Raw genomic sequence first — 57,671 nt, forward strand, 5'->3', positions numbered from 1 at the left:
TGAACAGAATGGCAAAATTCAAGAAGCAAGTGCAAATCAGTCAATTTCTGAAAATATTCTTCAATTAACTAAGAACGATATTTCAATAAATTTGAAAAATTCAATAACTGACTACGAGAACAACCTCAGACAAGTTAAACTTTATTTGGAGGACATTCTGCCACAATCGGAAGAAATTTTCAGAACTGCTTCAAAAAGTTACGAGGTAGGTGAATTAACCTATCTTGAATATTTGAAAGCTAAGCAAACTTTGAATATTTCAAAGAATAACTACAATAATGCCATCTTTAATTACTATCAATCCATATTTAAGATTGAAGAAATTGTTGGACAAAATATAACAAATAAATAAGTAAAGGAGAAATAAATGAAATTAAATATCAAATTTTTATTGGTTGTTATTTTTCAGGTATTCATTCTCATAGGATGCAGCGAAAAAGAAAACCACAAAAACGAAGGAAAACATGAAGATGAACATGAAAGCCATAAAAGCGAAGGTAAAAACGATGAAGATCACGAAAAGCATTCGAAATTGGTAAAACTTAGTCAAGAATCGCTAAAATTGATAAATATTCAAACAGAGACTGTTTCTTTGCAAACTATGACCGGATTTATCACAATTCCAGCAACAATAGTACATAATCAAGATAATGAAGCACAAGTTGGATCATTAGTACAAGGAAGGGTGCAGAAAGTTTTTGTTAAAATAGGAGATTACGTAAAGGCTGGGCAAGTTCTTATGACAGTTGAAGGATTGGACATAGGAACAATTAAAGCTGGTTTCCTCAAGGCAAAAGCAAACTTAGATTTTACCAAATCAACTTATGAAAGACAAAAGAAATTATTTGAAGAAAAAATAGGTTCACAAAAAAGTTTATTAGAAAGTCAAGCTGAGTATGAAAAAGCATCAGCTGAATTTAAAGCAGAAGATAAGAGAATTCATTCAATCGGGCTATCTGATGAAGATATGTTAAACAGCAAATCACATGATGAACATACTTCCGGGACTCTACCTATCAAGTCACCAATAAGTGGAATTGTAGTTGAAAGAAACATTGTATTAGGTCAATTAATTGAAACGAATACAAATGCATTCAAAGTTGTTAATACAAGCTCGGTTTGGATTGATGGGCAAGTATTTGAAAAGGATTTAAACAAATTTACTCAAAAAACATCTGCAATTTTTACTTCTACAGTTTTCCCTAATGAAAATTTCACAGGTAAAGTAATCTACATTGGTCAATCAATCGATGAACAAACGAGAACCTTATTAATTAGAACTGAATTTTCAAACAATAAGAATAAATTGAAGCCACAAATGTTTGGTGAATTAAAAATACCAGTCGGAGATAACACTCAGGCATTGTTGATACCCGAAGAAGCTCTTATAAAAGAAGGGGATAAGTATTTTGTATTTATTAAAGAGTCTGACACAACCTTTGAGCAACGATTTGTTTCAATCGGTTTACCTTCAAATAAAAGAATTGAAATTACAGATGGATTAAAAGAGGGAGAAGTAGTTGTATCAAAGGGCGCTTTCTATTTGATTAGTGAAATGAAAAAAGAAGAATTGGAAGGGCATGAACACTGATGTTAGAAAAATTAATAACCTTGACATTAACAAGAAAAGGAATGATATTATTCCTTTCTTTGCTGATTGTTGCATTTGGAGTTTACTCGGCTTATAATATCTCCATTGATGCATTCCCTGATGTAACAAATATTCAGGTCGAAATAATCAGCCATGCCGACGGGCTTTCTGCAATTGAAATTGAAAGGAATGTAACTTATCCTATTGAAATGGCAATGCGTGGAATACCGGATGTTGTGCAAATGCGTTCTGTTACAAAATTTGGACTTTCAATTGTAACTTTAGTTTTTAAAGATAATGTTGACATATATTTCGCAAGACAATTAGTATTTGAACGATTAGGTGAAGCCAGGGAAAAGGTTCCTCAAGGCGTTGAGATAGCTATGGGTCCTATAGCAACAGTTATGGGGGAAATCTACCAATATACACTTGAAGGAAAAATGCCCGATGACTCACTTGCTAAAATAAAGTATTTGACTGATTTAAGAACACTGCAAGAATGGGTTATTACTCCTCAATTAAAGAATGTTGCCGGAGTAAACGAAATAAATTCTTTTGGAGGGTATTTTAAACAATATCAAGTAATCGTTTCACCTGAGAAATTATTGAAATATTCTCTAACTGTTGATGAAGTATATTCAGCAATTGAGAACAACAATCAAAATGTAGGTGGAAATATTCTTGAAAGAAGTTCAGACCAATATATTATTCGTAGTGTTGGACTGATAAAAAGTATTAGTGATATTGAAAGTATTGTTCTAAAATCCCATGAAGGTACACCTGTTTTCATAAGAGATGTTGCCCAAGTTAAAGTTGGTGAAGCTGTCCGTATGGGAGCCGCTATAAAAAGCGGACAGAATGAAACAGTAGGTGGAATTGTAATGATGTTAAGGGGTGGAAACGGACGTGAAGTTGTTCATCTCGTCAAAGAGAAAGTTAAAGAGATTAACGAAAGCAACATGCTCCCTGATGGAATGAAAATTGTACCTTATTATGATAGAACTGATATTGTAGATGAGAGTATCTTAACTATTATCAGAGCTCTTCTTGAAGGTTCAATCCTTGTCCTTATAGTAACCTTCGTATTGTTAAGAAGTTTTCGGGGTTCGGCTGTAATTTTAATCGCACTTCCAATATCCCTTTTACTTACCTTTGTCTTTATGAAGTTACTGGGTGTAAGTGCTAACTTGATGTCCATCGGAGGTTTAGTAATTTCTACAGGAATGAAATTTGACGCATCAATCATTCAAGTAGAGAATGTCCAAAGACTGCTAAATGAAGGTAAAGGCAAAATCAATAGAATGGCTCTCATTCTTAAAGCCATTCTTGATGTTAGAAAACCAAGTATTTATGGTGAAATAATAATAGCAATAACATTCATTCCAATTCTGGCATTAGAAGGAATAGAAGGAAAAATGTTTGCACCATTAGCTATCACAGTTGGATTGGCTATCATTGCTTCGCTATTAATGTCTATCTTTATCATACCGCAGTTATGTGCTATATTTTTGAAACCACAAGCTGAAAAAGAAAGTTTTGTAATGAGATTCTTTTCAAAGAATTATCTCCCATTACTCAAGTTTAGTATAAGAAGGAAAAGCGTTATTCTAATTACGTCAATAGTAGCTTTAATCGGTTCATTGTTTCTATTTACCCGATTGGGTACAGAATTTATACCGATAATGGATGAAGGTGCTTTTGATATGGATATTGCCTTATTACCCGGAGTCTCGCTCCCTAAATCATTAGAAGTAAACAAAATGGCAGTTGCAAAACTCGAGAAATTTGATGAATTAGATATTGTCGTAGGAAGGATAGGTCAAACCGGTGTTGCTCTTGACACAAGAGGTGTTGACAAAACAGGATATGTAGGTGTATTAAAACACAAAAACGAGTGGAAAAGAAATATTTCAAGAGAAGAACTTAATAATGAAATGAGGGAATCACTTGAATCTATTCCCGGAATCGCTTTTGGATTTAGTCAGCCGATTCAGTGCAGAATTGATGAAATTGTGGCAGGTACAAGAGCACAATTAATATTAAAACTTTTTGGTGAAGACATTGAAATATTGAAAAGCAAAGCTGATGAAATTGCAAAGGTTCTTTCAGGTATTAAGGGTGGAACTGATTTAATTACAGAAAAAGTAGCGGGTCAGCCATATTTAACAATCTCAATAGACAGAAACAAAATCGCAAGATATGGTTTGAATATAAGTGATGTTCAAAATATTGTTGAAATTGCAATCGCCGGTAAATCAGCTTCAAAATTTTATGAGGAAAATAAGAGCTTCGATATTGCTGTGCGAATTCCGGAAGATAAAAGAAATTCGTTAGAAACTATCAGTAATATTTTTGTTCCGACTAAAGAGGGAATGAATATACCTCTTTCGCAAATAGCTGACATTAAAATGATTGAAGGACCTGTTCAGATTAGCCGTCAAGATGGTATAAGAAGAATTGGTATTGAAATGAATATTAGTGGCAGAGATATTGGTAGTTTTGTTGAAGAAGCTAAAGAAAAAATCAAAGAACATATCCAACTTCCATCAGGCTATTATTTACATTGGGGCGGACAGTTTGAAAATCAGCAAAGAGCAATGAACAAGCTAATAATTATTGCTCCAATAGCTCTTGGATTAATAATTTTACTGTTATTCGTTACTTTCCATTCCATGCGTCTAACATTGCTCGTAATTTCAAACTTGCCATTTGCCTTGATTGGAGGTATCATTGCGCTTTATTTTTCAGGTCTTTATTTATCAGTACCTGCATCAGTTGGCTTTATTGTCCTTTTCGGTGTGGCTGTATTAAATGGTGTTGTTTTAGTAACACATATTAATCAGCTTAGAGAAGAAGGCTTGCCTCTTAGTGAAGCAATTGAAAAAGGTAGTATGGACAGGTTGCGCCCAGTGCTTATGACAGCATTCATTACTATTTTTAGTTTGGTTCCGGCAATTGTATCAACCGGAGCAGGGTCTGAAGTTCAAAAGCCACTCGCAGTTGTAGTTGTTGGTGGTTTAATTACATCAACAATACTTACTTTACTGATTATTCCTTCAATATACAGTTGGTTTGAAAAAAGGAAAGTCGAAGCTGAAATGTAAATTATATCCGGCTTGTCATCAAAAACAAGCCGGAATTTTCTTAAATAATAAAGGATATAAATATGAAAGAAATAAAAGCAATTATAAGACCTTTTAAACTATTGGAAGTTATTGATGAGCTGACTAAAATTGAAGATTTGCCCGGAGTTACAGTTTCAGATATTAAAGGTTTTGGTAAAAGTAGGGCAAAAAATGCTCCTGATAAAATTGTTTATGATTTGGTTGAGTTTATTCCAAGAACCAAAATCGAGTTGGTTATTTCTGATGATATGGTTGAAGAAGTTGTAAATGTTCTTCAAAAATTTGCTCATACCGGAAATACCGGCGATGGGAAGATATTTGTTTACAATGTTGAAGATGTCATTAAAATCAGAACGAATGAAAGAGGAGAAGAGGCGATATGAATTTAGAAATCTATTATAATATCATTATTGAAAATTTAATTTGGGATATCAATCAAAAATATTTTTAAAATATGCTTATTAAGATTATGGAACACAATCACAATAACTTTGAAAACAAGATAGATTACAACAATGCTTTTGCGTTTGGCATCATTTTAAATTGGGCTTATGTTGTTTTTGAATTTGTCTTCGGATTGAGAATTAATTCAATGGCTCTTATAGCCGATGCAAGTCATAATTTAGGCGATGTACTGGGTTTATTGCTTGCATGGGGAGCATCGTATCTTGCTAAAACTTCAGCTACTAATCAAAGGACTTATGGTCTAAGAAAATCAACAGTTCTTGCTGCATTATTCAATGCTATTATTCTTCTTATAGCTGTTGGTGCTATTTCTATTGAAGCTGTCAGGAAAATAATTACACCAGAACCGTTACAAGGTACAACGATGATGATTGTAGCTGGAATTGGTGTGGTCATTAATGCTTTAACAGCCGTTCTCTTCTTGAAAGGTAAAAATAAAGACATAAATATTAAAGGTGCATTTTTGCATATGTCTGCTGATGCTGGCGTTTCCCTTGCTATTGTAGGAGCTGGTTTGCTTATCAATTTAACTGGTTTTTATTTGTTGGATCCGATTATTAGCTTTGTTGTTGTGATAGTTATTGTGATTGGAACTTGGAATTTGCTCAAAGAATCTTTCTTTTTATCTATGGATGCCGTTCCTAAAAATATTGATTATGAAAATGTTTTCAAATATTTTAAATCAATTGATGGTGTTAAGGAAGTCCATGATTTACATATTTGGGCAATGAGTACAACAGAAACTGCTCTTACAGTTCATCTAGTGATGCCATCAAGCAAGATTGAAGAAAATTTTTTATATAAAATAAACCACAATCTTCATCACGATTTTAATATCGGGCATTCGACAATCCAAATTGAGAAGGACAATCAGTACAGAAATTGCAATAAAAATGAAATTTAAAAAATAAATTATTTATTATCAAGGAAACGCAATGTGAAATATTTTATGCAAATTTTATCAACAATGTTCTTAACTCTGATTGGTTGATCAAATTTAACGAAAATACCAATTAAGAAAATAGCAAGGGAATTGGGAATGAACGAGAGAGCGGTCGGGAATATTTTGAGAAAGACAAAGAAATAAAAAAAATGTTGCAATATATTGAAGGTTATTTCGTATTTTTGCATTGTGTAGTATTTTATTTAGGAAAATGATTAGAATAATCAGACATATAACAGCGACACTCCTCTTGGTGATATTACCAATATCAGCCATAGGTTTGAATATTACTATACATAAGTGCCACCATAGAGGCACATTTCATATATCTTTATTCGATTCTTCAACGAATAATCTCAAAAGCGATTGTTGTACCGGTTGCAATAAAAAAAATCTTGCAAGTAGTCAATTGAGTACAGGTTGTCAAATGGGACACAAAAAGGTTCAAACAGGATGCTCCTTGATGAATATGTCAGAAAATAGTTCAAACCAAACGAAGGATTCAAAAACCACTGAAACTAATACAAATCATTTTAACGCACCATGCTGTTTAAATTTTGAATTTTCAAATGATATTTGTATCAATCTATACTCAATTGAAAGGACAAAAGACATTTTTGTAGTGTCATTGATTGCCTATGATTATTTTCAAACAGCAAATTTTAATTTAATAATTAAAGATAAAATAACGGTAAAAGATAGAGATAACCCACTTAAGTGTCCTATTAACTATATTATATCGTTTATACACTCCACTTCTCATTCTGTCGATGAGGCAGATCCAATTTCTTCATTGCTATCCCACATAGCATAACAATTATCCATTTTTATTTGCATTTTCACTGTTACATTTAGTTTACATAAATGTATGATAGCTTTAATTATGCGACAATAAGTCAGTTATTGTAATTGTTAAATATTTTATATAATAAGAAATTGAGTATGAGAAAAATAATATTTTTAGTATCGCTTATTGCAGTAATGTTTATTCTTAATATACAGACTGCATATTCAATACCTGCATTTGCAAGGAAATATCAAACTACTTGCAATACATGTCATTCTGTTTATCCACAACTAAACGCTTTTGGAGAATCATTCCGTATTAATGGATACCAATTCCCAAAAGATGATGATGAACAGACAAAAGAAAAACCTGTGTCTTTAGGATCTGAAGCATATAAAAGAGTATGGCCAGATGCAGTATGGCCTAATTTTATGCCAGGTACTTCTCCAATCTCTCTTAGAGGAAGAACTGCCTTTACTATTTCAACTGATACACTTGGTTCAACTACATCAGAATTTGGAATGCCAGCACTTCAATTCTATGGTGCAGGTGTTCTTGGTAAAGATATTACAATATGGGTTGGAGCACATTTATTTGAGAATGGAGCTGTTGGAAGTTATGTGTAAGTTTTTTAAATCAAATATAATACTTTTCCCTATTTTATTAGGATTAGGATTTAGTTCTTGCGAAAGGGATGAAGTAAGTCCTGTAAAACCTTTAGAATTTGATTCTACATGTGATACTAACTATGTGTCATTTTTACAAACCATAAAACCAACAATTAATAAAAATTGTGAATACTGCCATAATAATAGTTATACTGCATCTGGAGTTAACCTTGAAGGTTATGATAATATTAAAAAATCGGCGGCAAATGGCACTCTCAAAAAAAGTATCAATGGTTCTATGAAAGTCTATATTGAAAATGATTGTGATAACGTTAAAATTCAAGCTTGGATAAACCAAGGTAGTAAAAATAATTAAAAGGAGAAGACAGTGAAAACATCACTAAAAATAAGCTTAGCTTTAATGCTAATATCAACTGCATTCTTTGCAGGTTGCAGTAATATGACAGATAATAATTCCGGCAATACGGATGCAGGAAATTTCTTGACAATAAGTCCTGCTGACAATACTCAAAATATTGGCATTAACGATGCGGTTACAATTCAATTTGCAGCTCCGGTAGATACGAAAACAATCGAAGCAAATTTTGTTTTGATTAGCCAGAAAGACATTGCTGATTCTCTTTGTCCTGTTAGCAAAAATATGGGACATTCAGATATGATGAAGGATATGATGGATACTACTATGATGAACCATTTGAAAATGACACATCATACAAAAGGCACATTCAAGTGGAATTCAAACAAAACCATGTGTGAGTTTAAATCAGATTCCGCTTTAAGCCATAATACCGACTACATGATGTACATACATTCCGATATGATGAATCACATGAAAAACATGATGAATAACAGCATGTCGAATGGAGGAATGAATATGGGTGGCAATATGAATATGATGAATGGACAAAAAGCATCAGATTTAATATTTAAAGTTACTCGTTTCAGAACCATGAATAAGTAAAATTCTTTGAAATTTGAAAATTTCTTTAGAATATTTTGGATTTTCTTTAGAAATTTTGTATAAGTGCATAAAATCCTGCAGGTTTTCTTTGGAAATATCTTAATTTTGTAAAGAAACCTGCGGGTTTTCTTCAGAAGTTTTTGGAATAACTTTTGAAATATTGAAAATTTGTTGAATAAATTTTGGAGATTCTTGAGATGGCTAATTATTTTCCTGCAAAAGACGCAGATTTTATTGCTTGGCTTGCAAATTTTCTTGTAGTTGCCAATGCCAATCTTGTCCCACTTGGTATTATTGCAGGGGATTTAACCCCTATTTCTACGTTACAGCCGACTTATTCAACAAATCTAAACGATGTTGAGGCAAAAAAAGCCGCTCTTGCCTCCGCTGTTGATACAAAAGACGCTACAAAAGATGCTATTATCCAAAAATTACGAATTGTAGTTAATAAAATTCAGGCTAACCCTGCTGTTGCTCCTGCATTGAAATCGCAATTAGGAATTTCAACGCATGAGGGCGGTCATTATCCACAACATCCTATTCCTCCAAGCGAATTGCTTGCCGAATTGCTTCCCGACGGCTCTATAGAGCTTGACTGGAGCAGAAACGGCAATGCTCCCGGCACGCAGTTTGTGATTGAATATTGTCTTGCGCCATCAACGACTTGGACTTTGCTTGATGTTGTTACTAAGACAAGTTTCATACATTCCGGCCATCCTCTTGGAAAAGCTATTCAATATTGGGTTAAAGCCAGAAAGAACAGTGAAACCAGCGGAGCAAGCAATATTGCGGTTGTGAATGCGGGTGGAGTAGTTTAAATGAGTATTGGGAAAATGATAATCAGGTTGATTTTACTGTTATTAGGTGTTGAAATAATGGTTGCAGAAAATACAATAGCAGATAATTCTCAAAAGAATATAAATGGAAAAACCGATAACAACAAGGTTAATGAATACGAGAGAATTGATAGTATGGAACTGAAGTTTGCCGATTATAAAAGAGCAACGATTTCAGGCGAATTACCGTTTAAGGAAACTCATCTGAAATTATTTCCAAGTCTTGCTTTAGTTGGCGGGACTGCCGGACTGTTTATTTTACAACATAATTACCAATTGAATTCAATTTGGAAAGATAAAACAAATTTCCGGATTATAGAGAGTTGGGATTATGCCTTATATACAGATAAATTTGGGCATTTCTGGTCAGGTAACTTTATAAGTTATTTATATCGAGATTTATATCAAGAAGTAGGAATAAGTAAAGAGAGTTCGATTTGGTTAGGTGGTTTAACCTGCTTGACCTATTTAACTTATATTGAGATAATGGATGGATACGGAAAGGATTGGGGTTTTGAACCATCAGATTTCTATTTTGATATGTTAGGCAGTTTGTTTTTTGTATCTCAGCATTACCTGCCAATATTACAAAATATAACACCAAAAGCCATGTACTTCAAACCTGAATGGCATGGTGAATTGTCAAGAAATCCCTCGAATAATTTTATTGATAATTATTCAGGACAAACTTTTTTCCTTTCTTTTAATGTATATAATTTATTGCCTAAAGATTTGAAGAAATACTGGGTAGATTGGCTTGAAATAAGTATAGGATATTCGGCACGAAACCTTTCTTATTCAAAACCAATAGCAATAAATGAGAACATTAATTCTTATGAAGTTCTTCCGGGAGTATGGGGAAGCCCACGATTCATTGTAGCCTTGGATTATAATCTTGTAAAAATGCTTCCGGACGGTCCCCCTTTCTGGAATTGGTTTAAGCAGACACTAAACTATATTAAATTGCCTTCTCCTGCTTTGGAAGTTGGTCCCGGAATAAAACCAAGATTTAAAATTGTTTATCCATTTTAACATTAAATTATTATGAAAAACTACATATTAAAAAAGTTAGATTGTGCTTCATGTGCGGCAAAGATAGAAGAAGGCGTTGCAAAATTAGAGCATGTCAAATTTGTCTCAGTGAATTTTGCAAATTCTTCTTTACAAATTGATACACCTGATATTGAAGATGTTAAGAGAAAGATAAAAGAGATTGAACCGGAAGTTGAAATTTTGGAGCAAGCCGAAGAAACAAGCAAATCACATAAGAATTTTCAATTAAAAGATGAATTGGTTGAGAATAAATTTGAAATAATTAGAATTGCTGTGGTTATAGCTCTTTTGATATTTGGGATGGTTTTTGAAAATATAATACATGGAACTCAGTTTCAATGGATTGAATATTTAGTATTTGCTGTGGCATATCTAATAAGTGGTTGGGGTGTTTTAAAGGGTGCAATCAGAAATATTATTAAAGGAAAGGTTTTCAATGAACATTTCCTTATGACCGTTGCTACATTAGGTGCATTCATAATACACGCTATGCCTGAAGCTGTTGCAGTTATGCTATTTTATGTAATAGGTGAACTATTCCAAGATATTGCAGTAAATCGTTCAAGAAGCTCAGTTAAGGCATTATTAGCTATCAGACCAGATTATGCAAATCTTAAAGAAAATGGTAATTTACAAATTGTTGCTCCGAATGATGTTCATCCCGGACAAATTATTGTTGTAAAACCTGGTGAAAAAATTCCATTAGACGGAATAATTTTGGAAGGGAACTCCTTCGTAGATACTTCTGCATTAACCGGAGAATCAGTTCCCAGAGCTGTTAATAAAAGCGATACAGTTTTATCAGGTATGATTAACAAATCAGGATTAGTGACAATTGAGGTAACTAAAGAATTCGGGGAATCTTCAATATCCAAAATATTGGAGTTAGTTGAAAATGCAGTTAGTAAAAAGGCTGAAACAGAGAAGTTCATTACTACTTTTGCTAAGTATTATACTCCGGTGATTGTATTTGCTGCTTTTCTTATTGCAGTAATTCCGCCAGTTTTTATTCAGGGGGCAGTTTTCACAGATTGGGTTTACAGAGCATTGGTAGTCCTCGTTATATCTTGCCCATGTGCTCTCGTAATTAGCATTCCACTCGGCTACTTTGGAGGAATTGGTGGTGCTTCTCGTAGTGGTATATTGATTAAAGGTTCAAACTATTTAGACGCACTAACAAAAGTTAAAACAGTTGTTTTTGATAAAACAGGTACCCTGACAAAAGGTGAATTCAAAGTTGTTGAAATAGTTCCGTCAAACGGATTTAATGCAGAGGAAATTCTTAAATTTGCAGCTTATACCGAAATAAATTCAAACCACCCAATAGCCAAATCTATTATAGAATCTTTCAACAATAAAATTCTAATAAATGAAATTAGTGATGTCAATGAAATATCCGGACATGGTATCAAAGCTAAAATAATGGGAAATGATGTATTAGTCGGAAATGATAAATTTCTCCACTTAAATAATATCGTTCATTCGGTGTGTGATGTTGATGGTACTGTAGTTCATGTTGCTATCAATAAAGAATATGCTGGTTATATTGTTATCTCAGATACCCTAAAGGACGAAGCTATTGAAACTATAAAAGAACTTAATTCCAGAAATATTAAAACAGTTATGTTGACTGGTGATAATGAAAGTGCTGCTAAATATTTTGCAAATAAACTTGGTATAAAAGAATTTTATTACGAGTTGTTACCAGAGCAGAAGGTTGAACACATCGAAAGACTAATCTCAAAAAACAAAGAAGGCAAAGTAGCATTCGTTGGAGATGGAATTAACGATGCTCCGGTAATTGCCAGAGCTGATGTTGGAATAGCAATGGGTGCTTTAGGTTCAGATGCGGCTGTTGAAACGGCAGATATAGTTTTAATGGCAGACTCACCAATGTCAATTGTTAAATCAATTGATGTAGCAAAAAGAACAAGAACTATTGTTTGGCAAAATATTCTGTTTGCAATGGGTGTAAAGCTAATCTTTGTTGTTCTTGGCACATTGGGAGTTGCAACTATGTGGGAAGCCGTCTTTGGTGATATGGGAGTAGCCATTATTGCTATTTTGAATGCTATGAGAGTTATGAAATAAATAAATTATGCTGTACAAAGTCACTATATTACATCTAAAATGTATTTCAAAATGATTCATATGATTTAGAAGTAAGTAAAAATAATTTTGGGAACTTTATGAGATCAGGAAATAAATTTATAGGATTAGGAATTTTAACAGCTACGGCTGCATCCCTATGTTGCATAACACCGGTTTTGGCTCTTATTGCTGGAGTTAGTGGACTTGGTTCAACTTTTTATTGGCTTGAACCTTACAGAACGTATTTTATATGCTTGACAATTTTGGTTCTTGGTTTTGCATGGTTTCAGAAATTAAAAATAAAGAAAGCCGATGAGTGCGGATGTGAAGAAGATGAAAAACCAAAATTCATTCAGTCAAAAACTTTTCTTACTGTCGTTACTATTTTTGCTGCTCTTATGCTTGCCTTTCCTTATTATTCAAAAATATTCTTTCCGAATAATGAAAAGCAAATAATCATTATTGACAAATCAAATTTTCAAACAGCAGAATTTACAATAAACGGAATGACTTGCGAAGGATGCGAAGAAGAAGTAAAGCATGAAGTCAATAAACTCAATGGAATTGTAAAGGCAGATGTATCCTATCAAAATGGAAATGCACAAATACAATTTGACAAATCAAAAACTAAAATAAATGAAATTGAGAATGCAATCAATTCAACAGGTTATTCAGTTACCGATAAAAAAGAGAAATAAAATGTACATTATAACCAAATCAGTAATTACTTGTCCAAACTGTGGACACAAAAAAGAAGAAAAAATGCCGACAGACTCTTGCCAGTATTTTTATGAATGTAAAAACTGTAAGACAATTTTAAAACCAAAAGAAGGTGATTGTTGCGTATATTGCAGTTATGGAACAGAAAAATGTCCATCAATCCAAGAAAAGAAAAATTGTTGCTAATGACAAATTTACCTTCAAAAGGGATAATATCCATAGATATTTCTATAATCACCAGAAATTATATGACAGAACATCTGTATTGCTATTGGAAGGTAAAGCTTATTTTTCTTGGTGTATTAGGCGTTGCAACTATGTGGGAAGCAGTCTTTGGAGATATGGGTGTTGCCATTATTGCAATTTTGAATGCTATGCGAGTTATGAAATAAATAGAAAATATTTTTTAAATTTAAACACATGGAGATTGTATGAAAAATTTAAATGCACTTTTATTCACTCTTGGATTCTTTATTATCAGTTGCTCAAATTCTACAGCACCTGATTACAATCAGTATTATGATTCTCTGACAAATCTGTCAGTGAAAGAATCTATTGCTAAGGGTAACGAATGGAAGTTTTCTGCTCCAAAAATCAAAACTTATGTATCAACTTCAGAAGCTGTTTTTGAATTTCCTGACGGACGAGTTGTAAAAAAAACTCTACCATCAGATTCTTTTTATGTCGCTATTGCACCATACATAAATGGAACACATACTTGCGAAACTCATTATCCATCGAGTTGTGATGGCGAAATCAAGGAACAAACAGTTAAGGTAATCGCTTCTGATGAAAGTGGCAATATTCTTATCAATAATGGCATAAATACCATGAAAAATGGATTCTTTGAATTATGGCTTCCACGAAATAAAAATGTGAAAATTCAGATTGAATATAATTCAATGAAAGGTGAAGAAACAATACCTACAAATAACGATAGCAGAACTTGTATTACAACAATAAAGCTAAAATAATTCAAAATCTGTTTGTTAATAATTCTAAAATCTCTTCCAAATCTTCTTCAGTCAAAGTTATATAAGGACGAGCCGGAATCTGAATAACAGGTTTCAGCTCTTTCTTTTTCGTAAGTGCAAGAACTTTCCAATTGACCAATCCTGTATTATAATACTTTGCCCAGAAGAACTTTCTCATTTTGGAAGTAATAAGAATTGTTGGCGTTAAAGTTCCACCATATTGATGAATAGCCGCATAAGGAGAGTTTGCTGAAATAACTATCGAAGATTTACCTTGTGGTCTTACCTCAATTGTTGACATAAGACCTTTCGAGCGATTCAATGTAGGTTCTAATTCCCAACCAAGTCTTTGGTATTTCTCCTTAGTGGACGAAGCAAGAGCTTTCCATTTCTGAGAACCACCGGAGAATATTGTAATATCATTTTCATTACCATCCCAACGACCACGACCATCAAAATTTTCAGAAATCGCCCTTTCAATTAGTGCCGATACTACTTCAAGTACAGGTGTAAGGTCATCAAATTGCTTCTGCAGTTCGATGAACTTTCTGGAAAGCGAATTAGTGATGTCATTACTAATCATTATCTTCTCCAATATTCTCCTCGGCAACAACAACCCATTTTTGAACTTCTTCAGGCAGATCTTGAAATTTTTGAATTGATGCAATTTTAGAAGTCATACGCACTACATCATTTGGATTCACATCGTTGTATAGTGCTATGCGACCCCACACTCTACCAAGTCTCCTACTTAAATCTGCAGGCATATTGACAATTTTCTTTTCACTAAATTCCACAGGTGGTAACTCTACATTTTCTTTTTGAACAATACATTTAGAACGATTCATAATAACTAAATATTTCCTATCCTCAACAAAAATGGCATCATATCCTTTCAAAATTGCATAATCCCCAATATCATTTAAAAAGTAAGCATCCCTTCTTATTTTGTCAAATTCTTTGAAAACTTCACTTGAAATGTTCTCGTATCTGTATTCCAACTCATCTCTTTCCTTTCCACTCAGATTTGATTCATCATCCATCAATTTCCGCCAAATAATCTTATCTTCATAGGGTTCATATCCGAGTTTTTTATAAGCTATAACCATCATTTCATCTTCTCTTTTATTAAAATCTCTGTCTAAGTCTTTATAATTAATTATATTAGCATTTTTTGGATAAAGAATTTTCATGACTTCTTTTTGGTTTGTGAAAGGTCTTGTTGCATCAATATCATCAATAGCTACATAAGTACCACTTCCGAATATACCTCTACCAGAAAAATAATCACCATATTTGAATTGGTCGTAAAACTCTTGGGCTTTAATTCCATTTAAACCGCGATAAGTTATATAGTAGTCCAACAAATTCAATTCATCAATTTCTGCTTTGTTTAATACTTTCGGCTTAGCTGTAAATCCAAGCATTTCAGCAATATGATGATGCCCTAAATCTTCCTTTGTTTGCTCCTTATATTTTTCACTTATTTTTCTCAAAAGCTCTTCATTCTCAAATGCTTTATCAAAAAATGATGGTTTAGTGTTAAGCATTTTATCCAGCTGATTTCTCAAATCTTTAACATATTTTGATGTGTCCACTTTCCAGGTATATGCCGGGTGTAATGTAAAGTCTTTCGACCTTCTAAGTTGTCTTAAATATTTTGAGCCGTCTTCGGCATTAGAACCGTCTTTAATAGGTGTTACAGAACACTTACAACCAAAACCCGATGGAGGGTATATCAAATCCCAAATCGGATCATCGTACCGAAAAACCTTATCGTGTAGTAAGCTGTGATTATGTCTTTTTGTAGGTCTTTGAATCTGTGTGTATTTCCAATAAGGATATATATGAGATATAAGTTTCTGCTGACGATATTTTCCTTGAGAATACGCCATTTGCATATTTGTATCATAAATGACTTTTAACCGAGATGGAGTTACACCAGTCCAACCAGCTGCTTCTAAGCGAGGCAATAACATTGTTTGAAATTTACTTAAAGTCATTCCCTCTGATTTTGCTCTTTCAACATAATCATAAATCATTTGGAGAATATCGGCACTCATAACCTTTGCTACCGTAAAAGCTTTATTATGTGCTTCAGCATCAAGTTCATCCCAATCACTTGATATTTTAAGATTCTTACCTCTTTGTTTTAACCACTCTAATGCTCTTTCAGGTGGCAATTTGAAAGCAGTTTGCAAAGGATCTTCAAAACGAAAACCTTTCATAGAAGGGATTTTACCATTAGCTTTATAATATTCAACGATATAATTCATTTTCAACTATCCACTCTCAACTGTCCACTAACAATTCCACTCCCAGTTGCTAATAAAATACCTTTTGCTAAATAGTCTTCGAGTATGGTAGTGTCTAATTCCGGGAACATTTCAATTATTTTGTCTTGGATTTCATTGTAACTCTTACTTTCATTTATCATTTCAAGTATTGGTTTTAAGACTGATTGAGTAAGTTCATCAAATTGAGAAATATCAAAAGCTGACTTCTCAAGGATTTTATCAGATTCGGAGAATTGGGGCTTTGTTTGTTCAAATGAAATTTCAATTTCATCATCTTTGAATCCATAGTTCCGTTTGAAATATTCTTTAGTAAACTTCACTTGCCCGGTTGAAGAAAGTGTTTGGTCACGCTGTGCTAATGTCATATCAACATCCTGCTCTTCATACATAACAAAGCGTGGCATTTCTGAAACCGATTCAAAATTGAATTCAATAATCCATTCAATCAGCTTATTTAGCCAGTATTCTACAAGTTGTTTATCCGAATCAACTACATCTTTTCTTACTTGCAGGTGCGTTTGGCTCATAGCATAAGAACCAGTATCTCCTTGCTCGGTTGTTAGAGTTTGTGAGAGTATCGCTTTGGAGATTTCTGCATTACAAAAATGTAACAAGTTCTTATATACATCTGCAGAACTTGTTTTAGATGATTCAAGAATATCAATACTTACTTCTTCTTCAGTAACAGCAATTCCGTCTTGTTGTAGTTTCTCCAATACATTGAATAACTCATAAGCTTCTTCTTGTCCTTTTCCAAGTCCTATTTTACCGTGAAGAAATGGCATTCCATATTTCTGAGTGAAAACTGACCATAGTTTCATTCCACCTTTTTTGAAAATAACTGGATAATAACACTTGGCAAGGATAGATTCACCGTAAGGATTATCATAAGTAGCATTATGTTGAAGCAGTAAAAACTTTTTATTTGGAAGCAAAACACCTTTGGGTTTGTTTCTATCTTTAAATCTAAGCATATTGATACTATCAAACTCAAACCACCAAGAAGGTTTGCCTTTGAGCTCTTTAGGTACTATTTTACCTTCTACTTCACGCCAATAAATCTCAATAGGTTTGAATCCAAACAATGGAGCATCAAGCATTTCTGAAATTATTTGCCTTAGGTTTAAACTATTGAATATTTCTTCAATAAACTCCGATTCAGTACTTTTTGTTCCTCCTCTATTTATCTCCCAATTCAAACTTAAAACTCCTGCTTTTCTCGATTGAACACAACTTGATACGTGTGCATCATAAAGAAAATTCTTGTATGTCTCCAGTGTTTCATTATTCTTTTGAAGTATAACATCAGGATTAGGCAGCAATTCATTTAAAGCACTAAAGAGAAAAGCTTGCCTTGTGGCTATTACTCCAAGAGGATATGGTCGTTTGCCAGTATCATTTTTTTCTGAAAACATATTCCTAATTCTATTGATTAAACCCATTTTTAATTTCTCAATAATTTGTGAAATAATTATCTTGCTTTCTGCTTAATTTGCTCAGATATGAAAGTGATTTATCTCCTGAACTTCTTCTTCTTAAATAGTCCAATGCTTGTGTGATACTATCAACTATATCATCGTGATTACCGTAAGGGAATTCAGAACATTCATTAACGATGTCAGCTAAAAACTGTGCGTTTTTAGGAAGGAAAACCTTTCCGGATTCGATTAGTGGTGTTACCAAGTGTGCCCTTGTAACCTTGTCCCTGATCGCCAGAATAGGTTTAATTGGAATCTTTGTATCACGTTGAAGAACCTGTATTAGACTTTGACCACTTGCCGCATCTTCAATCAAAACCACATTTGGGTTGTGCTTATGATATTGCATAACAACTTGCCTTTGCAAGTCAGGGAATAATACCTTAGCTCTCCAATAGTCAACTAAATAATATCCTTTATCTGAAAGTAGCCAAGTAGTGCATACAGAAAAATCATTTTGCTCTTTTTCTTTAAAAGCTGTGTCCCAAGATTGAATAAGTAAAGAACCGCTTGGTAGATCTGAATATTCTTTCCACCATTCAGTTTTAAAGATTTGATATTCCGTAGCAATTGGTTGTTGTTGATACAAAGCAGAAAACCAGTAAGAACCAATCTGACTTTTGATTTTGTTTAGTTTATCAACAGGGTATCTATATTCCCATAATGGCACTCCTTCATCTCTACCCAAAGAATCATTTTCTTTTGCAATAGCAGGAAATCTCAAAACTTCCCATTTATCATCAGAATCAGGGTCGTTTATTAATCTACCTGCCAAATCATCGAAATGCCATCTGGTCATAATTACAATGATTGCTCCATCCGGTTCAAGTCTTGTATATGCAGTAGCTCTGAACCAATCATAAGTTTTATCTCTATAAGTCTTACTATTAGCTTGTTCGTCATTTTTAACAGGGTCATCAATAATTAAAACATTAGCACCCTTACCAGTAATAGCACCACCAACACCTGTAGCATTTAGTCCACCTTCTTGACCTAAAACATCCCAACGGTATGCAGAATTTGAGAGTCTATTTAATTTGATTCCGAATAAATCTTCTCCGTGTTCTTCAAGAACTTCTTTTGTTTTTCTACCCCAAGATGCAGCAAATCCAGCTTCATAAGAAACCAGAATAATTCTTCTGTCTGGATAAGTGCCTAAATACCAAGCAGGGAAATACCTTGAAATAAGTTCAGATTTACCATGTCTTGGAGGCATATTAACTATCAGTCGTTTTATCCGACCTCCTGCAACATCAAGAAGTTTCTTGTTCAGGATGTTGATGTGTGGAGCTATCTGGTAACGTCCCTTCGTTATGTGCATCGCCATCGTCGCTGGGCTTGCTGTTTTGAGTATTTCCCACGGCATCGAGGAATTCAAGAAGAGCGTTTGTTGCTTTTTCGTCATTTGCTACTAATTCTCCAAACTTATCTTTTTTGTTGTCAAATACAATGGTGTTTTCATTACGACCGATTTCAGTTGGAACACCGCGAGCAATCCTCTCAATATTGACCAAATTACCAAAGGATTTACTTACTTGAATAATCAGTTCTATTAATTCAACAGTTGAAAGTTTATTCAAATCTTCAATTGCTGGTGTTTTATTATCTTTATCTTTTTTAAGTCTTTCGGAAAAGGCAGTAACAGGCAAAAAGACTATTCTTTGAAAAGTCTCTGCCTGACCTGCTTGTCTTTCATTCATCTTTTGAATGCTTTCTTGCTGACGCATACGGTTCTTTCTGTCTTCGTCATCATCAAAAGCACTAACCCTTGCTTGCCAATTATACTTTCTTGACCAGACCGCAAACTGTGTTTTGCTTTTCTTGCCAAGTTTATCTAATAAGGCACTAAAACTTCGGTTTTGCCTAAGATCACGATAGGTACAGAAAGCCTTGAACGCTTTATCAGTTTCTCTGGGCATTCTTTCCCAAGGTATATGTTCCCAACTACCAGACATTATTCGTTGTTAAATTCCTTTTTACATAATTCAAGTAGCTTCAAAGCTGGTTCTTTACCAAGCACTTTTTCTATGATTTCTGCTTCTTCATTGGCAAATATCAAACTTACACGATATAGTTTTGTTTGCTGTCTTGCCATTTCTCTTTCTTCTTCATTCTTAGCAACCTGAATTAAAGCCTGTCTTTCTTTAATTGTTTCAACAGCTTTTGAAGATGCGGCAGTTATCATCTCTCCACCGTGAGTAGTGCCATCAACTTGCCTTGAACTTGTATCAGTAATTTGGTTGTCTTCATCGGAGAGTTCGGACGGTTCCCAAGATTGAGAATAATCATCGTTTGCAAGTGCTTCTGGAACTGGTATGTCATCAAGCAATCTATTGATTTCATCATCGGAGAGCATAAGAGAATCTTGTGCCCAATCCAAAGCCCCAAGTTCTTGCAAATCTCTTAATACTTGAACTGACAATTCCAAATCCTCGCTTCCTCTTGCACGATTATGTCTTAACGTTGCAATTCTCATCTGTTCGGGAGTCATCTCAACGAAGACTACGGGAATTTCAGTATATCCAAGTACTGTTGCGGCTCTCCATCTGTGTTCTCCGTCAACAATCATTTTGGTTGACTGTTGAACAATAATCGGTTGTGTAAAACCATCTTCTTCCATTGATTTAAGAAGAAGCTCAAAATCGTGTTCACTTTGACGATTTGGATTATAATTGTTCGGTTTGATAGAATCTACCGAAACATATTCAATAGCAAGTTCTTTTAAGGAAACATTCTTCTTTTCAATTTCCTTCTTGCCTTTCTTAATGATTTTTTCTGTTACAGCCTTTTGTGTGGCTTCTGGCGTTGTGTTATAGCCTTCCATATTATAACCTCAATATTAAATAAAAAACAGTTAGTTCTAATAGAAAATTTAATTAATAATCCCGTTGTGTGGATTTGTTAATAATCAAACCTTGTTGGTGATAATAATCAATTAAGCAGGCAAGTCTTCTCTTGTTAAGTTCAGTTCCATAGAAAGTCTTGCCAAGACTGTGAGCTGTTCTTCCTGTCAAACCTCTTCCCGTACACAAGTCTAATACTGAATTGATGTTCTTTTCATATTGCATAGCAATGCGTGGTGTGAAATCATCATCAATACCTGTAAAGTCAAAATCAATTTTCGAGGGAGAATCAAATGAATATCTTATTAAAAAACAAGGATTTTTGTGATAATATTTGATTTTCCAAGTATTAGTAACAATACCATTTAACTGAGTTATCAAATCTTTGACATAGTCAAGATTCTGACTTCCCATTTCAACATAATTGATTTTTGGAGAATAGGTTTTGACTAATAGCATTAGTTTCTCAATAAAAGAGTTAAATTCCTTTTTATCTTGAAACCCTGCTTTAGTATAGAAAGAATTAATGTTACCCGTGTTCCAGGGTGGATCAATGTACGACATATCAAAAGCATTCTGACCAAAGAACTCTAAAGAGTTCAATTCAGTCAAATCCTTGACCGCCAGAGTGTTTTTTCCAACACGCCATACTTGACCATCTTCAATGGGAAATTTTTCCCAGGAGTCGCCGTAAAGCCACTTCCCATCTTCAAAAGTTTTCATAAATCAAGTCATTCATATTTCTTAAAATCATTTGTTCGGTTAATCAAAATTGTTTGATGTACCGGAGCGCCCATTGTCCAGTATTTGTAACCGTCATGATAGAAATATATGAATGCTTTCTTATAGAAAAACTCTTTAACTCCATTGTTTCTGATAAACATTACTGCATCATTAAACTCATCAATGCTTTGAGAGTTCTTTTTTAAGCAATACTCGTGTGGAGCTTTTTCAGAATAGGTTTTGGCAAAAATCCAATTCTGGCTTTGAATAAATTCTATGAAACTGTTTAAATTCATACATATCAAGACGTTACACATTATCAAACATTGTAATATAAAAATATTTTTTACCAAGTGGGCTTTCCTCCCCAAGTTCCAGCTCCTTCTCGGAAAAATTCAGGTTCTACATAAGGAAGCACATCAACTTTAACTTTCATTGAGAAAGGTTCTCCCATATACATAATTTTGGATAGGTTTCTCCAAGATGAAAGCATCTGGCATTTTGGACATTTAGTTACTTCAGGAAATTCTTCTGTTGAATGCCGTGAATGATTACGAATTACATAATTGACAACTTTTTGAGAACGCTGTGCAATCCAATCAGGTGCTTCACTTATACAAGTTCTGTAAAAACATTCTTTCCAAGTTTCTCCAAGCTTTCTTATTGGCTCGACTGACCTACGACCAAACATAGCCGCAGTTCTCACTCCGGGCAACCTCTCGCAAACCTTGTCAAACCATTGAGGCCAAGCCTTAGAAGCAACCATTAATCCGTCAATTGCAGCTGGTGATAAAGTAGGAGGAGCAATGCGAAGTTTGTGCCTACTGATTCCTAACCTATGCATTGTGTCATAAGCTTTGTTATAATCCCAATTATTGTCTTTGACAGCTTTCCATACATCTCCGTCTGACCAGTCATAAATAGGTCTTGCATAGTAAGTTCCGTAACTATTTTTTCCTTTAGTTAGATAACCCTTACTTGACATTAAACCCATTTTACGTAACATTGATTCATCAGTTCGTAAACCCAAGACAGCATAAAGATTTTTACCCTTTGCAGGTGGAAACTTTTCTTCGCTAATAAGACCTTGTATATTCTGCTCATGAATTTTTTTAGCAAAGTCTGGTGGAGTACGTACCCACTTATCTTCTGGAAGTGCAGAGTCAAAAACCCAGAAATAAGGATTTTGACGATTAAAGATATTGACAACTGGTTGATTGGCATAAATCCAATAAAATTTAACTTCTGGACGCATAGCAACTCTTTCTGCATACTCAAAAGTACCAGGGTACATAATTTCTTCATCACGCATAATGACTTCTACTGGAAGCCTTCCAGTCATAGTAGCTGCTATGATGCAAAGCTCAAGACAGATACCTGAATCCTTTCCTGCTGAAAATGAAACGATTACTCTATGTCCATCCTCATATAGTTTTATCATTCTGTCAAGTGCTGCGTCAAATACGTTTTCTATGTTATAATGTCTTGGCATAATTTCCTTTATAAATATTTATTCCAAAAAATCGTCTCTTAAATTGCTCATACAATGTGTGAGTGATCAGTGAACCCATGTGGCACTGATGAAAAATAAATATAGTCAAATGATTAAGTTTAAGGTTATTTATGGAAAATTCAAATTTTCCATAAAAGTAGACTTTAAGCATTATGCGAAAAGTCTGAGTAAACTGCTTATGAATTTGTAATAATTCATTCTCCGCCCTCTGGGCGGAGTTTTTTCTTAGGGGAAAAAATATAATGTTATCTTTTTTCATTTTTCTTTCCTTCAATAATGAAGAAATAAAACCTATCTGGAAATAAATAAGAAAACAATTTGTGCTCAAGATTAAAGATGAACTTAATAAATCTTGGACTTATATATTTTGATAAGGAGTCACTAAACCAAGTAATGCCAAAGATCTTCTTTTTGTTAAATCGTGAAAATATGGATTTAATTTCTTTATGGTTAAAGAATGTTGCTGGTGAAGTAATATGGAATTTGTTTAAGATATAACTTTCTCTTGAAGAATATTTACGTCCATAGATCATTACAAAAAACTTACCGTTTGGCTTTAGTACTCTTTCAATTTCTTGAACTGTCTTTGAGTGGTTAAGTGAATAAGAAAAGCTACCGAAAAGCGAGATAACCGAATCAAAACTATTATCTTCAAAAGGCATATTTGACATATTACCCTTGAAGAAAAAATGTTTAGGAAACTTACTCTTACTAATATCAAGCATACTTTCGGAGATGTCTAATCCGAAATAGTTTTCAGGTGATAAATCAATATTCTCCAATACTATGCCTGTACCGCTACCTACATCAAGAACCTTACCTTCAAGAAAACCGTTATCAAGTAAGTATTTGAAAACAAAGTCGTTTTCGATTGCGTGAATAGGTTCGTTATAACATTCATCATAAACCTTGCTCAATCTGTTGTAAATGAGTTTTGGTGTTTCTTTGCTCATTTCATTTCAATCCTAAAAAAGTTATGTAAAAGTTCTATTTCAGCATTAAATCTGTATCAAATTTTGAAAAAAGTCAAAATTCAACATCACAAAACAACGGAATTATTCTGCAACGGTAAATGCACCGAGTACCCACACTCAATACTTGCAAATTTACTTGTACTCGTTACAAGTATTCTTTACATACACCGAGTGCTTTTTGGCTTGCAAAGAATTTAAATAGTTTTGCGGTTGTTGTAGTGTAAAATTTTTGAAATCAAGTATTATGTGGAAAGAAGTATTCAAAGCAGGAAAGCATACAGATGCAAACGGAAACGAGCGTGAATGGAGTTCCGAAGATATAGATGCAATCATATCAAAGTATAACAATCAAATGCCTGACGATAAGCATGAAGCACCAGTTGTAATCGGGCATCCTGTGAACAATTCGCCAGCATACGCTTGGGTTGAATCTCTCAAGAAAGATGGTGAAACATTACTTGCAAAGTTTACACAGATTGACCCTGAATTCGAGCAACTTATCAAAGAAGGCAGATACAAAAAAGTATCTATTGCTCTTTATCCTGATATGATGCTAAGACATATTGGTTTTCTTGGTGCAATTCCACCAGCAGTAAAAGGTTTGAAAGACAGTGAATTTAATGGAAGTGAATCATTTATCTGCTTTGGAGAACTAAAAGGCAACACAATTACAACAGAAACGAAACAGAATGACAAGAATGCTGGAACAAACAACCAGCGAAATTTGAACACAAAGGAACAGATGTTCAACACTTGTTCAACAGATGTTGAGCAAAGTGGTAACAAAATCCAACAAATTAAATTAAAGGAAATTAAAGAAAAGAATAAATATTCTTCTCCCTCAAAATTTAGCAATTTTGAAGGACAGGAAAAACCTTTTTCACCCAATCAAAAATCAATCAATTTTCAAGGAGGCAATATGCCCGATAAATATTCAAAGCTATTTCAGGAATTGTTGGGGTGGCTTCGTTCTACATTCAACGAAGAAATTGCTAATCAGACCGCAGAAGAACTTGAGAGGATTAAGAACAAATATCTCAATGATTCTGAATCGAAAACCGAATCAAAGACTGCCTTAGAAGCAAGTGAGCCAGACGTTAAGCAAAGTAAAGAGTTTCAAGAAATGCAAAGGAAACTTGAACTTCTCGAAAAAGATAACCGAGATATGAAGTTCAACGATTACTTCAAATCTCAATTAGGTCGTTTAGTTCCGGCACAAAAACCAATCGTTAAACTTGCTTTTGAAGCAATCCAAGATAACAAAGGATTTGAGTTTTCGGAGAATGGGAACATCGTTAAGATGTCTGGAGAAGATTTGATAAAAAGACTTATTGAATCTTTCCCGATGCAAATTGAGTTCAATGAAATCGCTAAGCAAAATGCTTATAGTGATTCAAATGACCTCGAAGGTCAAAATAAGTTTATTGAAGAATACTATCAAGGGAGATAAGAAATGAGTATTAATCTTGGAATTACAAATCTTGTAGACATTGAGCCGAATAACGATATTTTTGCGGGCTTACATCCTACTATGGAAGTAAGTGAAATAATCATCCTGTCTGGTCAAAACCTTAAACGAGGTGCTTGTCTTGGACAGATCAATGCAGAAGCGAATCCTAACAACGGAAAATATACCCTTTGGGATGAAGGTTCAACAGATGGCTCTGAAGTTATATGCGGTATATTAGGTTGCGATGTTGATGCTACAATCGCTGATGGCAAAGGGTTTATGTATTTTCACGGAGAATTTCTAAAATCAGGTCTTAGTGCCGGACACGAAATTATTCCGGACGTTTATAACAATGGCTCCATAGTGATTAAGGAGGACAAATAATGAGTGCTTTAATTGATATGTTTGAAGCAAGAAGTTTGACTAATGCAATTAATCGTGCAAAAGTTATTGAACCTTTTGTTTTAAATACTTTGTTTAAAACAAAACAGTTTCACGCTGCAGATAAAATTGATATAGAAATTACAATTGGATCTGACAAATTAGCTCAATTTGTAAACCAACACGAAGGTGCACAATTAATAAAGAAATTGTCTAAATCAGTTAGGACTTTGACTTTACCGAGAACCTTTGAGAAAAAAGTGTTTACCGCTTTTGAATTAGCAAATTATAGGTCAATTGGGAATTTATATGTTGCAAATGCTGAAGAGAGAACCAGAATTCCGAACCAAATGATTCTCCAAGAGCTTGAAGAACTCAAAAACAGAATAATTCGACGTCGTGAACAAATGGCTTGTGAAGCACTTTCAACAGGCAAACTAACAGTTTCCCAAGATAATATTGATTTCGTAGCCGATTTTGAGTTTGAAAATAACGTTCATCTTCATTCACTGACTTCAACTTCAAAATGGAGTGATGCTAATTCCAAACCATTGGTTAATTTAAGAGCTTGGAAACGTGATATTATGAAACGATGTGGCTTTAATGCCGATCTTTTGATTTTGGGCAGTGAGGCAGCTGATGCGTTTTTATCAAATGATTCAGTAAAGAAAGAACTCGATACCAATAACAATAAAGTTGGTGTAATTGACCTAAACCAAAGTCCAACACGATCAGGTCTTTTCATCGGAAGGATAATGGGTATTGACATATATGAATACAACCAGCAATACACTAAACCCGATAATACAACAGCAGATATGATTAATCCTAAAAAAGCTATTATGATTGCAAGTCAATCAAATGGATTTAGAGTTCATTTTGGGCCTATTTATCGTATTGACAATGGAAACACAAGAGTTTTCACTGATGAATTTTTAGTAGAAACTAATACAAACGAAGATAAGACTGCTTTGGATTGGAAAGTGGAGCAAAAGAGTTTACCGACAATTCACGAACCTAACGCTATCATTTCGGCAACGGTATTGTAATGTATTGCACAGTTCAAGATATAGTTGATGATTTAACTGAAAAAGTTGTTGCTCAATTAAGCAACGATGAAGAGCCAAATGTTGTAAATGATGAAATTGTAAGTAAATACATTTCGGACGTTACACAGATAATTGACGGTTATCTTAGAGGCAGATATGAATTGCCAATTATAAATGAACACTCAATACTCAAAAAGATTTGCATTGACATTGTGAAATACGAGCTTTACAAACGAAGAGGGAAAGTATTCGACAATATACAAAACTTTTACAAAGATGGAATTGCAACACTCGAAAAGATTCAGAAAGGGATGATTACATTGAACGAAGGCACAGCAGAATCAAGACCAGGATTCTTTTTAGTTTCAGAAAGAAAACCTGTTTTTGATAAAACAAAGTTGGAGAATTACTGATGATGATAACAGAAATTGAATCTGCTATTGTTGATAAGCTAAAAATTGACATTCAAGACTTAGCAGTAGAGCCATTTCCTGATAACGTCAAGGATTACGAGTTATTACACCCAAAAGGTGCAGTACTTGTGAGTTATGAAGGTTCTAACTATACTAATCCAAGAATTGAGCAACAAGCAAGGATGCTTGAATTTGATGTTATCGTAATCGTTAGAAACCTACGTTCCCATCTTGGAGCTTATGAAACTCTGGACAGAGTGAGACAGTCGCTAACGAATGATCTATTTATTGAAAATATGAAACTATATCCTATTTCAGAAAAGTTTTTGTTTGTTGAAGAAGACAAATGGCACTACGAAATAAGATTTATGCTTCCAACAGTTTATTTTATTGGAGAATAACTATGGACTTTGCAAATGGATTGATTAACAATGCTATACAATTCGGACTTTTAATAGTTGGATTGATTACTTTCTATTTTATGCTGAAAAGAGATAACAGAAAGGCAAACGAAGAAGTATTTTCAAGTAAGTTAGCCGAAATCGAGAAGTTTAACAATCTCGAAAAAAGAGTTAAGCTACTCGAACAGAGAGTTGATTTATATGATGACTCAATTCGGAAAGAACTTGAAGACATCAAAAAATTACTGAATGACTTAAATAAACAATTTCATAATCATTTAACATCAAATCACAGGAGTTAAAGATGGACACTAAAATTAAATCAGTCATTGATTTTATACTTAGAAATGCAGTTTGGCTTTTCATCGGAATAGTTGCAGTTTTCTTCTTACGTCCAGGAACAGCCGAAATACAAACTTTTCTTTTTATAGCAACACTTGAAGCGATGGCATTATCCTTGTCGGGAATAGCTCTATTTACTTACACCAAAATACCTTTTACAAAGCTAATTATGGAAGGTGATGATAAAGAGCTTAATAGTGTTGAAAGACATTCTATAATGGTTGTATTGGGTTATATATTCTTGGGAGTGCATATATTGGTCGGTCTTGTTGTTTTAGGTGTATATATCGCTCAGTTTTCTAATTAAGGATTTAATATGAAAAGCTTTGTTATTATAACGATATTACTTCTTTTGGTCGCCTCAGTTGAGACTTTTTCTCTTCAAAGATATTTAATACCTTGTGAGGGAAAGCTGTTATTACTTTCTCGAGATAGTTTGCTTGCCCAAGTAGGTGTCAAAGAGAAAACTGGCAGGAACGACGGAAGAAAAGTTGAATCATACCTACGAAGCGTAGGATTAGCAAAAGGTAATCCTTACTGTGCAGCTGGACAGTATTGGTGCTTCTATTCATCTGCAACGGATTTGGGAATGCCAAAAAAATCAATTCCAATTTATAGAACAGGATCTACTGTAACTATGTTTAACGAAGCTATGAAAATTGGTCAGAAATCCAACCCATATCCAATCATAGATGATTTGATGTTTTGGAGAAGACTTAACGAATGGCGTGGACACGTTGAACGAATTATTGAAGTAAAAAAAGCGGGTTGGGTTGTTACTGTGGGTTTCAATACAAGTTCCGGTGATAAAGGTTCTCAAGATGACGGTGGAGGTGTTTATTTAAGAAAACGAAACATTCATCACTTTTTAGGTAGAATGGTGGTTAGAGGTTTCATAGGATTTAAAACAGTATGAAAGAAAAGTATCATTTATTAACAGGGATAGTTCTATTAGCAATATCTTTGCTTTTGTGTTTTTACTTGGGAAGAAGTTCAAAGCATTGCAATGAATTAACAAGTGTAATTACTAAAAGAGATACTGTCATAATAGTTAAACAAGCTGAACCGATAACGATTGAAAAAGCAAGGACAAAGCTCGTTTTTAAGCGTGATACTATTATTGAAACGAAACCTTTCACTGCTATTATTGATACCATTATTAAACGAGATACTGTATATGCAAAATTTGATTTTCCAGAAAACAGTTTCGATCTTTGGATTAGAAAGAAACCTGATAGCACAATGGTTCATACGATTTATATCACTAAAGAGATCATAAAAGAAAGACCTTGGTGGGAAGCACCAGCGTTCACATTGGGAGGCACAATCGTAGGTTATGTCATAGGTAAATCCTTCGGTAAAGATTGAGGTTTCTTATGTGGATTCAGAAAGCAGAAATTATTGATGGTGAAATTAGGTATAACATACTAGGTAAAATCAAGTTAAATGAACTTGATACAGGTATAGCAGATAAACACTATATTCACGAACAGAGTTCTGCGAGTAATGTTTGGCACGTAATTCATAATCTAAGAAAGAATCCATCAGTTTCAACGGTTGACAGTTCGGGAACAGTTGTTTATGGCAATGTTGAACATATTGATGATAACGAACTTAGAATTTTATTTAAGTATCCATTTTCAGGAAAAGCATATTGTAATTAGGAGAATCAAATGCCGATACCTTTTTTAAACGATATAGATTTATCAGGCGTACTGACTTTACTTAACGGTACTGGTTATTTAGACCTTGATAAGAATGAAATAAGACAGGCAGTAGTTCAAAATCTTGCTTCTGAGCCAGCTTCTCCATTAGCCGGGCAGATAATTCATAATACTGCAAAAACTGATACAGTTAAAGGCAATGGAAAATTAGGTTACAGAACAGCTACATCTTGGGTTTATCCTGATATGGAAAAATCTGTCTATGATACTAACAATAACGGTAAAGTAGATGTTGCTGATAATTCCGATTTATTGAATAACCAAAATGGTGCTTACTACCTGAATAGAAGTAATCATACTGGCACACAAACTTCATCAACTATTTCAGATTTCGTTGAAGCTTCTCAAGATGCCGTTGGGGGTGCATTAATTGATACTAATTCAATTGATTTTACTTATGATGACACCAACAATCAAATAAAAGCGGATGTCAGAATTGTTTCGGGTGGTGGGATTGAAATAGTAGCTAATGGTCTCCAATTAACAAACACAGGAGTATCTGCAGGTACTTATACAAAAGTAACTGTAGATGTGAAAGGTAGGATAACATCAGCAACAAATTTAAGCTCAGGAGATTTGCCTTCACACACCCACACATCGAGCAATATAACTGATTTCCATACTGCCGTTAGAACAAACAGACTTGACCAAATGGCTGTTCCAACAACGTCTTTGAATCTGAATAGTCAAAAGATTACAAACCTTGCAGACCCTACAAGTCCACAAGATGCTGCTACGAAGAACTATGTAGATAATGCTGTTTCCGGTTTATCCTGGAAGAACAGCGTAAGAGTTGCAACAACAGCAAATATTACTTTGTCGGGAACTCAAACTATAGACGGCATTGCTCTTGCTGTTGGTAATAGAGTTCTTGTCAAAAACCAAACAACCGCATCTCAAAACGGTATCTACGTTGTTGCTTCAACTTCTTGGTCAAGAGCTAGCGATATTGATACTTGGGCAGAAGTTGTAAGTGCAGCAGTATTTGTAGAACAGGGTACTGTTAATGCAGATACCGCTTGGATTTGTAATGTTGATAGTGGCGGTACATTAGGCACTACTGCAATTAGTTGGACTCAATTCAATGGAGTTGCAGAATTAGTTGCTGGAAATGGTTTATCAAAGACAGGGAATCAAGTTGATGTTAATGTTGATAATCAATCTATTGAAATAGTTTCTGATATTCTGCAAGCCAAACTCGATTCAAATGGCGGAATAAGCAAGTCTGCAAGTGGATTAAAAGTAAATGTTGACAATTCTACCCTTGTTATTACTGGTAATCAATTAGTTATTAATAGTGCATATAAGAACAAGAAAGTTACTGCTTCTATCACTGGAGATAATTCCACTACTACGTTTTCAGTTATTCATAATCTTGGAACAAAAGACATACTGATAGATGTATATGAAAACACAACAGGATATACTGTTTTCCCATTGATCGAAAGATTTGATACAAATACAACGAAAATATCTTTCAAAGTTGCTCCTGCAACTGCAAAGGTTTATAATGTAGTAATTTTAGGATAACAAGATGTCTGCTACTCCGGTACTTGATGATTTTGATATGAATTTTTCCGAAATTTTGAAAGGAAGGTTGGAGAATGTGATTTCTTTACCTACTGGACTTAATTCAAATCATCGTGGTTATGCAGTGTATTATGCAAGTAGAATATGGGTTTGGAACGGTTTGCAATGGATAACTTGGGACAGTTTGCCCTGGTCTTACGAGGATAATGATGCCCTTGACAGCAATAATCCAAGAGATGAAATTACGGCATTCAATGCGACAAGTTATTATCTGGACGGAAGTAATACTAATCCTTGGAATATTAATATATCTGAAGGATACGATGATAATGTCGCAAGAACTATAGGAACACTACATTTTATTGGAACAACAAGAATAATTAATGATTGGCAAACTATAAGAGGTAGAAGGTTTGTATATACGGCAAAGGATGGCTCTTGGTTCAATATTAAGAATTTATCTATAAATACTGTTCCTACTAATCATAAACGTATTGACACAAGAACAGACACTGATTTAACGGAATTAATTAAAGCAGAGTTTTCCTATAGTCCAACCTCAGATGTTTGGATATTGGTAAGCTTAGAAAGAAAGATGAATACTGCACAACAATCATCAAGTCAATCACAATGTTGTAAGCAAGAAATTTATTACGAACTGATTTCGGTTGTAGGTGGAGACAAACTTCAGCTTGGTGGTGTACCAAATGGCTTATTAACAAACGGAGATGATTGTTCATATTTCCAAGTTCATTTACAAGGTGAATGGAGCGTTGAACCAATGGACAATGACGAAGGTCTTGACTTTCACGGAGTTCCTCTTTATTGTCAGTTTTTGATTCGACAAGATGAAAATTCTGCGTGGACTATAGTTAAATCGGTAAGGTATAATTGGCAATCTGGAGAAACAATTTATTTTGATGAAGAATTCATTTATTTGAATACCGGTAGTTTTTACGTTGGTTGCTCATTTTCAGATGAAGAATTTGGTAATGGACATACTGTTTATCCTATTCAAAATTTCGAGAGATTTTGGATTAGAATGAATGTTGTCAAATGCCCTAAAACAAGTTGGTTCAATAGATATGACATTCTAAGTACAGGTGTTGTTCCTTTAAGCCAATTTACTGGCTATGCTCCTAGTCCAATTGGAGAGGGATTACCCTTTGATGGTTTCTATGAAGTTATGGTATTTGTTGAATTTAAAGAATATGAATCAAATAGAATAAATACTGCTTCTTGTGTCAGTTCACAGACTTTGGAATTAATGGCTCCGATGGACAATTGGAGATTGGTAGATAAAAGTGGTGTGATTTCAGTTACAGCAACTCACGAAGATGTTAAATGGTTCAATTTTTCATTACAGGGTTCTGCAATTATTTTTGCACAATCTAATATTTGTGGTTCAAGAGCGGTAAGTTATAGAGTTACTTTGCCCAACGGATCATTTAGACAAATTCTCGGTGGCTATATTCACGTGAAGTATTTAGGCACGATTGAAGGATTAAATTGTAAAGAAGTACAACAAGGCGGACAATAAGAATTTTATATAAAGGTAAAAAAAATGCAGTATATCATAACAGAACAAACCATCAATAAAATTATCAGCTTAATAGCAGATAAACCATTCAAAGATGTGATTTCATTACTTAATGAAATTAAAACTGTTCCAAACATTGAAGATGAAATTATAATTAATAATGATTTAGGAGGTCAAAATGCCAACATCAACTGATAAAAAAATCATACTAACAGGTTCTCCATTCGCTTGGATTCACAAAATTGAGAACGAAGATTTGTCTGAACTATGGAAGTTTAACAACTTGCAATCGTCCACTTACAAGATTCTGAAACCAGGTTCAAGTTCTCAGGGTTCTGAGAACATAGACATTAACAGAGCTGACGGTGCAATTTGGAGATTTCCAAAAACTAATCTTATTCTCTCTGGTGAAGATGAAAGCGACATCACACCTGCCGATGCTTCAAGCGATGCCTCTAACAAAGGAGAAATTACATTAGTGATTAATGAAGCTCCAATTGAATCAAACTCTTGGACTGCATTCATTAAGCAATTAAAAGACAATATGGATGCCAAATTCTTAATCACAATTGGTACAGGATATTCACACAAAGCAAGAACCGATGCAACTCTACGTAAGCCAGATGGATTCATTCATATGATTGGCAAAGTAAATAATGACTTGGAACAGCAACTTAACAACAGTCCTGCTTCCATAACTATTACTTTTGTATCTTATAAGAACTCTGGACTTGAAGCTACAGACTTGACAGCAGTAAGCCTATTTACAGCTATTACGTGGAAACTTGGTGGAACAGGTAAGGATATAGAAGGTATCAAACCGCCTGACCTTCTCTCAACAGATGCAGAAAGACTATTGACAGGAGATGTTGTTGTCATTACGAATATTACTTATAGTTAGATTATGAGATTTTGGCAGAAATATCGCTTTACAGAATATTTATTCGGACAGCAAGCTGTTGTATTTGCTGTTTCAGATTCATATACAGAGCTATTTCAAGATAATGGAATAGAAACAGATATTTTTATGCTTGAATCAGTTAAAAAGGATTTGAATACTGAAGAAGGTAGTTACGCAATTGACGAACTACCTTTTTCAATTAATCATCTTGCATGCCAAAATGAAAGTGATGAAAAAGCACTTTACTTTGTTCTCGATGCTACAAATATCAAAGTAAACAGATATTGTGGGATATTCTTTGGAGAAGTTGCAACTCTAGAAAATATGCTTTTCCTGGGTAAAATTAGCAGTAAAGTGTCCGGGACTGATAAGCTTTGGATAGGAGAAGAATACGACTTTTTTGTAAATCCCAAAAGAGAATATAAGTTTTCTGCTTATAGTTTTGATATTTCTGTGCTTGACCAAGTAAAGCTAACTGGAAAGATAGAGAACTTGGAAGGGACGCCAATAGATAATGTTTATCAAAGGTTTGAAAATGAAAATTGGGCGTCAATGAAAAGTATTTTCCAATATAGACTTTCTTATTCGATTGATAACGTATCAAGTAATTTAGTGTACTTGTGCCCACTTGGTAATTTATATCAAGTAATTAAAGAATATTTGCTCAAAGCATCATCAATTATTTCTGAACTTACGAATACTGCATTACAGTTGAATTTGCTTGAAAGTTCCTTAGGATTTCAAACAAGTCCTGTTTCATATGCTTTGGTTAAAGAATATAGCGATGAGGTTAAGGAAATCAAAGCAGAACAAAGCATAAGAATTGAACTTAAACTCTCCAATCATAGCGGTGCTGACAATTGGTCTTCTCCATTCATCCATAGAAAAATGATTGATCCTACTTTAGGCAATTCCGGGCAGCAAGATTGGCAGAAGAACCAAATCTCAAGTGAATTAGCTTATTCATTCAGAAGCATTGATAATATTTCCGATTTACTATTTGAAATAGCAAGAAGTTTTGGATGTTACTTATTTATAAGCTATACATCAGGCACATCATTAAATCTTGAGTTCAAATCTCGGAAAGGATTAGTTGATAATGATTATACATATATCATAGGAACAAGTGAGGCAAGTTTCGATACAAGTTCTATTATTACTAAAGAATCTAATGAATTTTACGGTCTTGCTAATAATTTTGCTGTAGATGAGTTTGATGATGTAAGTAATAAACCCAACACTAACGAACCTGAAGCATCGAAGAAGTTTCAAGATTTCGATAAACAAAGAAAGTACGACAAAGAAAAGAAAGGCATTGAATCCGAAAGACTGCTATTAACTACTTCAATAACAAGAGCTGTTTTGTGTGCTGTCAATGATTACGGTGGTCATTTCTATTATCATGTCCCCTTAAACGTTACTCGTAACAACAGTAATTGGGAAACAACTATTCTCCAATCAATTGCTAATGCTCCCGGCAAAGGTAGTAGCAGTTCAATTGAGAGAATTCATACTGGTATATATGTTAAGACAAAACCTATTGAACCAACTCAAATACAAAGAATTGGGCTTGTTGATGTTTGGAGACCAGCGGCAAAGATTTTTGCTAATATCAATGGTACAGCTTTAGATTTTGATTCGCTATCTAAATATGTAAACTATATTCTTGCAAGAGATAAACAATATTACGAAACTGAATATTCATTGACTGTTCCATATTGGAATGCTTTTTCAAAATACCAAGACGGCTCTAACTCTTCTTGGAAAAATATCAAACTTGGCTCTAAAGTCAAGATTGCTGAAACGGTCAAAAGATTTGATAATGGTGTTTGGCTCGAAGAAGATGTTCAAAGGGACTTTGTCGTTGTCGGAATTGAAATTAATCTTCAAAAACCTGAAACTAAGTTAAAATTACATTCATTAGAGAGGTTTGCTTATGGTTGGTGGGAAGGCAATGAAGGTTTGCTACCTTTGTTTATGATGTCTATGCTTAATAGCGGATTTATTTCAGAAGAATCAACTTTAGTTCAAAACTATGAAATTGAAGATGATGAAGAAATACTGTCTGGAGATGCTGTGATGTTGCTTCCCAGTGGACGTATAGCAAAATCAAAAAGTAGGAGTATCTATCATAATAAAACCATCGGGATCGCTAAAGAATCAGGTTTGGGAAATGACAATATTCTGGTTCAGATTTCTGGCAGAGTGGTTAGTGATAGCTATGCATTTACTAACATTGGAAAGCAAGTTTATGCACGAACAAACTCAATTGGTTTAAACATATTGGAGAATATTTTGAATATTCCTAATTATTCAGAAGATATGGTTATTTCCTTAGGTACGATTGATTCTCAAAACAGCTTTATACTTGAAATCGTTGAATTTCCATATGAATCAGGAGTACTCCAAGAGCCGTGAAAGAAATAGCACTAAGATATGGTGATGAAAGACTGACTTCATTAGCTTTTGATGAAAATGCACCCAATCAAGAGTTATTTGAAACAGTCAAATGTACTGACTTGTTAGTAAACAAGACTGAAGAATCAGGGATTTTACTAAATGGCAGGAAATTCAACCATATTCTTTATTGCCACAAAGACATTGAAGTTATTATTAGTGCCGATGAAATATATCATAGTGAGATTCTTGATTTCTTACAAAGTTTTTGGATTGGCAGGTTTAAATACATTGCAATTCAAAAAGATTCAATCTGGGGTAATTATGTGCAAGTTATGACTGAAACTGGAAGGTTTCCAATTAGTTACATAGACGAAATACGAGATTTACCGGAAGTTGCATTGAATTTATCATATGTGAATCCATTATGATAGAGATTATACTTCAAAACTTTGCAGGAGAAGTAGCATTAATGCCTATTCGAGGTATTCAATTCTTTTCCCAAGTAGAATGGGGCGATCCTTATGATGCCAACATAATTATTCATAATCTTGAAGCAGAATCAAGTTTTCGACTTTCTCCTATCACTCGAAACACCCACTTAGGAACTATTAAACGGCTTGGATATAAATTTGAAGCGACTTTATACATACCTTACAACAAACTTTATGACAATAACCTTGATTTTATTCTTGAAGAAGTTTTAAAAGGTAGATATTCAATAAGTTTAATCCTTGGAACATCGAGGGGTTGGACTGAAAACGGTTACACACCACCAAGAGCAATCAATTCAACTTACGGAACACGTATGAGTATATCGAGTTTTTCAATGAATCATTCAATTGAAATAGAATCAGTTGAATATAGACCAAGAGTTGTGTTGAGACTTTTTGGTTTTGTAAAAAGACTTTCAGAAATAGTATTTTAAAAGGAACAATTAAAATGTTAGAAGAACAACACAATCCAATTGAATCTAAAGTGTTTATTCACAAAGATAAAACATATAAATATGACTTTAATATCTTGACTGTTGAGCAAGCAGAACTTGCCCGTGAAGCAGGCGAATTCAAATATAATCAACTCCAGAACGAACCTGAAAACTTTAGGCAGGTAATCAAATCAAGAGGAGCAGAATGGCTTTCTATTGTTTTAAGCTATCTCTTGCGTGAAGTCAAAAATGATATTCTCCAACCATTTAATAAAGACAAAGCGGAATCGGAAGTCGAGGCATTTATAAAGAACCTACCTATTTCATACTTGAATGATTTGAGGGAGTGTGCAACGGATTTTTTTTCAGGTATCGGGAAGAAACCTCTTATCTTGGCGAACTTGCAAGGCGAAAAGAAGCGCAGCGGAATAGAAATGTTATTACCGATTTTGCAGAAGACTATGCAAGGGAACTTGAATCAAGACGCTTAATCGAAGAACAAGAGAAAATTGAAAACTGCTATAAAGTGGGTGAACTTAGCAAAAGGTTAGGAATAGCACTGGTAAATATTTGGTATGTACCTGTTCTTGCAAATAATGACATTACCAAGTACCCAACAGTTCGCCAATCTTTACTGTCAGATGCAATCAAAACTCTTGAAATTATGATTAATACAAGATAGCGTATATTAACGTTAGCCAAATTATAAGAATTTTGGCTTTAGTTAATGATCTGCTTATTTAATACTACTTTGAGCATCCGAATTCTCTATTACTTAAAACAAAAGTGTTGACAAAACGTTAATTATTTTGAATGTTTGTAAACATTTTTGTTGACAGTAAGAAAAAATTTTAGTATTTTTGTCAACATTGAAATGGAGAATTGTATGGAAAATGTTTTTGCAAAGAAGTTAAAATCAGCAAGGTTGCTTTCTGGCTTATCATTAAGAAAACTTGCTGAAAAGATGTCTATTGATTTATCAGCTCAAGCTCTTAATTTGTATGAAAAGGGCGAAAGAAAACCTGATAGTTCAATTATTATTGCATTGTCGGAAGCTTTACAAGTTCCGATTGATTATTTTTTCAGAGATTCAAATATCAAATTAGGAAATATTGAGTTTAGAAAGAAATCTAAACTTGGAAAAAAAGATATTCAACAAATAAAAGAATTTGTTATTGATTACCTTGAACGCTATATTGAAATTGAAAGAATATTAAATGTAAGATACGAATTCACTAATCCATTAGAAAAGATAGTAATTAATTCAATAGAGGACATAGAGACTGCAAGCCAAGAATTAAGAAAAAATTGGGAAATTGGAATGAATCCGGTCTCAAACATTATTGAAATGCTTGAAGATAAGGGTGTGAAGATAGTTGAGATTGACGCAGATCAGAGCTTTGACGGTCTTGCTACTTGGGTTGAGAATTTTCCAGTTATAGTTGTAAATCAAAATATTGACATAGTAAGAAAGAGATTTACTGTGATTCACGAGTTAGCACACTTACTACTGTCATTTCACGAAAATTTAAACGATAAATCCATTGAGAAATTATGTCATAACTTTGCTGGTGCATTTCTCTTACCTGAAGCATCATTGAAGAATTTTCTTGGAGCCAAGCGAAGTCATATTTCAATTCAGGAATTGATTGAAATTAAAGAATATTTTGGAATCTCAATTCAAGCAGTTATATATCGCTTATTCAATCTAAATATTATTTCTGAAGCTACTTTAAAAGGTTTCTTTATTAGACTTAATAAAGAAAAGCAAAGAAATGAAGCGAATTTTGGAAAATATGTTGGAGAAGAATCAAGTAGCAGATTTGAGAGATTAGTTCTTAAAGCTGCAAGCGAGGAAATTATTACTTTCAGTAAAGCTTCTCAACTTATGAAACAGAACCTTGAAGAATTTAGGCGAGGTTTTGAAGTATTCTAATGAAAGTAGCCATAAAAGATGCAAATATTATTTTCGACCTTTATGAAATGGATTTATTGGAGAGTTGTTTAGGTCTTGACTTTGACTTCATCACAAGTGATTTTGTCAATAGCGAAATAAAAACTGAAACTATTAAATTGATAATAAATGAATATAAATTAAAAAAAATAATTTCCATTGAATCATTAGATGCAGAGCAATTAACGGAGGCATTTCAGATAAATTTAGAACAACCCGGTTTGTCTATACCAGATTGTTCGGTTATTATATTGGCACAAAAGCACAACGCAATTATTCTGTCCGGAGATAAAGCTTTAAGGAATAAAGCAAAACAGTCAGGCATTGAATATCACGGAATTCTTTGGATATTAGATACTTTGATTGAGTATAATAGAATCTCCAAAGATACTGCTTTTACTAAGCTTAAAGAATTAATGAAGACGAATAAAAGACTTCCTGTTTCAGAATGTAATAAAAGGTTTGAGAACTGGTCAAACAAATAACCTCATATTTACATTATCCTGCACCTAATACATACATTCAATACCTGTACTCATTACTTGTAATCTTTCGAGCCAATTGCTTTATTTTGTAATTTTTAAATATTGCAATAGGTTTGCTTGTGGCAAAGAATTTTCAAGTAGTGCTTGACTTTCTGGTTAATCTAAAATCTGATAAATCCCAAGTTGAGAGATTAGCAAAAGAAGTTGAAACTATTCTAAGTAAGGTAAGTCCGGATTTGGATTTCGATAGTACTGAATTCAAGCATGGTATTAAGCAAGTAGTTCAATTTCTTATGGAAACAGAAGAAGGAGCTAAAGATTTGGAGAAAGTTCTTTCAGCATTAGAAATTGATTTAGACACAGAAGAAGCAAAGAAAGCTCTTAGTGATATAGAATCAATACTCACAGATATTGATAAAACAGACCTGTCCGAAATCGAGAAAACTCTAAACGAATTGCAGCAAGGAAACCTTGACGAAAACATCCAAAATCTTGACAAGGCACTTAAAGAAATGGATGCAACTAAGTTTGACAAAGAAGTTGAAAAACTTGCCGAATCTTTCCAAAGAGCACGCCAAGAAACAGAACAATTAGTTGCAAAACAAAAGTTAGCACTCCAAGCATTGAAAGCAAGTGGAAACGAAGGAAGTGAGGCATATAATAAACTTCAAAAAGAAATTTCCGAAGCCGAAGCAAAGTTGATACAGTTAGATTCAACATCAAAAAATACCAAAACCATTGGCGATAGAATGGCAACCTTCGGGATGGCAGTTCAAGGAATCGAACAATTGACATCAACATTAAATTCATTTCAAGAACCTTTTATAGAATTAGACAAACAAGTTAGAAACATAGGCACATTAGGAGTCAAAAACTTTCAGGAATTTGCTTCTGCTGCCACAAATCTATCAACAACCGTTCCTGATTCTGCGGGTGAAATCGCTCAAGGTGTTTATGATGCAATTTCCGCAGGAACAATTAAAGTAAAAGATGGCTTTGCAGATGTTACAGAAGGTATGGTATTTGTTGAAACCGCTTCAAAACTTGCTACAGCAGGACTAACATCTACACAAGATGCGGTGAATGGTCTAACATCAGTAATGAATGCTTATGGAATTGAAGCAGGACGATCAAGTGAAGTAGCTGATATTTTCTTTGGTGCGGTAAATGTTGGAAAAACAACAATTCCAGAACTTAATGCCTCCCTTGCTAACGTGATACCAACAGCTGCCGCATTTGAAGTAGAATTCAAACAAGTAGCAGCTGCAATTGCTACAATGACAAAACAAGGAACGCCAACTGCCCAAGCGACTACTCAAATTAGAGCGGCACTAACAGAACTTGCCAAACCAGGTGCTACATTAGCTCCAATTATGCAGAAAGCGGGTGTTTCATTGGATTCTTTAAAGAAGGATGGACTTCAAGAATCAATGAAAAAGATTGGAAGTGCAATTGAAGATGCAGGTAAGTCAGCCACACAGATATTTTCATCTGTTGAAGCTGCGGGTGCAGTGATGTTATTATCTGGTAAAAATGCTCAAATGGCTGCCGATGATTACATTGCAGTTGCAAATTCTATTGGCACAACAGAGGAAGCATTCAAAGTGGCTTCTGAAGGAATTGGAGTAAAAACAAAAATTATGCTTAACTCGATTCAAGCAGGTTTTAACAATTTAATGGAAACAATTGGTAGCACAGGACAAACGGTACTGTCAGCTTCTACTCAGTTAGCTCCATTGATAACTTCTTTTGCAGGACTTGGACAAATCATCCCATTAGATAAAATCAAGGGACAAATATCAGGTATATCATCAGGATTCACAAGTTTAATTAAAAATGCAGAAAGCACAGGTGGAGTAATAAAAGGTTTAAGCTCGAAAATGCAAGAAAGTGGCGGGATTTTAGCCAAGTTGGGACAGGCAATAGCAAATCCTTGGGTTTTAGGAATTGGGGCGGCTGTAGCTGGACTTACTTTGTATCTGACAAAAACAGAAAAGGGCAAGCAAATACTTGAACGTTGGGGCGATTCGTCAAAAGAACTTTGGAATAAAGCTCAACCAGTTATTGATTCTTTTCTTGATGCAGGAGAAGAATTTATCAATTACTTAATCAAAATAGGCGAATTTGTTTTTGAGATGCTTATTACCCCGATAGAAATAGCTATATCATTTGTTTCCGAAATAGTCAATGTCATTCTTGACTTAGTTGGTGTATCCAATGAATCTTCAAATGCATTTCAAAATTTTGGAGAAGTTTTGAAGCTAATCGGTAAATATTTTGAGATGACAGCCAAAGGAGTTCAAGTGTTGATATATTCAGTTAGAATAGCTAAGGATTTTGTGTTGGGCTTTATTGAATCAATACCTGAATTGTTTTCTGTCTTAATGGACTATGCTAAGTATTATCTTAATCCTGTGAATTGGATAAGCGGAGACGATGAATATGAAAAAGTGCTTTCAAACCGACTTACTAATGCAGTTTCCGGTGCAATGAATAAGGCAAAGAACACTATAGCAGAATCCAAACTTGACTTTGCTATTCAGAATGCAATGACAATCAAAGAAGAAATCGACAAAAACAAAAAAATAGATGAACTTGTAAAGAAGTTTGATAGTGCCAAGTCAGAAATCGAAAAGAAAAGTATAGCTGAAGAAATTGCAAAGCAAGTACCCGGTGCTGTGAATGGTTATAAGCAACTTATTGATGAAAATGGAAAAGTGGTTCAAGCTATTGATTTGAATATTGAAAAAGTAAAAGAATTCACAAAGGCGAATGAAGAATCTTATTCAAGTAAATTGAAATCAGAACAGAATACATTCACAGAAGGATTGAAAGAAAAAGCAGACTTATATCAAAATCTGTCCGAACAAGCAGAAACGCTTGCCAATAAGATTGTTGAAGGTTCAAAGAAGGGAGAAGATATTTCTGAAATCAAAACAAAGTATCAAAAAGTAACGGAAGAGCTTAAATCCCAAACCGAAGAGATGTCAAAGACACTTGCCGAAGGTTCAAAAATCGGGATTGAATTTGATAAGGTTGAACTGCCAAGCGAAGTAGAAGAACAATTCAATGTGCAATTAATTGAACTACGGAACAAGGTTAAAGATACTAAATTTGGAGAAGTAGTAACTGAAATGATTAGTATTCAAAAGGATCTTGACGAGCAGGATAATATTGGTAAATTAGTTGAAAAGTTCTCCAAAGCAAAGACGGACATTGAAAAAGCATCAATCGCTGAACAAATTAAACGAACAGCACCCGAAGCAGTAAAAGAAATTGGTGTAATCCAAGACAAAGAAGGCAAACTGATTAAGCAATATGACATTCAAAACGAGAAGATTCTTGAAGTATCGGAGAAGATGAAACAAAGGTATTCGAGTGAACTTCAATCTAAACAAGAAGCATATCTTGGCAACTTAATGAAAGAAGAAGATGCTTATAAATCCGGGCAGACTAAACTCAAAGAACTTCAAGATGAAATCAATAAGAGTAAAGCAAAGGGTCTTGATACTAAAGAACTTGAAAAGAGTTACGATGCAATTCAACAAAAGATGAATGCTCAAAAGGATGGCATTATTGATTGGGCAGGAAAAGCTATTCAAGGTGGAATTGATGTCAATAGAGTATATGAGCAAATAGCAAAGTCATTCGGCGTCAGTGTTGAAGAAGCAAAGAACCTTGTAAATGTTCAAAAAGAAAGCAAAACAGTTGGAGATTCGCAAGTAAAGGTTATTGATAAATTGGCAGAAGCTTGGTCTGCGGCAACTTCCGAGATAGATAATAATATTAAAAAGCAACTAAGTGCTATTAATGAAATGTCGAAACAGCTTAAAAATAAGGCTTTGAGCAAAGAAGAGCAGAAAGAATTACAAGAGCAATACAATTCAGAACTGAAAAGTTTAAAAGAAAATGTAAAAGAAAAGAAGAACCTCGACCGTATTGATGAAACCAATCAAATTAGAGCAGGGCTTAAAACTAAAGAAGGTAAGTCTGCTTTTGAATTGGCAAAACAAGAATCAGAACTGAAAAATAAGAATTTGGAGATTGATCAGAAGAATTATGAGTATGTCCAGAAACAAAGTTTGATTCAAGAAAACCGTAAAGCAGATTCTTATGATGAACTTCTTATCAATCAAAAGCAATTGGAAACAATTAAAAACCAAAGAATAGCTTGGATTGAAGCACTAAAAGCCAAGAAATTGATTAGCGAAGTAACAAATGAAGGCGAAATCATTTTCAATTCAAAAGTGAAAGAAGCAGATAAAACAGAGATTAAATCTATCATTCAGGATTTTAATATTAAGGTTCAAGAAGAGCAATCTAAGATACTTGAACTAAAAGTTAAGCTAAAAGCTGATGATATAGCTCTTAAAGACAAACTAAGCGACCTTGAGAAAAAGAAAATTGAATGGGAGATTTCAATAGGTATTAAGGAAGAAACAGCACTTGAGACTTACATTGATGAATACAGAAATAAGCTTTCGATAACAAGAAATGAAATCGAAACCAACAATGATGTCATTGTAAAATTGAATCAGGATTTGGAGAATGAATTAAGCAGAGTGTCTGGAGAAAATTCTGTACAAGAAACTGAGAGAATTAGGATTAGGTATGAATTGAAAATCAAAGAAGCAAAAGAGAAGAACCTTGAGCTTATTCAGAATGAATTAGACACCCAACAGAAGATAATAGATATTGAAGATAAAATCTATAAATCGAGGGTAGATTCCATTAAGAGAAGTGAAGATGAAAAGCTTTCTGAAATTGAGAACAGATTTAAAAGAGAATCCGAAATTTTGAATAAGTTCAACGAAATCTATAATAGGGCAACTGATAAAAGTCTAAGTGAAGATAAGGATTCCGAACTAAAAAAGATTGAAGACACCGAGAAAGCTAAACTTGCAGAACTTGAAAAGTGGCGTGATATGAATTCAATTAGTTCAGAAGTCTTTGAGAAGAAGAAAGCAGAAATCGAGGAGAACGGTAGAAAAGAGCGTGAGAAGAAAGAAGAAGAATTCCGAAGGAAGCAATTGCGAGCAGATTCTCAAAGGCAGGGTCTTGAATTAGAATTGCAAAGGCGTAAAGATAATGAAACTTTGAGTATTCAGAAAGATGCTTTAAAGAAGCAACTTGAACTACTGGAAGAAAAGGCAAACAAGTTTGATTTATTTGGCAGACCGATTTTTGATAGTCAAAAGGAACAAGAAGAATATGATGCACTTTCCAAAAAACTACTTGAAACAGAGAAATTGATTTCCGAACGTGGTGATTCGCTTGGATTACTTGTAACAGAGCTTCAAACAACAGTTACCGATAGTTTGAGTAATCTATTCGCAGGCGACCCGGAAGCTGCAGCAGACAGTTGGAGAAAATTCTTTTCACAACTTGCAGGTATGTTGCAAGCAAAGGCTTCGGCATTTATATTGGATTTGGTATTGTCTCCAGGAACAATGCAGTATATATCAGCTTTGCCTTTCCCTGCAAATGTTGTTGCAATTCCTGTAATAACAACTGCAATCAATGCGGCTGTTAAGGCAATAACAGACCCGATAATATCAACAATCCTTAGCTTTTCAACTGGTGGTAGAATTGACCAACCGACTATGGCAATTATTGGAGATGGTTCACGCTTGGGAGGCAGAAACCGAGAATGGATTTTCAACGATTCTCAATTGATTGCCACTGTTCAAATGGCAGGAGCAAACTCAAATTCAATGCTAATAGCTAAACTTGACCGAGTAGAAAAGCTACTTGCCTCCCAAGAATTGAAAACAACTCTTCGGGGAAACGATATTGATATAGCACTCAGAAGGACAAACATACATAATCTTTCGAGGAAAAAATAAATTCAAATAATTGGCAATAATAATTATTTATTTTCGATAAATTGATAAATGATATTTCACTTTAAAATATGTTAGTTTTTGAAGGAAAATTCAATAATTCTGTTCATATTTTGTCCATTTCAATAACAACTACATCTAAGTCATTGATTTATAAAGAAGTCAAATAGTCCCTCCGGGCCCACAATAAAAATTGAAAGGCTGTGACATCAATCTCAGCCTTTTTTAATTATATTCATCTAATCTTCAGGGCTTTTACCCCCCACAAACCATAAAGTAACTGTAAGTAAATTAAGTATTTTTTAGCACTTCTTGGACAAATTTTGGACACAGGTTTCTTAGCCTTTTTTTTACTAAATTTTTAAATATTATAAATCCTTTCTAATAATAATGAAACTACAGCCCTTTGGCATTAATCCCAATCTCTTACTTAAATTACAATAGTTCTAAGCAAATAAATTTCATCTGGTAAATTTGATATTATATTCCGTTTTTTCTGTATTACTGTATTCCGGAGAATTCGATACAAAGTAATTTTCTTACAGGAACAACTCAAAATAGCCCGCTAATGCAAAATAGTATGCTGATTTATTAAATACTTATTCGAGTTGTAAATAACAATCAGTTAAAAAGAAGTCAGAATTTACTAATCCAATACATTAAAATTTGAAAATTCATTTATTGTAATTTCATAAAATTCATCAAAGTTGTTTAAACTTACTTTGCTTTGAGAAATAGGAACATATCGTTCTCCATTCCAGAATCTTAGTAGAAAGTTTCTTGGAATTTCAGTAATACCAAGAGAAGATTTTTCGATAATTAATATTACTGTTGCATCAATATTAGATGAAGCATACAAATCCCAAAATACAAACGGATTAACTAAAGAGCCTGCGACAGACTTGTTTGCATTAAGACGTACAGCAAAAAATCCATCTTTACTACCGGGAGTTATTGAAACCGTATAGTTATTAGTTCCATCAGTAACAGGGAAAGTGCGAGTCTGATTCTGCACAGCTGATTGTATCAACCGACCAGTACCGATAGTTTGAATTAAGCCTCCACTAATCTCACCATTGAGGAAAAAGTCGCTATCGCCAACTTTATAATTATAGCCGGTCATATCAATATTACCGGTGTGTGTGTAGTTGGAGATATTGATAGTGGCAGCTATACAAGCCACATCAAGTGCTTCATTCAGGTTGTCAAAATGAGTCACTTGCCATCCGCTTGTGTTTTCGTCAATATCATCGCTTACAAAAACAATAGCTGAAGAATTAGCTGTACTCAAAGTAAATTTTGTTCGGGTGTCAGACTGGAGACCGGATTTATTGCTAACAGCTACAACCCAAAAATCAGTCGTACCTTCTTCGTAATCATCAGGAGTCAAAGTAATTGACAATGATGCGACTTCATTAATTGCATCTTCATCAAATTCAGTTTTATATACTGTGAATTTATGTTGTTCTGTTCCGTTTCCAGGGGATGGACCAGTCGGAGTAAGTGTATAAGAATTATCCAAACAAACATAGCCCAATTCAACAGCTAATGAAGCATTATCCGGTTTAGTAGTTACACCTGAAGATCCCGCTAACCAATCACTGGTTTGATCATCGAAAACAGTTCTAATCCGATAAAAATAAGTTGTATTAGGGCTAAATACAGTTGCATCTTCATTTTGTATTACTAAACTATTACCATCAACATACCTGTTATTGTACAAATCTATATGAGTTAAAAAATTGCTTGTGGTAGAGACGGTTACTTCAAATCCGTCAACACCACCTTCTGAGGGGTTTTTCCAACCAATCTGAAAGGAGTTATTTGTAGCCTCTGTAATCAAGCCAACACTTTGTGGAGCTAAAGGCTTTGTACTAAAACTTCTGGGATTATTTACAGCATCCGAAATATTATAGCCGGAAGCATTATACTCAAAGACTTTAACAGTATATAATCTTCCGGGTTGAAGCCCGGTAACAGATACAATTCTATCTGAACCTAAGTAAACAATTTTTGAGTTTTATATAGAAGGAGCTATACTAAAATTACTATTTGAAGTATAGTTTGTGATTGGTATTTCAGTTGGGAAGGAATTTACTGATGTACCTTCTTCAACTAAAATAATTCTTTCAGTGCCATTTCCTTTTGTAGCAACAACTGTAAAACCACTTGCAGTTAAGTTAGTAAAAACAATATTATAAGCTTGCTGAGTTGGAACTTGGCTATATAACTCAACTTTTAAAAGTATAAACAAAGTAAAAATAATAATAAAAATATTTATGGATTTTTTCATTTCTCACCTATTTGTAAATAAAAATTGAAAAAAATAGTTCAAAAATATTAAATACATAATACAAAGGTATATATAAATTAGTACAATACTAAACTATTTTTAGTATACAGCAATTATATCATTATTATAGAATAATTTTATTTTTACCATCTGCTAATATTATACAAATTATGTCAATTCAACCACCTCTACCCTATTGATAATCATAAGTTTAAAGACTTTTAAAAAACATCAAAGGAATCAGATATACCTGGAGTAAAAATAATTTTAAATTTTATTACAATTGAATATATTTTCATACGTTCATATATTAAATTTCGTGCAAACTATAAATTATATTAAAATTGACTTATCGCAACATATCGGCAGAAAAATTGGATAAGATGGCAGAGGTTCTCAAAACCATTGCACATCCTGTTCGCCTTGAGATTATAGAACTTCTTGAAAGTTCAGGAACAATGGGTGTAACAGACTTACAGCAGAAATTAAAGATTGAGCAGTCCCTTCTATCTCACCATTTGACTAAAATGAAAGATAAGGGTATATTATGCTCAGAAAGAAATGGTAAAAATTTATATTATTCCATAGCACTCAAAAACATTGAATCAATTTTTGATTGTATGGGTAAATGCAAAATTGTATAATATTTTTTTATATATTATATGTATATATGAACATATATTGGATTGTTGAATGGAAATAATTGGTTATATAAGCTTTATTATTATGGGTATTGTTCTGGGATTGATTGGTGGAGGTGGCTCCATACTTACAGTTCCAATATTGGTTTACATATTAGGTTCAGACCCTGTGCTTGCAACATCATACTCATTATTTATTGTCGGAGTATCTGCAGCTATTGGCTCTATCCAATTTTTTAGAAATAAATTAGTGGATATTAAAGCTGCTATTGTATTTTCAATTCCGTCATTGATAGCAGTGTTTCTGACCCGAGCATATTTAATGCCTTCGATACCGGATTCTTTAATTAATACTTCAGGATTCGTGCTTGATAAGCCACTTGCAATTCTTTTATTATTTGCAATACTGATGCTTGCAGCATCTTTTTCTATGATAAAATCCGGAAAAAGTAATATTGAAGCAGATATTATTGCACCAAAATTCAATTATCCGATGATTTTTATTGAAGGTTTTGTTGTGGGTGTTCTTACCGGTCTTGTTGGTGCAGGAGGTGGATTTCTGATAATTCCCGCTTTGGTAATCCTTGCAAAAATCCCTATGAAAATGGCAGTAGGAACATCACTTGTGATTATAGCAGTTAAATCTATTATTGGATTCTCAGGTGATATGATGGCTGAAATTGATATCAACTGGATGTCGTTAATAATATTCACAGGCATTTCTATTATTGGTATGTTGATCGGCACAATATTATCCAAGAAAATTCCGGGCTCTTCACTCAAAAAAGGGTTTGGTTATTTTGTCCTGATAATGGGCATATTTATAATCATCAAAGAGTTATTTCTAAACTAACATAATATGAAACAAATTATTATTATAAAATTTAAGAGGTTATTAAAATGATTATTGAACAAATTTACACAGGTTGCCTTGCCCAAGGTGCTTACTACATCGAATCAGATGGAATAGCTGCAATAATTGATCCTTTGCGTGAATCTTCTCCTTATATTTCGCGTGCTGAGAAGAACAATGCAAAAATAAAGTATATTTTTGAAACACATTTCCATGCCGATTTTGTATCAGGTCATATTGATTTAGCAAGAAAAACCGGTGCTACAATTGTGTTTGGACCAAAAGCAGAAACAAAATACGAAAGCTATGTAGCTCAGGATGGCGAGATTTTCAATATCGGAAAATTGAAAATTAAAACCTTACATACTCCCGGACATACTCCTGAATCAACTACATATTTACTAATTGATGAAAATGGCAAGAATCATGCAATTTTCTCAGGTGATACTTTATTCATAGGTGATGTTGGAAGACCTGACCTCGCTGTTAAAAGTGATTTAACTAAGGAAGACTTAGCAGCAATGCTTTATGATTCGCTTCAAAATAAAATTATCCCGCTTGAAGATGATATACTCGTTTATCCTGCTCACGGTGCAGGTTCTGCATGTGGAAAGAAAATGAGCAAGGAAACAGTTGATTATCTCGGAATTCAGAAAAAGACAAATTATGCTCTTTTAGCTCCAGACAAACCCACATTTATACAGCAGGTTATAGAGGGAATAATGCCGCCTCCACCCTATTTTCCGGTAAATGCAAGAATGAATAAAGAGGGTTATGATAGTTTCGACATTGTGATGAAAAAAGGTGCTAACCCACTTAGCCCGGAACAGTTTGAAGAAATTGTGAACTCATATTCTGCTCTGATGCTTGATTCAAGATATCAGCAGGTATTTAATAAATCATTCATTCCGAATTCAGTAAATATAAGCCTCGACGGGCAGTTTGCTCCATGGGTTGGTGCATTGATACCGGACATCAAACAACCGATAGTATTAATTACCGAAGAAGATAAATTAGAAGAAACTCTGATGAGACTTGCACGCGTGGGCTATGAAAATGTCCTTGGATATCTTGAAGGTGGTATCGAAGCATGGAAAAATGCCGGTAAGGAAATTGATATAATTCACTCAATTTCACCTTCAGAGTTGAAAGAAAGAGTAGAATCGGGAAATAAAATCAATATTTTAGATGTTAGACGTCCAAGCGAGTATGAAATAAGTCATATTCCGGGAGCAGTTAATTTCCCGCTTGATTATATTAATGAAAGAATGCACGAAATTGACAGAAATACAGACTACATTCTGCACTGTTCTGGCGGTTACCGATCAATGACAACTGCTTCAATTCTTCGTTCAAGAGGATTTGATAATGTTATTGATGTGGATGGTGGTTTTAACGCCATTACTGAAACCGGAATAAAATTAGTATCAAATAATTAATCTTAATTAAGGATAACGATGTCAAATTACAAAGATTTATCTCCGCAAGAATTCAAAGCAGGTGTTGAAAGTAATCCCAATGCTAAGGTTATTGATTGCAGGACCTTACCGGAACTAATGGAATTCAAACTGGAACACGATTTTCATATTGATATTATGTCACCAGTTTTTGGACAAAAAATATCAGAACTCGATAAAAATAATGCCTACTACATATATTGCAGAAGTGGCAACCGTAGTGCATTTTTATGTGATTTTATGGCTCGTCAAGGATTTGAACAGCTGTATAATCTGGATGGTGGAGTTATTGCCTGGCGTTATCAAATGATGGGTAGATAAGGCTAAATAAGCAATTATCGGAACTGTCTGATAATCAATTCATTTGAGGATTATCAGACAGTACCTTAATCAAATCAATATTAAATAGGCGTTAATCTTTTCAGATTATTGCAGTTTTAGTTTTTACAAAAAATTAAATATGAATAAAATTATTAATAAAATTTAGGAGTATATAAATGCTTGAATTCATTAAGCAACCTTGGACATGGTATGTAGCAGGTCCAATGATTACACTTGTGATGTTTTTGATGCTCTACCTAGGAAAGAATTTCGGAGTATCATCTACAATGAGGACAATTTGCGCCTCAACCGGAGCCGGAAAATTCATCCCATTTTTCAATTTTAAATGGAAAGAACAACTTTGGAATATATTTTTTGTAGTTGGAATGATACTTGGCGGATTGATAGCCTCGACTCTGCTTTCTTCACCTGAACCTGTACAGATATCAGAGCAGGCTACGATTAATCTTATGGCTATGGGTATCAGCAGTCCGGGCACAGATATATTGCCTGCAGAAATTTTCTCATGGGAAAGTTTGATGACATTCAAAGGTTTTACTATTCTTGTTGTCGGAGGATTTTTAGTTGGATTTGGAGCAAGGTGGGCAGGCGGATGTACATCAGGTCATGCAATCAGTGGACTTAGCAATCTGCAACTACCTTCACTAATTGCTGTCGCAGGATTTTTTATTGGTGGTCTGGTTATGACATATTTTATGTTGCCATTAATTTTAAGGACAGGAATATGATGAATACAAAAATGATGAAGCAATATTTTCAAATAACTTTAGTTGGGATATTATTTGGTATTATTCTAACAAAAGCTGAAGTTATTTCATGGTATAGAATTTACGAAATGTTTACTTTTGAATCATTTCACATGTTTGGAATAATTGGTTCTGCAGTAGCATTAGGAGCAATAGTAACAACAATTATCAAAAAATTCAAACTAAAGTCTATTGAAGGTAATGAGATAAAAATCGCACCAAAAGATTTCAGCATTTCAAGATATTTGTTCGGAGGAATACTTTTCGGAATCGGCTGGGCAATGGCGGGTGCTTGCCCGGGACCAATTTACATACTTATCGGAAATGGATTTTCGGTGATGCTTGTTGTTATTGCATCAGCAATTTTGGGTACTTTCGTTTATGGTTTAGTTCAGCACAAACTGCCACATTAATTTGTAAAATTCAAACAGAGAATAAAAATCTCTTATATTCTCAAAAGTTAATTTACCTTTTTTTACTATCCTTAACATTTTCAAATTATAAAGTATGAGTTTGGAGAATGCCGAATATTAAATCCGACTTTAATTTTGCAAACTAAAATATACAAAATATAATTTGTTTTGTGTATTTATTTGCGGAATTTAACAAAATCAATCAATTTTTTAAATAGTTTCAATTATTTTGAAATTTCAATTCCTATTATAAAGGGTTTTTTCTATATTTGTAATTATAAAAACTGTATATAAATAAAAAGATATTACAATTAGAGTAAAATCTCTCATAGAGGCAAGACAATGAGCAGAAAAAAAAGATCTGCCAATCCATTTTTGATAGGATTGTTTGTCATTACAGGCAGTCTGATAATGATTGGCTTGATTATCTGGCTTGGTGCAAGCCAAATTCTTAAGCAGCAGACTTATTATGTTACTTATTTTGACACTTCAGTTGAAGGTCTGGAGAATGGCTCTGCAGTAAAATATCAGGGTGTACCCTGTGGCAGGATTACAACTATTCAGGTCGCTCCGGATGGACGCTTAGTGGAAGTAATTTTTCTGATTGATGTTAAAATCAGTATTGATGACAGCTTGAGAATACAGCCAGCAATGGCAGGTATCGCAGGTGGCAAGTTCCTTCAGCTGCATTATCCCTCTAATCCTGATATGGCAAACAGGTATCCTAATATTGGAAGCATTGACCCGCCTTACAGATTGATTCGCTCCGCTCCTTCAGGCATAGAAGAAATTACTATAGCCGCAGAAGCAGTGATGAATAATTTAATGGCTCTGAATGTCTTTGAATTAAACAAAAAAACAATGGAATTTTTGGATGTTTCTACAGATTTTTTCAAGAAAAAAGAATTGCATGATATTTTAGTCAATCTTGAAGCTTCTTCAAGTCACTTAAATTCTGTCCTTGAAAAAGCAGATTCATCTTTGGCAATCGAAAATATTACTGAAACGACGCTGATATTTAAAAAATCGGCAATGAGAATTGAAGATATGATTGCTGAACTGAATTCACAAATCGAGCAAATGCAACTGAATAAGCACATGGATAAGATATATTCAAAATATGATTCTTCGATGACTCAGACGACTAATGTTATTGCTAATATGGGATTCAGAGCCGAATCATCAATATATTCTTTTCAGGAATTAATGGATGAGCTAATCCGTACAAATAAGGATTTGAGAAATACATTAAGAGCATTTACCGATAATCCATCTACAATGTTTTTAAGTTTACCGCCTCCTAAAGAGGATTAAATTAATTATTTTTTCCACATTTTAAAATTAATTCTTAACAAAAACAGTTTTTATGTGTCATATATATTGTATGTGTGCATATTTCAATAAGAAAATTATTTATTAAATTTTAGATTTAAATTATGGCAATATCAATGAAACGCTTTTATTTGCTAATACTTGGGTTATTTATATCCCAACTGTTAACTTCACAAATAATATTATCCAAAAAACAGTTCACGCATGAAGATGCAATGAAATTCAGGTCAATTCGCTCGACAGCAATATCTGATAACGGCTTATGGGTGGCTTATTCTGTGTTTCCCGACCGCGGCGATGGCAATTTAATTGTCTCAGCCGGCGATGATACAAACAAAGTTATCATTCCTCGTGGAGACAGACCAGTATTCTCGAATGACGGTTATTGGCTTGCTGCTGTTCAAATGCCTAAATCCTTAGATGTTGAAAATGCAAAATCACCAAAAGACAAACCCAAAAATGGTATGATTTTGCTAAGAAATTCTACCGGCAAATTTGATGAATTTGAAAATATAAATAAATTCGAATTCAGCAATGACTCAAAATGGCTTATATATCAAAAATATAAGGATGATAATCGCAAAAGCGATAAAATGAAAAAGAAAGAAATCGGATCTGAATTGATTATTAAGCATTTATTCTCAGGTACTGAAATCAAAATTGATGATGTTTCTGAATATTTACTGGATAGTACATCTACTTACTTGTTTTATACAGTATCTTCACCTGAAGGGAAACGTGATGGTGTTTATCGCCGTGACTTGAAAGAAGATTTTGCTCCTGAAACCGCAATCAATAAGATGGAAAATACTTTTTTCTCTGCACTTGCATGGAATGACAATAAAAATTCACTTGCCTATATATCTTCAACTTTAAGAAAAGATGGTCGTCCTGATGAAGGACAATTGATTTTATGGGAAAAAATTAGTCCACAAACTATGAAGTTTGCTGTTACTTCAACAGCTGTAAAAAAAGGATGGTATATTCCGGCAAAAAATAAAACTCAGTGGTCTGAAGATGGCTTAAAACTATTCTTCGGATTAAAGCCAAATAGTGAAAAAGATACAGCAGACATCGAAGATCTAAAATTTACCGAGTCAAGCTTCTATGATGCTGATTCAATTTTATATAATTCAGATGATTTAATTTGGCATTGGAAAGACCCAAGAATATCTACTCATCAGGTTAATTGGTGGAACAAGAATAAAGACAGGACTTATGCAGCAGTTTATGATGCTGAAAGACGCAATTTTTTTCAACTTGCAGATGAAACCCTTGAAGATGTAAAATATAGCGATAATTCTAATTTCACCATCGGATATGATGACTCAAAATATGCCCTTCAATCAACTTGGGGGGGCTGGTTCTATGACCTTTATGTAATTGATCTTAATACAGGTGAGCGGAAATTAGTTGTTGAAGCAATAGCCGAAACTGCTAATTTATCACCACTTGGCAAACATATTGTTTACTTTAAAGATAAGAACTGGCACATTTACGATACAGAAACCGGCAAAATGTCAAATATCACCGAAAGAATTAAAATTCCATTTCATGATATTGATCAGGATTTACCTATTGAAGCCGGAAGTTACGGTATTGGAGGATTCTTCGAACTTGATAAATATGTTCTGATATACGAAAGAAATGATATTTACAAGTTTTTCCTTGGTGACCATGGTTCTTTTGTTAATTTGACCGCCACTGTAGGAAGAAGACTTGATATAACTTTCAGACTTCGCCAGACAAATACAAGAAAAAAAGTATTCAGTGAAAAAGATACTGTTTATATGCATGGCTATAGTCATAAAAGCAAGAATACGAATCTTTACTTTCTCGAAACTCATATCGCAGGAGGTATAAATATTTGTACCGAAAGTGGAATGGGACACATTGAAGGAAAAAATTATTTCTTTGTAAAAAAAGCTCAAAATGCTGATAAAATTCTTTATACCAAAGAAAGCTTTGATGAATTTCCTGATTTATGGTACTCGGATATTTTCCTTGATTCAGCAAAGAAAATCAGCGATGTTAATCCGGAGATGAAGGATTTTATTTGGGGTACGACTGAGTCATTATCCTGGGTATCTCCAGTTGGTGATACGTTGGACGGGTATTTAATCAAGCCTGATGGATTTGACCCAAAAAAGAAGTATCCTGTATTAGTTTATTATTACGAAAGATTTTCAGAGCATACTCACCGCTTTTATCAGCCGAGAATTAACCACAGACCCGCATATCAGGTTTATTTGGGTGAAGGCTACCTTGTATTTGTCCCTGATGTTAAATATCGTGACGGACGCCCTGGTACAGATGCAGTAGATGCTGTTACTTCAGGTGTTCAGACACTGATAGACAGGGGAATTGCAGATCCTAAAAAGCTTGTTATTCAGGGGCATTCCTGGGCAGGCTATCAGACAGCGTACATAGTAACTCAAACCGATATGTTTGCCGCAGCCGGAGCAGGTGCACCAGTTGGTAATATGACAAGTGCTTATAGCCAAATAAGAACTGAATCAGGTCTTGCACGCCAATTCCAGTATGAAAAATACCAAAGCAGAATCGGTGGCAATCTTTGGGATTCACTGGATGCTTATATTCGTAATTCTCCTGTATTTTATGCAAATAAAGCTGTTACACCTCTTTTGATTCTGCATGGTAATGTTGATGAAGCTGTTCCGTTTTCACAAGGTGTTGAGCTTTATCTTGCTTTCAGAAGACTAAGCAAAAATTGCGTTATGGTGGAATATCGCAATGAACCACATCACCCGAGAAAATACGAAAACAGGCTTGACTGGGCTATTAAAATGAAACAGTGGTTCGATCATTATGCTCTCGGCAAACCCGCACCAGAATGGATTTCAGAAGGAAGAATTTATAAAGGTAATAAATAATGCATACCGCTGAATATTGGATTGAAAAACTTGGGCTTAGGGCTCATCCTGAAGGAGGTTTCTACAAGGAGACATATCGCTCTGACGAGTTTATAGTTTCTGATTCTCTGCCGGATAGATACAATTCCGACAGGAGTTTTTCCACAACTATTTACTTTATGATTACTAAAGACTCTTTTTCAAAATTTCACAAAGTAAACAGTGATGAATTTTGGTTTTTTCATTCCGGAGGTTCTGCTAAAATTTACAACCTTACAAATAGTGGAGAATTAATTATTAAACATTTTGGAATTGATACTGATAACAATGAATTCCCTCAGATATTAATTCCCCAAAATACATGGTTTGCAGCTGAAGTTGAAAATGGTGATTACGTCCTGCTTTCTTGTACAGTAGCTCCGGGATTTGACTTTGAGGATTTCACTCTTGCAGAAAGAAACGAATTTATTACTGATTTTCCTCAGCACAAACAATTAATCAAAAAACTTACTTAATTTACGGATGCAGTATGAACTTCAAAATTATAGAAGTAGAAAATAAATCACAAAAGAAGAGATTCGTAAAATCTCAATGGAATTTTTACAAAGGTGACAGCAACTTCGTACCACCTCTGGTTTATGATAGGATGAAACTTCTTGATACAGAGAAAAATCCATTTTACAAACATTCAGAGATAAAGCTCTGGTTAGCAGAATCAAATGGTGAAATTATCGGTAGAATAGCAGGTATTATAAATGATAATCATAATATTCAGCATAATGACAATATCGGATTTTTTGGTTTTTTTGAATGTATTAATAATGCAGATGTTGCAAAAGAACTTTTAGATGCAGCTGAAAACTGGTTGAAATCAAAAGGTAAAACCGGAATGCGTGGTCCTGTTAATCCATCAATGAATGATGAAAATGCTATTCTTATTGAAGGCTTCAATGAGCCTCCAAGAATACTAATGCCTTATAACCCGCCATATTATGCTGAACTTATGGATAAATGCGGAATGCACAAGGCTAAAGATTTGTTAGCATATAAACTTGAGTATGAAAAATATGTCACCGACAAAATGAAACGCATGCAAAGCCTTTTAAAAGAGCGTCACCAGATTACTATCAGAGATATAAATTTTAAGAATAAAGAACAATTCCGAAAGGATGTCAAGACACTTAAGGAAATATATAATGCAGCATGGCAGCCGAATTGGGGCTTTGTAAAAATGACAGACGAAGAATTTGATTTTATGGCTAATGATTTAAAGCCAATTGCTAATCCACGTGTGGCATTTATAGCTGAAATTAAGGGACAACCCGCTGCTTTTCATTTAGGGCTGCCGGACCTTAATCAGGTGCTGATTCATAATAAAAA

At 34.0% G+C, this 57,671-nt stretch carries 59 protein-coding genes (2 of these 59 only partly in view); 47 read left to right on the forward strand and 12 right to left on the reverse strand.

All coding sequences use genetic code 11. The features are described 5' to 3' along the window. The 15 genes from KF896_05435 to KF896_05505 form a co-directional block, all read left to right on the forward strand. Positions 1-352, forward strand: partial view of a TolC family protein gene (locus KF896_05435; protein MBX3043140.1) — the 3' portion only. 899 nt of this gene lie to the left of the window's left edge; only the last 352 of its 1,251 coding nucleotides appear in the window; its start codon lies beyond the left edge, outside the window; it ends in the stop codon at positions 350-352. Positions 353-367: 15 nt separating this feature from the next. Then, the gene (locus KF896_05440) at positions 368-1,591 is read left to right on the forward strand and encodes an efflux RND transporter periplasmic adaptor subunit (GenBank protein MBX3043141.1); all 1,224 of its coding nucleotides are present in this window, start codon (positions 368-370) and stop codon (positions 1,589-1,591) included. Then, positions 1,591-4,695, forward strand: a complete 3,105-nt coding sequence (locus tag KF896_05445; GenBank protein ID MBX3043142.1) for an efflux RND transporter permease subunit — start codon at positions 1,591-1,593, stop codon at positions 4,693-4,695. Before KF896_05440 ends, KF896_05445 begins: the two co-directional genes overlap by 1 nt. A 62-nt stretch (positions 4,696-4,757) precedes the next feature. Further along, the gene (locus KF896_05450; protein MBX3043143.1) at positions 4,758-5,099 is read left to right on the forward strand and encodes a P-II family nitrogen regulator; all 342 of its coding nucleotides are present in this window, start codon (positions 4,758-4,760) and stop codon (positions 5,097-5,099) included. An 86-nt stretch (positions 5,100-5,185) separates the two neighbouring features. Further along, positions 5,186-6,085 carry a cation transporter gene (locus tag KF896_05455; GenBank protein ID MBX3043144.1) on the forward strand — a complete coding sequence of 300 codons (900 nt, stop codon included), beginning with the start codon at positions 5,186-5,188 and terminating at the stop codon, positions 6,083-6,085. A gap of 466 nt (positions 6,086-6,551) precedes the next feature. After that, positions 6,552-6,938, forward strand: a complete 387-nt coding sequence (locus tag KF896_05460) for a hypothetical protein (GenBank protein MBX3043145.1) — start codon at positions 6,552-6,554, stop codon at positions 6,936-6,938. A gap of 167 nt (positions 6,939-7,105) precedes the next feature. Beyond that, on the forward strand, positions 7,106-7,537 hold the full coding sequence (locus tag KF896_05465) for a hypothetical protein (protein ID MBX3043146.1): 432 nt from the start codon (positions 7,106-7,108) through the stop codon (positions 7,535-7,537). Continuing rightward, positions 7,530-7,895, forward strand: a complete 366-nt coding sequence (locus KF896_05470) for a hypothetical protein (protein ID MBX3043147.1) — start codon at positions 7,530-7,532, stop codon at positions 7,893-7,895. The genes KF896_05465 and KF896_05470 overlap by 8 nt, the downstream gene beginning before the upstream one ends. 12 nt (positions 7,896-7,907) lie before the next feature. Further along, positions 7,908-8,501 (forward strand): Ig-like domain-containing protein, encoded by a 594-nt coding sequence (locus tag KF896_05475; GenBank protein ID MBX3043148.1) that lies wholly within the window; start codon positions 7,908-7,910, stop codon positions 8,499-8,501. Positions 8,502-8,698: 197 nt separating this feature from the next. Next, positions 8,699-9,319, forward strand: coding sequence for a fibronectin type III domain-containing protein (locus KF896_05480; protein MBX3043149.1), 621 nt, complete (start codon positions 8,699-8,701; stop codon positions 9,317-9,319). Beyond that, positions 9,320-10,369, forward strand: coding sequence for a DUF2279 domain-containing protein (locus KF896_05485; protein ID MBX3043150.1), 1,050 nt, complete (start codon positions 9,320-9,322; stop codon positions 10,367-10,369). It begins immediately after the preceding gene. A gap of 12 nt (positions 10,370-10,381) precedes the next feature. Then, positions 10,382-12,481 (forward strand): cadmium-translocating P-type ATPase, encoded by a 2,100-nt coding sequence (cadA, locus tag KF896_05490; protein MBX3043151.1) that lies wholly within the window; start codon positions 10,382-10,384, stop codon positions 12,479-12,481. Between the two features lie 98 nt (positions 12,482-12,579). Next, positions 12,580-13,179 (forward strand): mercuric transport protein MerTP, encoded by a 600-nt coding sequence (gene merTP, locus KF896_05495; protein MBX3043152.1) that lies wholly within the window; start codon positions 12,580-12,582, stop codon positions 13,177-13,179. A 171-nt stretch (positions 13,180-13,350) separates the two neighbouring features. Next, positions 13,351-13,593: a hypothetical protein gene (locus KF896_05500; GenBank protein ID MBX3043153.1), complete on the forward strand. Its 243-nt coding sequence runs from the start codon at positions 13,351-13,353 to the stop codon at positions 13,591-13,593. A 39-nt stretch (positions 13,594-13,632) separates the two neighbouring features. Further along, the gene (locus tag KF896_05505; GenBank protein MBX3043154.1) at positions 13,633-14,175 is read left to right on the forward strand and encodes a CueP family metal-binding protein; all 543 of its coding nucleotides are present in this window, start codon (positions 13,633-13,635) and stop codon (positions 14,173-14,175) included. A gap of 1 nt (position 14,176) precedes the next feature. Here KF896_05505 and KF896_05510 read toward each other — a convergent pair whose 3' ends face one another. The 10 genes from KF896_05510 to KF896_05555 all read right to left on the reverse strand — a co-directional run bounded on the left by KF896_05510 (position 14,177) and on the right by KF896_05555 (position 23,982). Next, entirely contained in the window at positions 14,177-14,758 is a 582-nt protein-coding gene (locus KF896_05510; protein ID MBX3043155.1) for a phage virion morphogenesis protein, read from the reverse strand. Beyond that, positions 14,751-16,451, reverse strand: coding sequence for a hypothetical protein (locus KF896_05515; protein ID MBX3043156.1), 1,701 nt, complete (start codon positions 16,449-16,451; stop codon positions 14,751-14,753). The genes KF896_05510 and KF896_05515 overlap by 8 nt, the downstream gene beginning before the upstream one ends. 2 nt (positions 16,452-16,453) lie before the next feature. Continuing rightward, the gene (locus KF896_05520; protein ID MBX3043157.1) at positions 16,454-17,914 is read right to left on the reverse strand and encodes a DUF935 family protein; all 1,461 of its coding nucleotides are present in this window, start codon (positions 17,912-17,914) and stop codon (positions 16,454-16,456) included. A 10-nt stretch (positions 17,915-17,924) separates the two neighbouring features. Continuing rightward, a complete protein-coding gene (gene terL, locus KF896_05525) occupies positions 17,925-19,271 on the reverse strand; it encodes a phage terminase large subunit (GenBank protein MBX3043158.1) in 1,347 nt (448 codons plus the stop codon). Then, the gene (locus tag KF896_05530) at positions 19,204-19,905 is read right to left on the reverse strand and encodes a hypothetical protein (GenBank protein ID MBX3043159.1); all 702 of its coding nucleotides are present in this window, start codon (positions 19,903-19,905) and stop codon (positions 19,204-19,206) included. Before KF896_05530 ends, terL begins: the two co-directional genes overlap by 68 nt. Beyond that, positions 19,905-20,774: a ParB N-terminal domain-containing protein gene (locus KF896_05535; GenBank protein ID MBX3043160.1), complete on the reverse strand. Its 870-nt coding sequence runs from the start codon at positions 20,772-20,774 to the stop codon at positions 19,905-19,907. Before KF896_05535 ends, KF896_05530 begins: the two co-directional genes overlap by 1 nt. Positions 20,775-20,826: 52 nt before the next feature. Further along, the gene (locus KF896_05540) at positions 20,827-21,516 is read right to left on the reverse strand and encodes a hypothetical protein (protein ID MBX3043161.1); all 690 of its coding nucleotides are present in this window, start codon (positions 21,514-21,516) and stop codon (positions 20,827-20,829) included. 8 nt (positions 21,517-21,524) lie between these two features. Beyond that, the gene (locus KF896_05545; GenBank protein ID MBX3043162.1) at positions 21,525-21,812 is read right to left on the reverse strand and encodes a hypothetical protein; all 288 of its coding nucleotides are present in this window, start codon (positions 21,810-21,812) and stop codon (positions 21,525-21,527) included. A 50-nt stretch (positions 21,813-21,862) separates the two neighbouring features. Beyond that, positions 21,863-23,008 carry a phosphoadenosine phosphosulfate reductase family protein gene (locus tag KF896_05550; protein ID MBX3043163.1) on the reverse strand — a complete coding sequence of 382 codons (1,146 nt, stop codon included), beginning with the start codon at positions 23,006-23,008 and terminating at the stop codon, positions 21,863-21,865. 266 nt (positions 23,009-23,274) lie between these two features. Then, positions 23,275-23,982, reverse strand: a complete 708-nt coding sequence (locus KF896_05555; protein ID MBX3043164.1) for a class I SAM-dependent methyltransferase — start codon at positions 23,980-23,982, stop codon at positions 23,275-23,277. 250 nt (positions 23,983-24,232) lie between these two features. Here KF896_05555 and KF896_05560 point away from each other — a divergent pair, with 250 nt between their 5' ends. From KF896_05560 to KF896_05665, 22 genes are all read left to right on the forward strand, one after another. Next, on the forward strand, positions 24,233-25,453 hold the full coding sequence (locus tag KF896_05560; protein MBX3043165.1) for a hypothetical protein: 1,221 nt from the start codon (positions 24,233-24,235) through the stop codon (positions 25,451-25,453). A gap of 81 nt (positions 25,454-25,534) precedes the next feature. Next, a complete protein-coding gene (locus tag KF896_05565) occupies positions 25,535-25,837 on the forward strand; it encodes a head decoration protein (protein MBX3043166.1) in 303 nt (100 codons plus the stop codon). After that, entirely contained in the window at positions 25,837-26,883 is a 1,047-nt protein-coding gene (locus KF896_05570) for a major capsid protein (protein MBX3043167.1), read from the forward strand. The genes KF896_05565 and KF896_05570 overlap by 1 nt, the downstream gene beginning before the upstream one ends. After that, the gene (locus KF896_05575) at positions 26,883-27,296 is read left to right on the forward strand and encodes a DUF1320 domain-containing protein (GenBank protein ID MBX3043168.1); all 414 of its coding nucleotides are present in this window, start codon (positions 26,883-26,885) and stop codon (positions 27,294-27,296) included. The genes KF896_05570 and KF896_05575 overlap by 1 nt, the downstream gene beginning before the upstream one ends. Continuing rightward, positions 27,296-27,697: a hypothetical protein gene (locus KF896_05580; GenBank protein ID MBX3043169.1), complete on the forward strand. Its 402-nt coding sequence runs from the start codon at positions 27,296-27,298 to the stop codon at positions 27,695-27,697. Before KF896_05575 ends, KF896_05580 begins: the two co-directional genes overlap by 1 nt. 2 nt (positions 27,698-27,699) lie before the next feature. Next, positions 27,700-27,999: a hypothetical protein gene (locus tag KF896_05585; protein MBX3043170.1), complete on the forward strand. Its 300-nt coding sequence runs from the start codon at positions 27,700-27,702 to the stop codon at positions 27,997-27,999. Positions 28,000-28,001: 2 nt separating this feature from the next. Further along, the gene (locus tag KF896_05590; GenBank protein ID MBX3043171.1) at positions 28,002-28,346 is read left to right on the forward strand and encodes a hypothetical protein; all 345 of its coding nucleotides are present in this window, start codon (positions 28,002-28,004) and stop codon (positions 28,344-28,346) included. Between the two features lie 9 nt (positions 28,347-28,355). Beyond that, positions 28,356-28,955 (forward strand): hypothetical protein, encoded by a 600-nt coding sequence (locus KF896_05595; GenBank protein MBX3043172.1) that lies wholly within the window; start codon positions 28,356-28,358, stop codon positions 28,953-28,955. Between the two features lie 65 nt (positions 28,956-29,020). Next, on the forward strand, positions 29,021-29,407 hold the full coding sequence (locus KF896_05600; GenBank protein ID MBX3043173.1) for a hypothetical protein: 387 nt from the start codon (positions 29,021-29,023) through the stop codon (positions 29,405-29,407). Between the two features lie 8 nt (positions 29,408-29,415). Beyond that, a complete protein-coding gene (locus KF896_05605; protein ID MBX3043174.1) occupies positions 29,416-29,703 on the forward strand; it encodes a hypothetical protein in 288 nt (95 codons plus the stop codon). A 9-nt stretch (positions 29,704-29,712) separates the two neighbouring features. Beyond that, positions 29,713-31,293, forward strand: a complete 1,581-nt coding sequence (locus KF896_05610; protein ID MBX3043175.1) for a hypothetical protein — start codon at positions 29,713-29,715, stop codon at positions 31,291-31,293. A 4-nt stretch (positions 31,294-31,297) separates the two neighbouring features. Continuing rightward, a complete protein-coding gene (locus KF896_05615; GenBank protein ID MBX3043176.1) occupies positions 31,298-32,833 on the forward strand; it encodes a hypothetical protein in 1,536 nt (511 codons plus the stop codon). Positions 32,834-32,857: 24 nt separating this feature from the next. Further along, positions 32,858-33,028, forward strand: coding sequence for a hypothetical protein (locus KF896_05620; protein ID MBX3043177.1), 171 nt, complete (start codon positions 32,858-32,860; stop codon positions 33,026-33,028). Continuing rightward, a complete protein-coding gene (locus tag KF896_05625) occupies positions 33,012-33,734 on the forward strand; it encodes a hypothetical protein (GenBank protein ID MBX3043178.1) in 723 nt (240 codons plus the stop codon). The genes KF896_05620 and KF896_05625 overlap by 17 nt, the downstream gene beginning before the upstream one ends. 3 nt (positions 33,735-33,737) lie before the next feature. After that, the gene (locus tag KF896_05630) at positions 33,738-36,152 is read left to right on the forward strand and encodes a hypothetical protein (GenBank protein ID MBX3043179.1); all 2,415 of its coding nucleotides are present in this window, start codon (positions 33,738-33,740) and stop codon (positions 36,150-36,152) included. After that, the gene (locus tag KF896_05635) at positions 36,149-36,562 is read left to right on the forward strand and encodes a hypothetical protein (protein MBX3043180.1); all 414 of its coding nucleotides are present in this window, start codon (positions 36,149-36,151) and stop codon (positions 36,560-36,562) included. The genes KF896_05630 and KF896_05635 overlap by 4 nt, the downstream gene beginning before the upstream one ends. Beyond that, the gene (locus KF896_05640; protein ID MBX3043181.1) at positions 36,559-37,059 is read left to right on the forward strand and encodes a hypothetical protein; all 501 of its coding nucleotides are present in this window, start codon (positions 36,559-36,561) and stop codon (positions 37,057-37,059) included. Before KF896_05635 ends, KF896_05640 begins: the two co-directional genes overlap by 4 nt. A 14-nt stretch (positions 37,060-37,073) precedes the next feature. Then, complete coding sequence (locus tag KF896_05645) at positions 37,074-37,550, forward strand: hypothetical protein (protein MBX3043182.1); 477 nt, start codon at positions 37,074-37,076, stop codon at positions 37,548-37,550. Between the two features lie 35 nt (positions 37,551-37,585). Beyond that, on the forward strand, positions 37,586-37,741 hold the full coding sequence (locus KF896_05650; protein MBX3043183.1) for a hypothetical protein: 156 nt from the start codon (positions 37,586-37,588) through the stop codon (positions 37,739-37,741). A 204-nt stretch (positions 37,742-37,945) separates the two neighbouring features. After that, positions 37,946-38,995 (forward strand): ImmA/IrrE family metallo-endopeptidase, encoded by a 1,050-nt coding sequence (locus KF896_05655; GenBank protein ID MBX3043184.1) that lies wholly within the window; start codon positions 37,946-37,948, stop codon positions 38,993-38,995. Then, the gene (locus tag KF896_05660; GenBank protein ID MBX3043185.1) at positions 38,995-39,498 is read left to right on the forward strand and encodes a hypothetical protein; all 504 of its coding nucleotides are present in this window, start codon (positions 38,995-38,997) and stop codon (positions 39,496-39,498) included. Before KF896_05655 ends, KF896_05660 begins: the two co-directional genes overlap by 1 nt. Positions 39,499-39,617: 119 nt before the next feature. Continuing rightward, positions 39,618-45,344, forward strand: a complete 5,727-nt coding sequence (locus KF896_05665; protein MBX3043186.1) for a phage tail tape measure protein — start codon at positions 39,618-39,620, stop codon at positions 45,342-45,344. Between the two features lie 643 nt (positions 45,345-45,987). Here the strand turns inward: KF896_05665 and KF896_05670 are convergent. Then, complete coding sequence (locus tag KF896_05670) at positions 45,988-47,184, reverse strand: fibronectin type III domain-containing protein (protein MBX3043187.1); 1,197 nt, start codon at positions 47,182-47,184, stop codon at positions 45,988-45,990. 177 nt (positions 47,185-47,361) lie between these two features. Next, the gene (locus tag KF896_05675; GenBank protein MBX3043188.1) at positions 47,362-47,634 is read right to left on the reverse strand and encodes a hypothetical protein; all 273 of its coding nucleotides are present in this window, start codon (positions 47,632-47,634) and stop codon (positions 47,362-47,364) included. 383 nt (positions 47,635-48,017) lie between these two features. On the opposite strand from KF896_05675, the gene KF896_05680 reads away from it, so the two are divergent. The 10 genes from KF896_05680 to KF896_05725 form a co-directional block, all read left to right on the forward strand. Beyond that, complete coding sequence (locus KF896_05680; protein MBX3043189.1) at positions 48,018-48,278, forward strand: winged helix-turn-helix transcriptional regulator; 261 nt, start codon at positions 48,018-48,020, stop codon at positions 48,276-48,278. A 49-nt stretch (positions 48,279-48,327) separates the two neighbouring features. Continuing rightward, entirely contained in the window at positions 48,328-49,128 is an 801-nt protein-coding gene (locus KF896_05685) for a sulfite exporter TauE/SafE family protein (protein MBX3043190.1), read from the forward strand. Positions 49,129-49,175: 47 nt separating this feature from the next. Next, a complete protein-coding gene (locus KF896_05690) occupies positions 49,176-50,567 on the forward strand; it encodes an MBL fold metallo-hydrolase (protein ID MBX3043191.1) in 1,392 nt (463 codons plus the stop codon). An 18-nt stretch (positions 50,568-50,585) separates the two neighbouring features. Then, the gene (locus tag KF896_05695) at positions 50,586-50,906 is read left to right on the forward strand and encodes a rhodanese-like domain-containing protein (protein ID MBX3043192.1); all 321 of its coding nucleotides are present in this window, start codon (positions 50,586-50,588) and stop codon (positions 50,904-50,906) included. 176 nt (positions 50,907-51,082) lie between these two features. Next, complete coding sequence (locus KF896_05700; GenBank protein MBX3043193.1) at positions 51,083-51,655, forward strand: YeeE/YedE family protein; 573 nt, start codon at positions 51,083-51,085, stop codon at positions 51,653-51,655. Between the two features lie 14 nt (positions 51,656-51,669). Next, a complete protein-coding gene (locus KF896_05705; protein MBX3043194.1) occupies positions 51,670-52,086 on the forward strand; it encodes a YeeE/YedE family protein in 417 nt (138 codons plus the stop codon). A 342-nt stretch (positions 52,087-52,428) separates the two neighbouring features. Continuing rightward, positions 52,429-53,400 carry an MCE family protein gene (locus tag KF896_05710; protein ID MBX3043195.1) on the forward strand — a complete coding sequence of 324 codons (972 nt, stop codon included), beginning with the start codon at positions 52,429-52,431 and terminating at the stop codon, positions 53,398-53,400. A gap of 122 nt (positions 53,401-53,522) precedes the next feature. Further along, the gene (locus KF896_05715; GenBank protein MBX3043196.1) at positions 53,523-56,312 is read left to right on the forward strand and encodes a S9 family peptidase; all 2,790 of its coding nucleotides are present in this window, start codon (positions 53,523-53,525) and stop codon (positions 56,310-56,312) included. Further along, complete coding sequence (locus tag KF896_05720) at positions 56,312-56,806, forward strand: cupin domain-containing protein (GenBank protein ID MBX3043197.1); 495 nt, start codon at positions 56,312-56,314, stop codon at positions 56,804-56,806. The genes KF896_05715 and KF896_05720 overlap by 1 nt, the downstream gene beginning before the upstream one ends. Positions 56,807-56,820: 14 nt before the next feature. Further along, positions 56,821-57,671, forward strand: partial view of a hypothetical protein gene (locus KF896_05725; GenBank protein MBX3043198.1) — the 5' portion only. Its footprint extends 271 nt past the window's final position; the window shows 851 of its 1,122 coding nt (coding positions 1-851); the start codon lies at positions 56,821-56,823; the stop codon falls past the right edge of the window.

The organism is Ignavibacteriota bacterium (assembly GCA_019637995.1).
Taxonomy (GTDB): domain Bacteria; phylum Bacteroidota; class Ignavibacteria; order Kapaibacteriales; family UBA2268; genus JANJTB01.

Bases quoted from the DNA above. Each gene is read 5' to 3' on its own strand.
- KF896_05440 (MBX3043141.1), top strand. From the start codon at position 368: ATGAAATTAAATATCAAATTTTTATTGGTTGTTATTTTTCAGGTATTC.
- KF896_05445 (MBX3043142.1), top strand. From the start codon at position 1,591: ATGTTAGAAAAATTAATAACCTTGACATTAACAAGAAAAGGAATGATA.
- KF896_05450 (MBX3043143.1), top strand. From the start codon at position 4,758: ATGAAAGAAATAAAAGCAATTATAAGACCTTTTAAACTATTGGAAGTT.
- KF896_05455 (MBX3043144.1), top strand. From the start codon at position 5,186: ATGGAACACAATCACAATAACTTTGAAAACAAGATAGATTACAACAAT.
- KF896_05460 (MBX3043145.1), top strand. From the start codon at position 6,552: ATGGGACACAAAAAGGTTCAAACAGGATGCTCCTTGATGAATATGTCA.
- KF896_05465 (MBX3043146.1), top strand. From the start codon at position 7,106: ATGTTTATTCTTAATATACAGACTGCATATTCAATACCTGCATTTGCA.
- KF896_05470 (MBX3043147.1), top strand. From the start codon at position 7,530: ATGTGTAAGTTTTTTAAATCAAATATAATACTTTTCCCTATTTTATTA.
- KF896_05480 (MBX3043149.1), top strand. From the start codon at position 8,699: ATGGCTAATTATTTTCCTGCAAAAGACGCAGATTTTATTGCTTGGCTT.
- KF896_05485 (MBX3043150.1), top strand. From the start codon at position 9,320: ATGAGTATTGGGAAAATGATAATCAGGTTGATTTTACTGTTATTAGGT.
- cadA (MBX3043151.1), top strand. From the start codon at position 10,382: ATGAAAAACTACATATTAAAAAAGTTAGATTGTGCTTCATGTGCGGCA.
- merTP (MBX3043152.1), top strand. From the start codon at position 12,580: ATGAGATCAGGAAATAAATTTATAGGATTAGGAATTTTAACAGCTACG.
- KF896_05500 (MBX3043153.1), top strand. From the start codon at position 13,351: ATGTCCATCAATCCAAGAAAAGAAAAATTGTTGCTAATGACAAATTTA.
- KF896_05505 (MBX3043154.1), top strand. From the start codon at position 13,633: ATGAAAAATTTAAATGCACTTTTATTCACTCTTGGATTCTTTATTATC.
- KF896_05510 (MBX3043155.1), bottom strand. From the start codon at position 14,758: ATGATTAGTAATGACATCACTAATTCGCTTTCCAGAAAGTTCATCGAA.
- KF896_05515 (MBX3043156.1), bottom strand. From the start codon at position 16,451: ATGAATTATATCGTTGAATATTATAAAGCTAATGGTAAAATCCCTTCT.
- KF896_05520 (MBX3043157.1), bottom strand. From the start codon at position 17,914: ATGGGTTTAATCAATAGAATTAGGAATATGTTTTCAGAAAAAAATGAT.
- terL (MBX3043158.1), bottom strand. From the start codon at position 19,271: ATGCACATAACGAAGGGACGTTACCAGATAGCTCCACACATCAACATC.
- KF896_05530 (MBX3043159.1), bottom strand. From the start codon at position 19,905: ATGTCTGGTAGTTGGGAACATATACCTTGGGAAAGAATGCCCAGAGAA.
- KF896_05535 (MBX3043160.1), bottom strand. From the start codon at position 20,774: ATGGAAGGCTATAACACAACGCCAGAAGCCACACAAAAGGCTGTAACA.
- KF896_05540 (MBX3043161.1), bottom strand. From the start codon at position 21,516: ATGAAAACTTTTGAAGATGGGAAGTGGCTTTACGGCGACTCCTGGGAA.
- KF896_05545 (MBX3043162.1), bottom strand. From the start codon at position 21,812: ATGAATTTAAACAGTTTCATAGAATTTATTCAAAGCCAGAATTGGATT.
- KF896_05550 (MBX3043163.1), bottom strand. From the start codon at position 23,008: ATGCCAAGACATTATAACATAGAAAACGTATTTGACGCAGCACTTGAC.
- KF896_05555 (MBX3043164.1), bottom strand. From the start codon at position 23,982: ATGAGCAAAGAAACACCAAAACTCATTTACAACAGATTGAGCAAGGTT.
- KF896_05565 (MBX3043166.1), top strand. From the start codon at position 25,535: ATGGAAGTAAGTGAAATAATCATCCTGTCTGGTCAAAACCTTAAACGA.
- KF896_05570 (MBX3043167.1), top strand. From the start codon at position 25,837: ATGAGTGCTTTAATTGATATGTTTGAAGCAAGAAGTTTGACTAATGCA.
- KF896_05575 (MBX3043168.1), top strand. From the start codon at position 26,883: ATGTATTGCACAGTTCAAGATATAGTTGATGATTTAACTGAAAAAGTT.
- KF896_05580 (MBX3043169.1), top strand. From the start codon at position 27,296: ATGATGATAACAGAAATTGAATCTGCTATTGTTGATAAGCTAAAAATT.
- KF896_05585 (MBX3043170.1), top strand. From the start codon at position 27,700: ATGGACTTTGCAAATGGATTGATTAACAATGCTATACAATTCGGACTT.
- KF896_05590 (MBX3043171.1), top strand. From the start codon at position 28,002: ATGGACACTAAAATTAAATCAGTCATTGATTTTATACTTAGAAATGCA.
- KF896_05595 (MBX3043172.1), top strand. From the start codon at position 28,356: ATGAAAAGCTTTGTTATTATAACGATATTACTTCTTTTGGTCGCCTCA.
- KF896_05605 (MBX3043174.1), top strand. From the start codon at position 29,416: ATGTGGATTCAGAAAGCAGAAATTATTGATGGTGAAATTAGGTATAAC.
- KF896_05610 (MBX3043175.1), top strand. From the start codon at position 29,713: ATGCCGATACCTTTTTTAAACGATATAGATTTATCAGGCGTACTGACT.
- KF896_05615 (MBX3043176.1), top strand. From the start codon at position 31,298: ATGTCTGCTACTCCGGTACTTGATGATTTTGATATGAATTTTTCCGAA.
- KF896_05620 (MBX3043177.1), top strand. From the start codon at position 32,858: ATGCAGTATATCATAACAGAACAAACCATCAATAAAATTATCAGCTTA.
- KF896_05625 (MBX3043178.1), top strand. From the start codon at position 33,012: ATGCCAACATCAACTGATAAAAAAATCATACTAACAGGTTCTCCATTC.
- KF896_05630 (MBX3043179.1), top strand. From the start codon at position 33,738: ATGAGATTTTGGCAGAAATATCGCTTTACAGAATATTTATTCGGACAG.
- KF896_05640 (MBX3043181.1), top strand. From the start codon at position 36,559: ATGATAGAGATTATACTTCAAAACTTTGCAGGAGAAGTAGCATTAATG.
- KF896_05645 (MBX3043182.1), top strand. From the start codon at position 37,074: ATGTTAGAAGAACAACACAATCCAATTGAATCTAAAGTGTTTATTCAC.
- KF896_05655 (MBX3043184.1), top strand. From the start codon at position 37,946: ATGGAAAATGTTTTTGCAAAGAAGTTAAAATCAGCAAGGTTGCTTTCT.
- KF896_05660 (MBX3043185.1), top strand. From the start codon at position 38,995: ATGAAAGTAGCCATAAAAGATGCAAATATTATTTTCGACCTTTATGAA.
- KF896_05675 (MBX3043188.1), bottom strand. From the start codon at position 47,634: ATGAAAAAATCCATAAATATTTTTATTATTATTTTTACTTTGTTTATA.
- KF896_05680 (MBX3043189.1), top strand. From the start codon at position 48,018: ATGGCAGAGGTTCTCAAAACCATTGCACATCCTGTTCGCCTTGAGATT.
- KF896_05685 (MBX3043190.1), top strand. From the start codon at position 48,328: ATGGAAATAATTGGTTATATAAGCTTTATTATTATGGGTATTGTTCTG.
- KF896_05690 (MBX3043191.1), top strand. From the start codon at position 49,176: ATGATTATTGAACAAATTTACACAGGTTGCCTTGCCCAAGGTGCTTAC.
- KF896_05695 (MBX3043192.1), top strand. From the start codon at position 50,586: ATGTCAAATTACAAAGATTTATCTCCGCAAGAATTCAAAGCAGGTGTT.
- KF896_05700 (MBX3043193.1), top strand. From the start codon at position 51,083: ATGCTTGAATTCATTAAGCAACCTTGGACATGGTATGTAGCAGGTCCA.
- KF896_05705 (MBX3043194.1), top strand. From the start codon at position 51,670: ATGAAGCAATATTTTCAAATAACTTTAGTTGGGATATTATTTGGTATT.
- KF896_05710 (MBX3043195.1), top strand. From the start codon at position 52,429: ATGAGCAGAAAAAAAAGATCTGCCAATCCATTTTTGATAGGATTGTTT.
- KF896_05715 (MBX3043196.1), top strand. From the start codon at position 53,523: ATGGCAATATCAATGAAACGCTTTTATTTGCTAATACTTGGGTTATTT.
- KF896_05720 (MBX3043197.1), top strand. From the start codon at position 56,312: ATGCATACCGCTGAATATTGGATTGAAAAACTTGGGCTTAGGGCTCAT.